The 47,326-nt window shown below is 66.1% G+C and carries 47 protein-coding genes and 1 riboswitch (1 of these 48 cut by a window edge); of the genes, 19 read left to right on the forward strand and 28 right to left on the reverse strand.

The features are described from left to right. From HL671_RS30395 to HL671_RS30415, 5 genes are all read right to left on the reverse strand, one after another. On the reverse strand, positions 1–508 hold the 5' portion of the coding sequence (locus HL671_RS30395; RefSeq protein WP_172241467.1) for an efflux RND transporter permease subunit. It extends 2,570 nt beyond the left edge of the window; the window shows 508 of its 3,078 coding nt (coding positions 1–508); it begins with the start codon at positions 506–508; the stop codon falls past the left edge of the window. Beyond that, positions 505–1,632, reverse strand: coding sequence for an efflux RND transporter periplasmic adaptor subunit (locus HL671_RS30400; protein WP_172241470.1), 1,128 nt, complete (start codon positions 1,630–1,632; stop codon positions 505–507). Before HL671_RS30400 ends, HL671_RS30395 begins: the two co-directional genes overlap by 4 nt. A gap of 166 nt (positions 1,633–1,798) precedes the next feature. Further along, positions 1,799–2,404 (reverse strand): pyridoxamine 5'-phosphate oxidase family protein, encoded by a 606-nt coding sequence (locus tag HL671_RS30405; RefSeq protein ID WP_172241473.1) that lies wholly within the window; start codon positions 2,402–2,404, stop codon positions 1,799–1,801. 29 nt (positions 2,405–2,433) lie between these two features. Then, the gene (locus HL671_RS30410; protein ID WP_172241476.1) at positions 2,434–2,787 is read right to left on the reverse strand and encodes a hypothetical protein; all 354 of its coding nucleotides are present in this window, start codon (positions 2,785–2,787) and stop codon (positions 2,434–2,436) included. A gap of 19 nt (positions 2,788–2,806) precedes the next feature. After that, complete coding sequence (locus HL671_RS30415; RefSeq protein ID WP_172241479.1) at positions 2,807–3,898, reverse strand: alpha/beta fold hydrolase; 1,092 nt, start codon at positions 3,896–3,898, stop codon at positions 2,807–2,809. Between the two features lie 97 nt (positions 3,899–3,995). On the opposite strand from HL671_RS30415, the gene HL671_RS30420 reads away from it, so the two are divergent. Next, the gene (locus HL671_RS30420; RefSeq protein ID WP_012046106.1) at positions 3,996–4,265 is read left to right on the forward strand and encodes a DUF2277 domain-containing protein; all 270 of its coding nucleotides are present in this window, start codon (positions 3,996–3,998) and stop codon (positions 4,263–4,265) included. Between the two features lie 44 nt (positions 4,266–4,309). Here the strand turns inward: HL671_RS30420 and HL671_RS30425 are convergent, their stop codons facing one another. Together HL671_RS30425 and HL671_RS30430 are read right to left on the reverse strand one after the other, a co-directional pair. After that, positions 4,310–4,852, reverse strand: coding sequence for a collagen-like protein (locus tag HL671_RS30425; RefSeq protein ID WP_172241482.1), 543 nt, complete (start codon positions 4,850–4,852; stop codon positions 4,310–4,312). Positions 4,853–5,014: 162 nt separating this feature from the next. After that, complete coding sequence (locus HL671_RS30430) at positions 5,015–5,284, reverse strand: helix-turn-helix domain-containing protein (protein WP_041750961.1); 270 nt, start codon at positions 5,282–5,284, stop codon at positions 5,015–5,017. A gap of 407 nt (positions 5,285–5,691) precedes the next feature. On the opposite strand from HL671_RS30430, the gene HL671_RS30435 reads away from it, so the two are divergent. Beyond that, complete coding sequence (locus HL671_RS30435; protein ID WP_012046104.1) at positions 5,692–6,132, forward strand: hypothetical protein; 441 nt, start codon at positions 5,692–5,694, stop codon at positions 6,130–6,132. Between the two features lie 168 nt (positions 6,133–6,300). Here the strand turns inward: HL671_RS30435 and HL671_RS30440 are convergent, their stop codons facing one another. Next, on the reverse strand, positions 6,301–6,801 hold the full coding sequence (locus HL671_RS30440; protein ID WP_012046103.1) for a mismatch-specific DNA-glycosylase: 501 nt from the start codon (positions 6,799–6,801) through the stop codon (positions 6,301–6,303). Between the two features lie 113 nt (positions 6,802–6,914). On the opposite strand from HL671_RS30440, the gene HL671_RS30445 reads away from it, so the two are divergent. Beyond that, a complete protein-coding gene (locus HL671_RS30445) occupies positions 6,915–7,538 on the forward strand; it encodes a glutathione S-transferase family protein (RefSeq protein ID WP_172241485.1) in 624 nt (207 codons plus the stop codon). A 30-nt stretch (positions 7,539–7,568) separates the two neighbouring features. On the opposite strand, the gene HL671_RS30450 is transcribed toward HL671_RS30445, so the two are convergent. From HL671_RS30450 to HL671_RS30490, 9 genes are all read right to left on the reverse strand, one after another. Continuing rightward, on the reverse strand, positions 7,569–7,838 hold the full coding sequence (locus tag HL671_RS30450; protein ID WP_172241488.1) for a hypothetical protein: 270 nt from the start codon (positions 7,836–7,838) through the stop codon (positions 7,569–7,571). Between the two features lie 198 nt (positions 7,839–8,036). Continuing rightward, complete coding sequence (locus HL671_RS30455) at positions 8,037–8,294, reverse strand: hypothetical protein (RefSeq protein WP_012046100.1); 258 nt, start codon at positions 8,292–8,294, stop codon at positions 8,037–8,039. 367 nt (positions 8,295–8,661) lie between these two features. Next, a complete protein-coding gene (locus tag HL671_RS30460) occupies positions 8,662–9,048 on the reverse strand; it encodes a RidA family protein (RefSeq protein ID WP_012046099.1) in 387 nt (128 codons plus the stop codon). 169 nt (positions 9,049–9,217) lie between these two features. Further along, on the reverse strand, positions 9,218–11,119 hold the full coding sequence (gene thiC, locus HL671_RS30465) for a phosphomethylpyrimidine synthase ThiC (RefSeq protein ID WP_172241491.1): 1,902 nt from the start codon (positions 11,117–11,119) through the stop codon (positions 9,218–9,220). Between the two features lie 143 nt (positions 11,120–11,262). Further along, complete coding sequence (locus HL671_RS30470; protein ID WP_172241494.1) at positions 11,263–11,871, reverse strand: thiamine phosphate synthase; 609 nt, start codon at positions 11,869–11,871, stop codon at positions 11,263–11,265. Continuing rightward, entirely contained in the window at positions 11,858–12,640 is a 783-nt protein-coding gene (locus HL671_RS30475; RefSeq protein WP_012046096.1) for a thiazole synthase, read from the reverse strand. The genes HL671_RS30470 and HL671_RS30475 overlap by 14 nt, the downstream gene beginning before the upstream one ends. A gap of 316 nt (positions 12,641–12,956) precedes the next feature. Continuing rightward, on the reverse strand, positions 12,957–13,154 hold the full coding sequence (thiS, locus tag HL671_RS30480; RefSeq protein ID WP_012046095.1) for a sulfur carrier protein ThiS: 198 nt from the start codon (positions 13,152–13,154) through the stop codon (positions 12,957–12,959). Then, positions 13,145–14,161, reverse strand: a complete 1,017-nt coding sequence (locus HL671_RS30485) for an FAD-dependent oxidoreductase (protein WP_172241497.1) — start codon at positions 14,159–14,161, stop codon at positions 13,145–13,147. The genes thiS and HL671_RS30485 overlap by 10 nt, the downstream gene beginning before the upstream one ends. Beyond that, a riboswitch (TPP riboswitch) is annotated at positions 14,149–14,259 on the reverse strand. It overlaps the preceding gene by 13 nt. A gap of 78 nt (positions 14,260–14,337) precedes the next feature. Then, positions 14,338–15,171: a lytic transglycosylase domain-containing protein gene (locus HL671_RS30490; protein WP_172241500.1), complete on the reverse strand. Its 834-nt coding sequence runs from the start codon at positions 15,169–15,171 to the stop codon at positions 14,338–14,340. A 207-nt stretch (positions 15,172–15,378) separates the two neighbouring features. On the opposite strand from HL671_RS30490, the gene HL671_RS30495 reads away from it, so the two are divergent. The 3 genes from HL671_RS30495 to HL671_RS30505 all read left to right on the forward strand — a co-directional run bounded on the left by HL671_RS30495 (position 15,379) and on the right by HL671_RS30505 (position 18,119). Beyond that, positions 15,379–16,860 (forward strand): hypothetical protein, encoded by a 1,482-nt coding sequence (locus HL671_RS30495; RefSeq protein ID WP_172241503.1) that lies wholly within the window; start codon positions 15,379–15,381, stop codon positions 16,858–16,860. 145 nt (positions 16,861–17,005) lie between these two features. After that, entirely contained in the window at positions 17,006–17,257 is a 252-nt protein-coding gene (locus tag HL671_RS30500; protein ID WP_172241506.1) for a hypothetical protein, read from the forward strand. A 325-nt stretch (positions 17,258–17,582) separates the two neighbouring features. Beyond that, the gene (locus tag HL671_RS30505; RefSeq protein ID WP_012046090.1) at positions 17,583–18,119 is read left to right on the forward strand and encodes a PRC-barrel domain-containing protein; all 537 of its coding nucleotides are present in this window, start codon (positions 17,583–17,585) and stop codon (positions 18,117–18,119) included. A gap of 63 nt (positions 18,120–18,182) precedes the next feature. Here the strand turns inward: HL671_RS30505 and HL671_RS30510 are convergent, their stop codons facing one another. The 5 genes from HL671_RS30510 to HL671_RS30530 form a co-directional block, all read right to left on the reverse strand. Continuing rightward, positions 18,183–19,586, reverse strand: a complete 1,404-nt coding sequence (locus tag HL671_RS30510) for an ATP-binding protein (protein WP_172241509.1) — start codon at positions 19,584–19,586, stop codon at positions 18,183–18,185. A 23-nt stretch (positions 19,587–19,609) separates the two neighbouring features. Then, positions 19,610–20,350, reverse strand: coding sequence for a response regulator (locus HL671_RS30515; RefSeq protein ID WP_012046088.1), 741 nt, complete (start codon positions 20,348–20,350; stop codon positions 19,610–19,612). Positions 20,351–20,774: 424 nt separating this feature from the next. Then, positions 20,775–21,986 carry an ABC transporter substrate-binding protein gene (locus HL671_RS30520; protein WP_012046087.1) on the reverse strand — a complete coding sequence of 404 codons (1,212 nt, stop codon included), beginning with the start codon at positions 21,984–21,986 and terminating at the stop codon, positions 20,775–20,777. A gap of 104 nt (positions 21,987–22,090) precedes the next feature. Then, positions 22,091–23,725, reverse strand: coding sequence for a DUF4403 family protein (locus HL671_RS30525; protein ID WP_012046086.1), 1,635 nt, complete (start codon positions 23,723–23,725; stop codon positions 22,091–22,093). Between the two features lie 283 nt (positions 23,726–24,008). Beyond that, on the reverse strand, positions 24,009–24,704 hold the full coding sequence (locus tag HL671_RS30530) for a L,D-transpeptidase (protein WP_172241512.1): 696 nt from the start codon (positions 24,702–24,704) through the stop codon (positions 24,009–24,011). A 355-nt stretch (positions 24,705–25,059) separates the two neighbouring features. Between HL671_RS30530 and HL671_RS30535 the strand changes: the two genes are divergently transcribed. From HL671_RS30535 to HL671_RS30545, 3 genes are all read left to right on the forward strand, one after another. Then, positions 25,060–26,115 (forward strand): glycosyltransferase family 4 protein, encoded by a 1,056-nt coding sequence (locus tag HL671_RS30535; protein WP_172241515.1) that lies wholly within the window; start codon positions 25,060–25,062, stop codon positions 26,113–26,115. Positions 26,116–26,166: 51 nt separating this feature from the next. After that, positions 26,167–26,856: a class I SAM-dependent methyltransferase gene (locus tag HL671_RS30540; RefSeq protein ID WP_085972643.1), complete on the forward strand. Its 690-nt coding sequence runs from the start codon at positions 26,167–26,169 to the stop codon at positions 26,854–26,856. 145 nt (positions 26,857–27,001) lie between these two features. Further along, positions 27,002–27,634: a hypothetical protein gene (locus tag HL671_RS30545; protein ID WP_172241518.1), complete on the forward strand. Its 633-nt coding sequence runs from the start codon at positions 27,002–27,004 to the stop codon at positions 27,632–27,634. A gap of 458 nt (positions 27,635–28,092) precedes the next feature. On the opposite strand, the gene HL671_RS30550 is transcribed toward HL671_RS30545, so the two are convergent. Continuing rightward, entirely contained in the window at positions 28,093–29,757 is a 1,665-nt protein-coding gene (locus HL671_RS30550) for an aminotransferase class III-fold pyridoxal phosphate-dependent enzyme (protein WP_374050120.1), read from the reverse strand. A gap of 35 nt (positions 29,758–29,792) precedes the next feature. Between HL671_RS30550 and asd the strand changes: the two genes are divergently transcribed. The 6 genes from asd (at position 29,793) to HL671_RS30580 (ending at position 36,938) form a co-directional block, all read left to right on the forward strand. After that, on the forward strand, positions 29,793–30,674 hold the full coding sequence (gene asd, locus HL671_RS30555; RefSeq protein ID WP_012046080.1) for an archaetidylserine decarboxylase: 882 nt from the start codon (positions 29,793–29,795) through the stop codon (positions 30,672–30,674). A 108-nt stretch (positions 30,675–30,782) separates the two neighbouring features. After that, entirely contained in the window at positions 30,783–31,769 is a 987-nt protein-coding gene (locus HL671_RS30560; RefSeq protein ID WP_172241522.1) for an NUDIX hydrolase, read from the forward strand. 154 nt (positions 31,770–31,923) lie between these two features. Further along, positions 31,924–32,433, forward strand: a complete 510-nt coding sequence (locus HL671_RS30565; RefSeq protein WP_172241525.1) for a (2Fe-2S)-binding protein — start codon at positions 31,924–31,926, stop codon at positions 32,431–32,433. After that, on the forward strand, positions 32,430–33,446 hold the full coding sequence (locus HL671_RS30570) for an FAD binding domain-containing protein (protein WP_172241528.1): 1,017 nt from the start codon (positions 32,430–32,432) through the stop codon (positions 33,444–33,446). Before HL671_RS30565 ends, HL671_RS30570 begins: the two co-directional genes overlap by 4 nt. A gap of 4 nt (positions 33,447–33,450) precedes the next feature. Continuing rightward, positions 33,451–35,655, forward strand: a complete 2,205-nt coding sequence (locus HL671_RS30575; protein ID WP_172241531.1) for a xanthine dehydrogenase family protein molybdopterin-binding subunit — start codon at positions 33,451–33,453, stop codon at positions 35,653–35,655. Between the two features lie 386 nt (positions 35,656–36,041). Continuing rightward, entirely contained in the window at positions 36,042–36,938 is an 897-nt protein-coding gene (locus HL671_RS30580; RefSeq protein WP_172241534.1) for a DUF3313 domain-containing protein, read from the forward strand. A 97-nt stretch (positions 36,939–37,035) separates the two neighbouring features. On the opposite strand, the gene HL671_RS30585 is transcribed toward HL671_RS30580, so the two are convergent. Genes HL671_RS30585 through HL671_RS30595 form a run of 3 tightly spaced genes read right to left on the reverse strand, consistent with a single transcriptional unit; the run spans position 37,036 to position 41,800 of the window. Continuing rightward, entirely contained in the window at positions 37,036–38,997 is a 1,962-nt protein-coding gene (locus HL671_RS30585) for a MacB family efflux pump subunit (RefSeq protein ID WP_172241538.1), read from the reverse strand. Further along, positions 38,997–40,289, reverse strand: coding sequence for an efflux RND transporter periplasmic adaptor subunit (locus tag HL671_RS30590; protein WP_012046073.1), 1,293 nt, complete (start codon positions 40,287–40,289; stop codon positions 38,997–38,999). Before HL671_RS30590 ends, HL671_RS30585 begins: the two co-directional genes overlap by 1 nt. Further along, complete coding sequence (locus HL671_RS30595) at positions 40,286–41,800, reverse strand: efflux transporter outer membrane subunit (protein ID WP_172241541.1); 1,515 nt, start codon at positions 41,798–41,800, stop codon at positions 40,286–40,288. Before HL671_RS30595 ends, HL671_RS30590 begins: the two co-directional genes overlap by 4 nt. A 229-nt stretch (positions 41,801–42,029) precedes the next feature. Here HL671_RS30595 and HL671_RS30600 point away from each other — a divergent pair, with 229 nt between their 5' ends. Then, a complete protein-coding gene (locus HL671_RS30600) occupies positions 42,030–42,797 on the forward strand; it encodes a response regulator (protein WP_012046071.1) in 768 nt (255 codons plus the stop codon). Next, entirely contained in the window at positions 42,787–44,163 is a 1,377-nt protein-coding gene (locus HL671_RS30605) for an ATP-binding protein (protein ID WP_012046070.1), read from the forward strand. The genes HL671_RS30600 and HL671_RS30605 overlap by 11 nt, the downstream gene beginning before the upstream one ends. Positions 44,164–44,287: 124 nt before the next feature. Here the strand turns inward: HL671_RS30605 and HL671_RS30610 are convergent, their stop codons facing one another. Further along, positions 44,288–45,076 (reverse strand): DUF2147 domain-containing protein, encoded by a 789-nt coding sequence (locus tag HL671_RS30610; RefSeq protein ID WP_172241544.1) that lies wholly within the window; start codon positions 45,074–45,076, stop codon positions 44,288–44,290. 171 nt (positions 45,077–45,247) lie between these two features. Next, positions 45,248–45,457, reverse strand: coding sequence for a hypothetical protein (locus HL671_RS30615; protein WP_210264165.1), 210 nt, complete (start codon positions 45,455–45,457; stop codon positions 45,248–45,250). 65 nt (positions 45,458–45,522) lie between these two features. Between HL671_RS30615 and HL671_RS30620 the strand changes: the two genes are divergently transcribed. Then, complete coding sequence (locus HL671_RS30620; RefSeq protein ID WP_041750958.1) at positions 45,523–46,716, forward strand: extensin-like domain-containing protein; 1,194 nt, start codon at positions 45,523–45,525, stop codon at positions 46,714–46,716. A gap of 302 nt (positions 46,717–47,018) precedes the next feature. Next, entirely contained in the window at positions 47,019–47,285 is a 267-nt protein-coding gene (locus HL671_RS30625; protein ID WP_012046066.1) for a hypothetical protein, read from the forward strand. Positions 47,286–47,326 lie beyond the last annotated feature (41 nt).

Below are 47,326 nucleotides of genomic sequence, written 5' to 3' on the forward strand. Positions count from 1 at the left end.
CGGTGCGGAGCGCGGGCCGGATCACCCAGTCGAGCAGGCTCCGCCGCTCCGCGAGCGACAGCTCCGGACTGTCGATCGTGAACATGAACATCTCGCCGAGCGGGCTCGTGATCGGCGCAAGCCCGCCGCTCACGCCGTCGGGGAAGTCGCGCGAGATGTTCGAGAGCCGTTCCGACACCTGATTGCGCGCCCAGTAGATGTCGGTGCCCTCCTCGAAATCGACCGTGATGTCGGCCAGCGCATATTTCGTGGTGGAGCGCAGGATCCTCTTGTTCGGCAGGCCGAGCAGTTCGAGCTCGATCGGCACGGTGACGCGCTGCTCGACCTCCTCGGGCGTGAGACCGGGGGCCTTCATGATGATCTTGACCTGAACCGGCGAGACGTCAGGGAAAGCATCGATCGGCAGGCTCGGCAGGAACACGGCGGCGGCGCCGATCAGCAGCAGTACGCTCAGGAGGACGAACAGCCGTTGCGACAGCGCGAAGGCGACGAGGCGCTGCAGCATCATTGTCCCAGTCGCAGGAGAATGCCGCGCAGCGCCGAGATGCCGCCGACGGCGACGTCGTTCTGCTCGGTGATCGGACCTGATACGACGACGTGATCCTGATCCTCGGCGAGCAGCGTCACCGGAACCTGCCGGAAGCCGCCCTCGATCGCGACGAAGATCGAGGTCTGCTCGCCGCGCCGGACGAGGCCGCTATACGGAATCTCCCAGGCGCTCTCTCCGGCGGAGATGAAGCCGATGCGCGCGGCTGCAGTCTGCCCGGAATGCAATTCGCCATTGTTCGGAATCTCGGCCCGGACGAGGATCGTCTGCGTGGCGGCGTCCGTCGTCTCGGACACCAGGATGACGCGGCCCGGAGTCGGATAGCCGTCGATCTCGACCTTGGCGCCGATCTTGATGGCACCGATATTCGTGGCCGGAATCGCAATCTCGACCCAGAGCGGCGACAGCCGTGCGAGCTTCACCAGCGGTGCGGACTGCTCCATCCGCTGGCCGGGCGACACCGCGATCTCGACCACGGAAGCGGCCTGGGGCGCGTTCACCGTCAATGTGGCGCTGATCGCCGCCTCGTTGGTCAGCCGCGCAATCGCGTCGTCGGAGAGACCGCTGAGATGCAACATCTGCCGTCGCTCCGCGACCACGATGCTGGCCTGGCGTGCTTCGGCCTGGCTCGATTCCAGCACGCGCTGCGGCACCGCCTTGCCGTCGAACAGATCGGCGTTCCGCTTCAACTGCTGGGCGGCGAGAACCTCCTGGGCCAGCGCATGTAGATATTCGCGTTGCAGCGAGACGAAGCTCGGACTCTCCAATGTCAGCAGCGGTTGTCCGGTGGTGACGCGGTCACCGCGCCCGACCGCCAGATTCGTGACCATGCCGGCCACCGGCGCGCTGACGACCCAGAGCTGAGGTGTGGGGATGACGATCTGTGCCGGATAGGGCAGCGTCTTGTCGGTCGGACTCGGGACGGGATGCGTGACGCGGATGCCGAGATTGCGTGCCTGCTCGGCGGTGAGCTTCACATCCTCCGCCACCGCTCTGACGGGTGACGTCCCGAGTGCCAACAGGACAAGCGCGCTCGCGATCAGGGCGCGCGGCAAATAACAGGCAACACGGAAGGGCGTTGGCATTGCGAAGATCGTTTTCCAGTTCGGAGAATGACATAATCATAGCTGATTTCTGCCATTTCCGCGACTGTCGACCTGCGTCAAGGCATGCGCGCCTTTGCGCGCATGTGCATCATAGAAGAGCGTTCATGACTCCTCGCTGACGCCCACATGCAAACAGATCGCATTCTCAAAGCTGCTCGCGCCAGCGTGCGTCGGTGACGTGCTGAGGCTCGGGCGTGCCGAGCCGGGTCTGATCATGAATGATCTCACTGATGCTCGGCATGGCGGAGCGGGCGACCTGTGCCTCCTGCGACCAGAGCTTGGAGCGCATGATCGCCTTGCCGCAATGGAAGTAGACCTCCTGCACGCCGATCACGAGCACGGAGCGCGGCGGCTTTCCGAACTCCTCGAGCCGCGCGAGCAGGGCAGGCTCGGTGGATAGCGCGGCCATGCCGCTGACCCGCAGGGTTTCGTTGAGTCCCGGTACAAAGAAGATCAGCTGCACCAGGCCGGATCCTTCCGACACGTTCCTGAGACTGTCGAGTCTGTTGTTGCCGGGGCGGTCCGGCATCAGCAGACGATCGTCGCTATCGATATGGACGAACCCTGGATGACCGCCGCGCGGCGAAGCGTCGACGCTGCCATCCTTCCCCGCGCTTGCGATCACGCAGAACGGCGACAAGGCGATGAACTTCCGACTGTGAACGTCCAGCGCCGGCCGGACCTTCGCGATCACACGCTCGTTCGGGCTCGGATAGATCGCGGCGAGGTTCGGGTGGGTGAGGTCGTTCAAAGCGCTTCTCCTTGGATGCGGGGCGGCTCTCAGACGGCGTCAGCCGGCACGAAGCAGCTGATGATGATGTCGCCGCGATGGTGGACGTACCACACCACGGCCTCGCCGACCGGATTGCCGCGGTCGCGGATGATGGCGCGCTCCGGCACCGCCATCCAGCGTCCCTCGATCGGCACCCAATAGGTGCCGTCGCGGACATCATAGGTCGTGCGGTGGCCGTCGGAGATGTCGCAGCATGGCACGCCGTTGGGCGCGATCACGCTCTTGAACCAGGCGCGGATATCGGGCGGAACGTTCTCGAACTGGCCATTGTCGAAGGCCAAGGCGACGCCTGCAGCGGCGAGCGACCCCATTGTGAGAGCGGCCAGCACGATCCTGCGCATTCGTCGTTCCCTCTCGCTATCAGCCGCCCCGCTGCGGTGCGCTCGCCAGCAGCTCGCGCAGCGGCTGCGCGTAGAATTTGGCGTTGCCGGTGGTGAGATGGCCGCGCGTCTCGGCCGAGGCCGGGATCAGCAGCAGCTTGCCATTGGCGATGCGCTTCATTGCCTCGCCGGTGACGCCGGTCTCCGGCGGATTGCGCTCGTCGTCGGCGGAGTTGATCAGCATCACGGTCGCCTTGATTTTTCCGAGATCCGCCGACGGATTGTAGTCGTGCGAGGACTCCCATTGATAGATGAAGTCATTGGCGTCGGTGGGAACAGCCTGCGCCAGGCGCTCCTCCACCATCTTGTCGGCCAGGGCTGCGGTCGGTGCCGCGAGCTGATAGGCGATGGTGCCGCCGGCGGTAGCGGTGGCATAGGCCGTGACGGCGTACTTCATCATGCGCGGCTGGGTCGTGTAGTTGCCGCCGCTATAGTCGGGATCGTTGCGGATGGTCTCCAGCATGATCCGGCGCAGCATCCAGTTGCGCGCCGCCATCTCGGTCGGCTGCGACGCCATCGGCACGGCGATATCCATGAAGTCGGGATAGCGCGTTGCCCAGACCCAGCTGTGCATGCCGCCCATCGAATTGCCGATGACGAGGCGTAGATGCTTGATGCCGAGACCTTCGGTCAGCAGCCGGTGCTGTGCATCGACCATGTCGGCATAGTCATAGGCCGGAAAGCCGGTCTTCAACCCATCGGATGGCTTGGATGATTTGCCGTGCCCGATGCTATCGGGGATGATGATGTAGTACTTCGTCGCGTCGAGCGGCTGATCCTTGCCGAACAGCTCGCCAGCGAACGGCGCCACCAGCATGCTGGCGCCCGAGCCGCCGGTGCCGTGCAGCACCAGCACCGGCTGTCCGGTCGGCTCGCCCACGGTGGTGTAGTGCAGCTTCAGTTCCGGCAGTGTCTCGCCGGTGTGGAATTTGAAATCCTTGACGACGAAGTCCGCCTGTTTCGGGGCCGGATAGTCCGCGGCCTCGGCCGGGGCGCAACAGGCGACGAAAGCAGCAAGGACGGCGACACAGGGTCGAAGCGTGATTGGTCGAAACACCAGTTGTCGAAGCATGAATTTCCCCGGATCATGCGCGACTCTTGGCGGCCGCGTCGGGCGCATGTTAGCACGTCCGGCGACCTGGTTCAGCACCGGATTGATGAGACCTGTCATGTGCCGCAACATCAAGACGCTGTTCAATTTCGAGCCACCGGCGACGGAGGCCGAAATTCAAGCCTCGGCCTTGCAGTTCGTGCGCAAGCTGTCCGGCTTCAACACGCCGTCGCAGGCCAACGAAGCCGCCTTCGCACGTGCGGTGGAGGAGGTGGCCGACGCGGCCCGGCGGCTGTTGAGCTCGCTGCAGACCCAGGCTCCGCCGCGCGATCGCGAGATCGAGGCTGCCAAGGCGCGCGAGCGTTCGGCCGCCAGATTCGGCCGCTGAGTTCGGCCCAAGCCGGGCGGCCGCGCCAGGGCGGGCCGCGACGCTCAGAACGCCTCGTCCTCGGCGTCCGGCTCGTCGGCGTGCATCTCGTGCTTCTTCTTTTTTTTGTGCTTCTTCTTTTTCTTCTTTTTCGGCACGTCGATCTCGTGGGGATCGTCGTCCTCGAAGGCCTCGTCCAGCGCGTCGTCATGCTGGACTGCGGCGAAGATGTCGCGCACGGCGAGTTGCGCGGCCTCGCGCTCATGCGCCTCGCGATCACGCGTGCGCTTGTAATCCTCATAGGCCTCGAAGATCTGCTCCAGCCAGGGCATCAGCTGGTCGATGGTCGGCAGCGTGCCGGGCGGTCCCTGTTCGCCGCGCGGGCCTTGCTGTCCCTGCGGCCCTGCAGGCCCCTGGGGTCCGGGTTTGCCTGGCGGACCAGCCTCGCCACGCGGTCCTTGCGGGCCGGGTTTGCCTTGTGGTCCTGCTTTGCCGTCAGGACCGGGCTTGCCGCGCTGGCCATCCGGTCCGCGCTTCCCAGGCTGCCCCTGCGGGCCACGTGGACCCGCTGGGCCCTGCAGGCCGCGTCCGGCCGGATTCTTCGCCACTACCGCAACTCCGCTACGATCATTTGATTCGCAGCGAAGGGTAACAGAGCCACAACAACCGCAGCAATTGCAGCAGAGCCGCGAGGCCGATCGATCAACATCAATCGGCACCGCGTCCTGATGAGTTCCATGCGAAGGGATTTCGCATGGTCCACCGTCGTCTCAGGCCGTATAGGCCGGGACCGCAATGCCCTCGGCGGTGTAGCCGCGGATCTTGTTCCGCAAGGTACGAACCGGCATCCCGAGCAGCCTGGCGGCGTGGGTGCGATTGCCGTTGCAGCGCGCCAGGGTCTGAACGATGAGCTCGCGCTCGATGTCTGACAGCGGCGTGCCGATCAACAGCGGCAGAACCTCCGTCGCGGAGGGCGACGGCGGCATAACGAGTGGAACGAGTGACGGACTTGCGGCATCGGCTGACAACTCTTGTGACATAACTCCTCCCGATCAACGCCCGCACCGGATGAAAACGGTGCGAAAACATCGAGACCAACTAAACATCCAGCCCGTAAATCACCGTGGTCGGACAAGGTTAACGGGTCCTTAACGCAACATCGTAGCGGCCGCCTGGGGTTGAAATACCCCTAAAGCGCCATGGTTTTGCGCGGGTCTCGACCCATTTCGCCTCCCGGCGTGCCTGTGCGCCCGGCGGCGCGGGTCGCCCGGATCGCCGGGCCGGCCGCGCGGGGGCGAAGTGGCGGCATTTCGAACACACAAGCGGCGCCATATGCTTGGCGCCGCGCAAAGGGCTAAATTCGGCCCGATCGATTCGATTGGTGGGGCGCGATTGTCACATGTGGCTATCGAATGACCTCGACTTCACGTCACTGGAGATTTGATCCATGAAAATTGCGTCCTTCCTTCGCGGTATGCTGGTGGCACTGACGGCCGCAGCCGGCGCCGTTCTGCCCACCACCGCGCATGCGGATGGCGGCTTCATCACGCTGACCATCTACAAGGCGGGATGGATCATCGGCGGCTCCGGCGGCAGTGGCATGTTGCATTTCCATGGCCGAGCCTATCCGCTGTCGACCGGTGGCCTCGATTGGGGGCTTGTGTTCGGCGGCTCGCGTACGGTGCTGCGCGGTCGCGTCAGCAACATCTGGCGTCCGTCCGATGTCGAGGGCGTCTATGGCGCCGCCGGTGCGGGCCTTGCTGTCGGCCGCGGCGTGCGTGGCATCGTGCTGACCAATCAGAAGGGCGCGGTGCTCGAACTCTCGGGCGAGCAGATCGGGCTGTTGGCCAATGTCGATCTGTCGGGCCTCGCGATCACGATCAGGTAGTTGCTGCATCCTTCGACCAAACAACAATCGTCGTCGCCCGGCTTGACCGGGCGATGACAGCCGAACGCCACAGCCGTTCGGCTGGTCCTTCCGCAGTCTGCTGATGCGCCGGCTTGTCGGCCGCCATCACGTCCAGCGCGGCTCATCTCCCTTGTCCAGGATCATGCGCTAGCCCGACGCGACGTGCTCGGCCAGATCCTGCCACGGCTGCAAGGTCCACGCACCGGACGCGGCGCCGGAGGGCGAGGCGAGCACGAACGCCGTCGGGAAGTCATCCTGCTCGGATTGGCGCCCCAGGGCGATCGCGCCGGTCGGCTTGCGGTAGAACAGGCTCGCCGCCTTCTTGCTGGTGAAGGCGATGGTGCGCGGCCGATGACGCCGGATCTTTGCCGCAAAGCCCGCGACATCGACGCCGGCCTTCAGCGCCACATGGTCCATGCCCGCGCCCTGCTTGCAGAGGTCAGTGAAGCCGATGCCGAGCGACAGCAGCGCCGGAAATTCGTGCGGTCGATACAGCCGCGGCGTCAGGCCGACCGCGAACAGCGTCGGCCAGAAACGGTTGCCGGGATGCGCGTAATAATGCCCGGTCGCGGCCGAGCGGGCGCTCGCGGCGGTGCCGACGAAAACGAGGCGGAGGCCGGGCTTGAGCTGATCGGGCAGGCGGTCCATGGGCGGGATCTGTCGCATTATTGCGGGATCAGCAACAAGCCATTGATGCCGCGTTGCGTTGTGGGTGTCATGGCCTCGGCTTAGACCTTGCGGCGGAACGACGGGAGCCCTGCATGACCCAACGCCGCCTCTATCACTTCGCTTTGTCCGGCCATGCACATCGTGCGCGGCTGATGTTGCATCTGCTCGGCCTCGACTGCGACTATGTCGAGGTCGACCTCAGCGGCGGCGCGCAAAAGCGGCCGGATTTTCTGGCGCTCAATCCGTTCGGCCAGGTGCCGGTGCTGGTCGAGGGCGATGCCGTGATCCCCGACTCCAATGCCATCCTGGTCTATCTCGCGCGCCGCTATGATGAGTCCGGCCGCTGGCTGCCGCGCGATCCGCTCGGCCAGGCCCAGGTGCAGCGCTGGCTGTCCGCCGCAGCAGGGCCGCTCGCCTTCGGAGCGGCCGCGGCACGGGTGGCGACCCTGTTCGGCGCTCCGCTCGACATGGCGAGGGCGCATCAGCTCGCGAATGGCCTGTTCGCGGTCATGGAGCAGGAGCTGGGCCGCCGGCCGTTCCTTGTCGGCGACGTGCCGACCATCGCCGACATCGCCCATTACAGCTACACGGCGCATGCGCCCGAGGGCGGCATCGCGCTGGCGCGTTACCCCCATGTGACGGCGTGGCTGGCGCGGATCGCCGCGCTGCCGGGCTTCGTGCCGATGCAAGCGAGCCCGGTTGCCGGCCAAGCCTGAGCGCAGCCGGCGGCCACGGCTCCGCCCCGCTTACAGGAAGCAGCGGCGCTCGTCGCGCAGCTTGAGCTGGATGTTGGTGGCCTCGACGAAGGTCGGCACCGGCTTGGAGACGATCTTGTAGCTCGAGGGCCATTCCAGCGGCTTCGACTGCAGCTCGGTGTTCCAGATCTGGCAGATGCCGGTGTTCTCCCAGCGGATCACGTAATAGCCGGTCTTGGCGGTTGGCGCGGCCAGGGCCGGGGTTGCGAGCGAGGCGGCCGTCAGGGCCGCGGCGGCAGCGAGAGTGGTCAAGCGACGCATCGTCAATCTCCTGAAACAAACCGACCAGATCATCATGGCTGCAGCCGCGGCCACAATGCAGCCGCGGCAGCCACCGCGAAGTGGTGCGACAAAAGGGCGGGCCGCGCAAGGCGGGACCGCCATCCGTTCACAGCGATGTCGGCCTACGCGCGGCGAGGGCGGGTGCCCGGTGACCAGCACCAGCGCGCTGGCGGCGCCTCACAGCGTGCAGCGGCCCTGCCGACGCAGCCTGACCTGCAGGTTGACCGCCTCATTGAAGGTCGGCACCGGACGGCTGACGATCTTGTAGCCCGACGGCCAGCGGATCGGCTTGAACGTGAACGCCTCGCTCCAGACCTGGCAGATCCCGGTGTTGTCCCAGCGAAGGATGTAATAGCCGGCCTGTGCCGGGGTGGAGGCAAAAGCAGAAGCGGCAGCAAGGCCGCCGACAATACAAGCGGTGGTGAAACGCGACATCGACAACTCCGGCAACAAGCAGGCCCCGATGGGGCGGGCCCTGTGTGGGTGCTCGGTGGTTCCTTTTGAAGGCGCCGATGGCGGTTTTGTGCGGCAAATGCGCGCGAACCGGCACACCTCGCCGCAGCGTGGCCGCGCCGCATCAGGGCTGTGCTAAGTTGCGCGTCAGCGCGTCGGGTTCAAACGATTGCCCTGCCTGAGCTGTAAAGAGGGGTAGCGCCGAGAGAAAGCCTCGCCGCAGATGGTCTTTGTGCAGATGGTCTTTGTAGGGGCGCGTAACACAGCGCGGCGTAGGGTGGGTGACGCGAACGCCCCTCCATCATCTGTCAGTGTGGCGCCTTTGTCGATCGCCGTCCGCTAACCCATCCTACGGTTTTGCGACCGCGGCGACACCCTCGATCTCGATCAACATCTTCGGATCGGGCAGCGCGACGACGACACAGGTCGTCCGCGCCGGATACGGCGCCGGTCCGAACGCCGCGGCATAGAGCCGGTTCATGGTCGCGACATCAGCCGCGCGCGTCAGCAGCACGTTGACCTTGACGAGATCGCGAAGGCCAGCGCCGCCTTCGGTCAGCACGCGCGTGAAGTTGGTCACGATGTTGGCGAACTGCGCCTCGAACTCATCGGGCAGGTTGCCGTGGGCGTCGAAGCCGGGGATGCCGGAGATGAACAGGAGGTCGCCGATCCGCGTGCCGAACGACAGCGGCGGAGCTTTGACGTGCGGTGGGGCGGGGATGTGGTGGATGGGCATGTGGCCTCCGTCGATTACTTCATTCAGATCAAGCTGAAGCGGGTCTGCGACGATGTGAAGTTCTGAAGCAAACAGCTAAGGTCATCAAACAAGAAGCCGGGCTTTCGCCCGGCTTGATGGATGACCGGGTCTGCGCCCGGCCATGACGATGGAGAGAGCGGGGCGGGCGTCAGGACAACGCCTTGTTGCTCTCCTTCACTTTGTCAGCATCGAGATAGACGCTGCCGCCCATTTCCTTGAACTTGGCGCTCATCTGGGCCATGCCGTCTTCGATGGTGCCGCTGATGGTCATGCCGACGGTGGTCGGATCGTTCAGCGTGGCGGCGTAGTCGCGGACGTCCTGGGTGATCTTCATCGAGCAGAATTTCGGGCCGCACATCGAGCAGAAATGCGCGACCTTGTGGGCTTCCTTCGGCAGGGTCTCGTCGTGGAAGCTCTTGGCCGTGTCCGGGTCGAGGCCGAGGTTGAACTGGTCGGTCCAGCGGAACTCGAAGCGGGCGCGGGACAGCGCATCGTCGCGCAGTTGCGCGGCGGGATGGCCCTTGGCGAGATCGGCGGCGTGGGCGGCGATCTTGTAGGTGATGACGCCGGTCTTGACGTCGTTGCGATCGGGCAGACCGAGATGCTCCTTCGGAGTCACGTAGCACAGCATCGCGCAGCCGAACCAGCCGATCATGGCGGCGCCGATGCCTGACGTGATGTGGTCGTAGCCGGGTGCGATGTCCGTCGTCAGCGGCCCGAGCGTATAGAACGGCGCCTCGCCGCACTCCTTGAGCTGCTTGTCCATGTTGATCTTGATCTTGTGCATCGGCACGTGGCCGGGGCCCTCGATCATGACCTGGCAGCCCTTGTCCCAGGCGATCTTGGTGAGCTCGCCGAGCGTCTCCAGCTCCGCGAACTGCGCGCGGTCGTTGGCGTCCGCGATCGAGCCGGGGCGCAGGCCGTCGCCGAGCGAGAACGAGACGTCATACTTGCGCATGATGTCGCAGATCTCGTCGAAATGCGTGTAGAGGAAGCTCTCCTTGTGATGCGCGAGGCACCACTTGGCCATGATCGAGCCGCCGCGCGAGACGATGCCGGTGACGCGTGACGCGGTGAGGTGGATGTATTGCAGCCGCACGCCGGCATGGATGGTGAAGTAGTCGACGCCCTGCTCGCACTGCTCGATCAGCGTGTCCTTGTAGAGCTCCCAGGTCAGCTTGACCGGATCGCCGTTGCACTTCTCCAGCGCCTGGTAGATCGGCACCGTGCCGATCGGCACCGGCGAGTTGCGCAGGATCCATTCGCGGGTGGTGTGGATGTTGCGGCCGGTCGAGAGGTCCATCACGGTGTCGGCGCCCCAGCGGATCGCCCACACCATCTTGTCCACTTCCTCCTCGACGGACGAGGTCACCGCCGAGTTGCCGATATTGGCGTTGATCTTGGTGAGGAAGTTGCGGCCGATGATCATCGGCTCCAATTCGGCGTGGTTGATGTTGCAGGGGATGATGGCCCGTCCCCGCGCGATCTCGGAGCGCACGAACTCCGGCGTGATGAACGCGGGGACCTCGGCGCCAAAACTCTCGCCGTCGGCGAGCGCGGCTTCGGCGCGTTCGTGCTGCTGCTTGCGGCCGAGATTCTCGCGCTCGGCGACGTAGATCATCTCCTTGGTGATGATGCCGGCGCGGGCGAATTCGAGCTGGGTGATCTTGTGGCCGTCGAGGCCGCGCAGCGGCTTGTGATGCGCGATGAAGGCTTTCGCCGCCTTGTCGGCGCCGACATTGCCGTTGTCCTCCGGCTTGATGTCGCGCCCCTGATATTCCTCGACGCCACCGCGTTCGAGCACCCAGGCCGTGCGGTTGCGCGGCAGGCCGGCATTGACGTCGATGGTGACGGAGGGATCGGTGTAGGGGCCCGACGTGTCGTAGACCGGCAGGTTCGGCTCGCCGGCGGCCTCGGAGAGGATGATCTCGCGCAGCGGCACGCGCAAATCGGGCGCGGAGTCAGGGTTCGCATAGATCTTGCGCGAGGAGGGCAGCGGGCCGGTGGTGACGGCGGGCAGTGTCGTGTCGGGATTGGAGCGGATGTTCATGGGATCCTCCTTCTCAATTGTCGTTGTCGGAGTGAATGGCGGACGTCATTGCGAGGCGCGTGAGCGAGGAAGCCATCGAGAGCGGCACGCGCAGCCCTGGATTGCTTCGCTGCGCTCGCAATGACGGTGGAGATCGCGGAGCATCAGGCCAGCTCCTTCGTTGCGTCGAGCCAGGCGCGGACGCGGGCGTCTGGGTCAGCGTTCTGGGTGACGTCGGAGACGACGGCGATCGAGTCGGCACCGGCGGCAAAGATCTCGGCGGCCTGCTCGAGCTTGATGCCGCCGATCGCGACCAGCGGGATATTGCCAACGCGCTGTTTCCAGACGCTGATCTTCGGGATGCCCTGCGGGGCGAAGCGCATCGCTTTCAAGGTGGTCGGGAAGATCGGCCCCAGCGCGACATAATCGGGCTCGGCCGCGAGCGCATTCTCCAGCTCGGCATCGTCATGGGTGGAGAGGCCGAGCGTGAGGCCAGCCTGCTTGATCGCCGTGACGTCGGCGTCCGCCAGATCCTCCTGGCCGAGATGGAGATGTTCGGCACCGGCGACGATCGCGGCGCGCCAATAGTCGTTGACGATCAGCTTCGTCGCCGTGCCCTTGGTGATCTCGAGCGCGTCGGTGACGATCTGCAGTGCCTCGCCGTCATTGAGATCCTTGGCGCGCAATTGCACTGTGCCGACGCCGAGCTTGGTCAGGCGCTCGACCCAGGCAAGGCTGTCGACGACGGGATAGAAGCGATCAGGATACGGCATGCCAGAACGGTGTCCCAACGACAGGGGTGGAGGGCGAGGCGAAGTCGCGGGCGTCCATCAGCCCGGCCTCGTAGGCGGTACGGCCGGCATCACAGCCGAGCCTGAAGGCGCGGGCCATCGCCACCGGGTCGGCGGCCTTGGCCACCGCAGTGTTGAGCAGCACCGCGTCATAGCCGAGCTCGAGCGCTTCGGCCGCGTGAGAGGGAGCGCCGAGGCCGGCGTCGACGACGAGCGTGATGTCGGGCAGGCGGTCGCGCAGCAGCTTCAGCGCATCGCGATTGATGATGCCTTTCGCGCTGCCGATCGGCGCCGCCCACGGCATCACGACCTTGCAGCCGGCATCGACCAGCCGCGTCGCGACCGAGAGATCCTCGGTGCAATAAGGGAAGACCTCGAAGCCGTCCTTGATCAGGATCGTCGCCGCCTCGACCAGGCCGACGACGTCCGGCTGCAGGGTGTCGTTGTCGGCGATGACTTCGAGCTTGATCCACGACGTGCCGAACAATTCGCGCGCGAGCTTGGCGGTGGTGACGGCCTCGCGGACGCTGCGGCAGCCGGCGGTGTTCGGTAGCACCGTGACGTTGAGCTCGCGGATCAGCTTCCAGAACGCATCGCCCGATTTGCCGCCGGCGGCCTCACGGCGCAGCGACACCGTGACGATCTCGGCTCCGGAGGCGCGGATCGCGTCCTGCATGATGGCCGGCGACGGGTAGAGCGCGGTGCCGATCAGCAGGCGGGAGGTGAAGGTCTTGTCGTAGAAGGTGGGCATTAATTGTCTCCGTCGTTGCGGACGGTGGTTGCCACAATGGAAGCTGTCATCCCTGCGAAAGCGGGGATCCAGTATTCCAGAGGCCGTGCGGTCAGGCCGAAAGGGCGCGGTGGATTGGATCGCTCGGCGAAGCCGGGCGATGACAGTTGTCTTCCCACGTCGTCCCGGCGAAAGCCGGAAGCTATGCCGCGCGATATCGCGCAGGGGCACGGTGGGAGAGATCGGGTGTCCTCACGGCCGCCGGTGGCTATGGGTCCCCGCCTTCGCGGGGACGACAGCGGAGTATCACGAACGAGCGAGCAATCCACGGCCATCATCACCCTCCCTGCCGGGGGGTGATGATCTCGATCTCGTCGCCGGCCTTCAGCGGCGTCTCGGACCAGCGGCTCTTGGGCACCACGTCGTAGTTCAGCGCGATGGCAAAATGGCTGCCTTCATAGTCGAGCTCGGACAGCAGCGCGGCGACATCGGTCGAACTGATGTCACGGGCCTCGCCATTGACGGTCACGCGCATCGCATCACCTCATTGTCGATCTGGCCATACGCGACGTAGTTCAAGGTCGCCTGCGCCAGGGCCGGCGCGATCAGGAAGCCGTGGCGATAGAGGCCGTTGACGCGGATCTCTCGCTCGCTCGTCACGGTGATGCGCGGCAGATTGTCCGGATAGGCCGGCCGCAGCCCCGAGCCGAATTCGAGGATGCGCGCCTCGCCGAACGCCGGATGCACCGAATAGGCGGCGCCGAGCAGCTCCAGCGCCGAGCGCAGGGACACGCCGGTGTCCTCGGCCTCCAGCGAGGTCGCGCCCAGCATGAACAGGTTGTCGGCGCGCGGGATCAGATAGAGCGGCCAGCGCGGATGCATCAGCCGGACCGGCCGCGCCAGCTGCACCTCGGCGGTTTCGATCAGGATCATCTCGCCCTTGACGCCGCGCAGCTCCGGCTCGGCGTCGCGTGCATCGAGGCCGCGGCAGTCGATCACGAGACCGTCGAGATCGGACGCCGTGACGTTGCTGTTGAACAGCACGCGGCCGCCGGCCTCGATGATACGCTGGTGCAGCTTCGGGAGCACGCGGCGCGGTTCGACATGGCCTTCGGTCGGATAGAATAGCCCCTCGCGGAAGCGGCCCTCCAGCGACGGCTCCAGCGTTGCGAGCTGCGCCGCGTCGAGGCGTTCATAGCCGGAGGTGCGGCGGGCGAAACGGTCGTAATCGGCGCGGTCGCGCGCATGCGCGATCACCAGCGATCCGTTGAACGGCGTCTCCGGCAGCTCGCGCCGCCACAGCGCGAGCGAGGCGAGGCCGAGCCGGCTGATCACAGGTTCTGAAATCTCGCTCTCGCAATAGGGAGCCAGCATGCCGCCGGCCCAGTGACTGGTGGAGAGCATCAGGTCGGCGTCGCTGCGTTCATGCAGCGTGACGGTGTGGCCGGCGCGCGCGAACAGCAGCGCCTGCCAGGCGCCGGCAATGCCGGCGCCGATGATGGATACGGGACGATCCCCGCCTGTCGTGGTTGTCTGCTGCATCCCTGTCCCTTCGCCGGCATGACCCGGATCAGGTTCAAAGGGTCACCGCATCACGTGCGGTATCTCAGCTCCCCCTCGGAGCTCCCCTCGGAACGCGCTTAAAATAGACCGATACGGCCCCGTGTCAACGGAGTGTCACGGAAAGACAGGTCCGATCGCCGAGGAACCTATTGCGTTCAATGCGCGCGGGCGTGACGGACAGGGGTGATTTTCGGCGTGATGTCGAGCGGGGCGGCGACGCGCTCGGGCCGGGCGAATGGCCGCGCATCGGCGAGACGCTGCCGCTTGGCCTCCTCATAATAGCCCTTGGCGAAATAGGCCACGGCGCGGTCGTGATCGCCGCGGGCGGCGCGATAGGCGCCAGCGAGGTATTTCACGCCATAGGTGAGGTTGGTGTTCGGATCGTGCAGGCCGGCCGCGTCGCCGGTGTAGCCGAGGCCGCGCGCGGTGCCGAGCTTGATCTGCATCAGGCCGATGCAGCCGCAACGGCCGACCAGGTCCTTTTGATATTTGCTCTCGCGCACGATCACGCGGTGGATCAGCGCCTCGGGAACGTCGTTGGCGGCGGCGTGGACGGCGACCAGCGCATCGATATGCGGATGGCCGGTGTTCATGTGCTTGGGCTTGACGTCCGCCGCCTTGCGATCGGTCTCGCGGGGCTCGGCCGCCGGGGTGTCGACCGGCACCGCCTCGGCCTCGGCGGCCGGCGCGGCCGCATTGGCGTCGACCGGCTGCGAATTGTCGGCGCCGCTCACCGCTTCGATGGCCTCGACTTCGCGCGCGGCCTTGGTGACGGCGCTGTGCGCGGCGAGCTCCTTGATCCCGTCCGGGCGGACATGGGCCAGCCTGACGGCCGTGCTGGCCTTCGCGCCCGTCTTGCCGATCTTGGCCTTCGCCGCCGAAGCGGGGGCCGCATCCTCGGCAGCCAAATCTTCGGCAGCCATGGCCGCCGGCAGGTGGCCGGCCATCGCAAGGCCTGCGATCCAGGCCGTCAGCACGAGACGTTTCATGTGTCAGGATCCCCCGGGAACCACGCGCGTGCCAAGCAGCCCCCCGGCACACGTTTAACACTTTACGCACCGTAATTGGCGCGATCGCCGGGCGATAATGTGGCAGAATTGGGGCGGGACTGTCGGCGGCCGCAGCGCCACGGTTTACTCCGAATTAGACGGGGCGTGCTTGGCTGGCCGAAAGCTCCGAGCCAGGTCCATGCCGCGATGACGCTGTCCGTCACCCACACCGAAGCGACCATCCGGCCGTCACGCGCGCTGTTGCCGCTGTGGGTCGGCGCCGGCGTCTATGCGCTGCTGCTGATCTCCGGCAACCGTCTGCTCAACGATCCGGACACGCTGTGGCAGATCACCGTGGGGCAATGGATCCTCGATCACCGCGCGGTGCCCGAGGTGGACGTCTACTCCTTCACCATGCGCGGCGCGCCCTGGATCTCGACGCAATGGCTGGCGCAGGTCGGCTATGCCGCGGCCTACCGGCTCGCCGGCTGGACCGGCCCGGTGGTGCTGGCGGCGTCGGCGATCGCGCTGGCCTTCGCACTGTTCGCGCGTGCCCTCGGCCGGCATCTGCGCGACAGCACGATGCTGGTGTTCGTCGTCGCCGCGTTCCTGCTCTGCCTTCCGCATCTGCTGGCGCGGCCGCATGTGCTGGCGTTTCCGATCCTGGTGGCCTGGATGGCGGGATTGATCGACGCCGCCGATCGCAAGGCGGCGCCGCCTCTGGCGCTGGTGCTCCTGATCGCGCTGTGGGCCAATCTTCACGGCGGCTTCGTGTTCGGCCTGTTCTTCATGGCGCCCGCTGCGCTTGATGCGGTTGTCAATGCCGAGCCGCCGCTTCGCCGCGCGCTGGCATTGCGCTGGATGGCGTTCGCCGCGCTCGCTGTGGCCGCGAGCTGCTGCACGCCCTATGGCTGGAACGCGCTGCTCGCGGCGCAGAAGATCCTGTCGCTCGGTCAGGCACTGCCGCTGATCGTCGAATGGAAGGCGGCGGACTTCCAGGGCCTCGGGCCGTTCGAGATCTGCCTGCTGCTGGCAATCGGCTTTGCGCTATATCATGGGCTCAAGCTGCCACCGGTCCGCATCCTGATGCTGCTCGGCCTGCTGCACATGGCGCTGGCCCAGGCGCGCGCTGCCGAGATCCTGGCGTTGGCCGGACCGCTGGTGATCGCCGCGCCGCTGGCGCGGCAGTTGGACCCGTTGCCCGCCGTCCCCGCGGGGGCGCGGGCAGCGCTGACATCGGCCGTGGTGCTCGCGCTCGGCGCCGGCACATTGGCGTCCTTGTCGGTCCTGACCTTCGCGCCGAACATGCGCGGCACGCCGGTGGCGGCCGTGACCGAGCTCAAGAAGCTCAATCTGACGCGCGTGCTGAACGACTATGATTTCGGCGGTTATCTGATCTCGACCGGAATAGCTCCGTTCATCGACGGCCGCACCGAGCTCTATGGCGAGACGTTCTTCGTCGATCACAACGCCGCATCAGGCCTGATGGAGCCGGACAATCTGTTCCGGCTGCTCAAGGACTACGACATCGAGGCGACCTTGCTGCGCACCCAGAGCGCGGCGACCAAGCTGCTCGACCATGTCGATGGCTGGCAAAAAGTCTATGCCGATGATATCGCCACCATTCATCTGCGCAAAGCGGGCGCCCGTCACACCGCGGAACCGTCGGTCGATTCCGGCAGGAATTGATTCAATCCTGATGATCTTCACGTGAGGTCCGATGTCGCGCGGCATCTCGGCGCGTGCAAATCAGGCAGTGCTCGACTATCATGACCGTGTCCGTTCGACAGCAAGCCTGACTCATTCAAGAAACTGAACAGAGAGGGAGCGCGTCATGGCCGTGAAGGCAACCGACACCACCGCCGATCGTTTCAGCAACAACAGGCAGGCCGACATCCGCGTCCTGGACCTGCCGCGCAACAATCCCTGCGCCCAATGCGGCGAGCCGATCGCGCTGCCGTCCTGGGTCGAAAAGGATGGGCGGCGCACCGCCTTTCTCTGGCATTGCCGCCTCTGCGACTATCGCTATGAGACCATCGCGTTCTATGCCGAGGCCGTCGATCAGGACGACGCGCTGGCCGCCTAATCAGGCCCAGCGAGCTCGCTGCCTTTTGTCGCGGCGGGCGCACATCACTCAATCTCGCGGATCGATGGATGCGGCCGGACGGCTTGAGCCGTCCGGCCATCCGCGTTGATATCCGCAAGCCTGCACTGATGTCTCGGCAGATCCGGGCGCGACACGCGACGACATCGCGGGCGTCTTGATGCGATTTGCCGGAACCGTCACTCAGGCACAGTTCGGCGCTGCACTGAGACCGCTTGTCGCGCAGCATGACGAAATCGGAGTTCCCGCGGAACGGTGACTGTCCGCTGCAGTTCTCTCGTCACCATTCACTGAGAGGAGACACCACATGATGATGAAGACTGTTGCGGCCGGCCTGGCCGGTTCCCTGCTGCTCGCGACCGCGGCCTTTGCTGCGGAGAGCACCACCACCACGACCAGCACCACGACCACCGCCAATACCACGGCGGCGTCGTACCAGGGCGATTGGCGCAGCTCCAAGCTGGTGGGCGTGAAAGTCTACAACAACAACAACGAGAATGTCGGCTCGATTGACGACCTGCTCGTCGACAAGAGCGGCAACGTCAAGGGCGTCGTGATCGGCGTCGGCGGCTTTCTCGGCATGGGCGAGCACCTCGTCGCGGTCTCGTTCGACCAGGTGAAGTTCTCGGATCAGCCGGTGCAGTCCAACACCGCCTCCAACGCTCCGGCATCCGGCACGACCTCCTCGACCACGCCGCCGGCGACCACGACGACGGGGGCTGCCACCGGTACGTCGTCCTCGTCGATGAGCTCTTCGAAGAACCGCTGGTATCCCGACCACGCGATGATCAACGCGACCAAGGACCAGCTGAAGTCGATGCCCGAGTTCAAGTACTCGGAGTAAGAGAACAGCGAGCGATACGCTGTGTCGCGGCGCGCCCGGTTCATCCGGGCGCGTTCGCGCATGTCAGGCTGCAGGGCGCAGGCTGCTGCGGCTCAGCGGCAGCTCGATGCGTGCGATCAGTCCGCAGGGGTGTCGGTCGTGCAGTGACAACTCGCCGCCATGGGCCTGAACGATCGCCTTGGCGATCGACAGTCCGAGCCCGAAGCCGGTGGCCTCGTCCATGTTGCGGGCATCGTCGCCGCGCACGAAGGGTTCGAGCATATCCGGCTTGAGGGCATCCGCGATGCCCGGGCCGTCATCCTCGACGTCGATGGTCAGGCGATTGCCCGAGACCGTCAGCCTGATCACGATCTCCTTGCCATATTTCGCGGCGTTCTCGACCAGGTTCGTGACCGAGCGCATCAGATCGTCAGGCCGCACGGTGGCCATGGCGTGGATCGGACCGACATAGCTGACCTGATGGCCGACATCGGCGAACTGATCGGCGACGAGTTGCAGGATGCTGGCGATATCGACCAGCGTCATCGGCTCGAGCTTGCGGCCGTTGCGCAGGAACGACAGCACCGATCCCAGCATTGTATGCATCTGGTCGAGGTCGGCCAGCATGCGGCTGCGCTGCAGCTCATCCTCGACGAACTCGCAGCGCAAACGCATCCGGGTCAGGGGCGTGCGCAGATCATGGCTGATCGCCGCGAGCATCTTGGTCCGGTCGTTCATCAGCGCGGTGATACGCTGCCGCATCCGGTTCAGCGCGCGCGCCAATGAACGGATTTCTTCCGGCCCGCGTTCGGGCAGCGCGGGCGCATCACCATCGAGGCTGAAATTCTCCGCGGCCCTTGCGAAGCTCGACAGCGGCGATGTCAGCGCGCGCGCGGCCCAGAGGCCGAGCAAGGTCGTGCTGATCAGTGCGAACAGGATGGTCGTCAACCATGGAGCGCCCCAGAACGGTGGCCGCCGCGGCCGGTCAGGAGTCTTGGCCGTGATCAGGTCACCGTCGGGCAGTGCGACGACGACACGCCGCGTGCCCGATCCGGGTGGCGACATGAAGATCCGGTAGCCGGGGCCGAGGCCGCGAAAGCCGCCGGGTCCGGGAGGTCTGCCGTCAGGTCCGTGGTGGGGTTCGAAGCCTGGTCCGCCCGCGCTCGGCGCGCCTTCCGCGCCTGGCTCGGGCGCTCGTCCGGGTTCGGTCGGTAGCGGACCGGAATGAGGTTTGATGTCGAACTCGGGATAGGCACGAACGATATCGGCCATCAGCCGTGGGCGGTCGTCGGCGGGGGCCCGACCGAGAATGCGGATGGCGGTCGCAAGCTGGAACGGACCTGCCTCGCTCTCACCCTCGGGCTGCTCTGCCCGATAGATCAGGAATGTTGCGGTGATGATCGCATGCAGCGCAACGATCGAGATCGCCACCAGAGCCGTGATCTGGCCACGGATGCCCTTCAGGTTGAGAAAGCCGAACGACATCATCCGCCATCATCCGATCCGAGCGGTCAGTGGTTCTGCGGCGCCGTCACCACCTCGACGACAGGCGTGAACATGTAGCCGCCGGACCGCACCGTCTTGATCATGGTGGCCTCCTGCGGATCCGGCTCGATCTTGCGGCGGATGCGGCTGACCAGCACGTCGATGGAGCGCTCGAACGAGCCGGCGCTGCGGCCCTGCGTCAGGTCGAGCAGGCTGTCGCGCGACAGCACGCGGCCCGGCCGTTCGCAGAAGGTGCGCAACAGATCGAACTCGGCGCTGGTCATGGCGACGCGTGCGCCTTCGGGATTGCGCAGCTCGCGCAGCCGGAAATCGATCCGCCAGCCGAGGAAGCTCAGCGCGGTCGCGCCCTCGGTTGCGCTTGCGGTCATCGCGGCGGCCTGCCGGCGCAGCACGGCATTGATCCGGGCGAGTAGCTCGCGCGGATTGAACGGCTTCGGCAGATAGTCGTCAGCGCCCATTTCCAGCCCGAGAATGCGGTCGACATCCTCGCCCCGCGCAGTGAGCATGATGATCGGCACCTGCGATTCGGCGCGTAGCTTGCGGCAGAGGGTCAGGCCGTCCTCGCCCGGCAACATCACGTCGAGGATCAACAGGTCGATCCGGTGATCGCCCATGATGCGGGTCATCTCGCGGCCGTCGGTCGCGGTCGTGACATTGCAGGAATTGTTGCGCAGATATTTCGCGATCAGCGTCCGCGTTTCGCGGTCGTCCTCGACGACAAGGATGTGTGGTTGTGTCTGGGCCATACCGTCAATTGACCTAGAATCGCGGCGTTTTGCGAAGAATTTTGTTACGTAATGTTTCCTGGCGGCAACGTCAGGCAAGCCAGTGAAACGTCTCTCCTACCTGTTGCTGCTTTCATCAGGGCCCGTCAAGCTCAGGGTGAAGAAGCGCGCCAACCGTGGCTTCAGGTCGTTGCCGACGGTTGATGCATCAGGCTACCGTGGGCAGCACGGCTTGCGTTGGTCGCGGTGCTCGGGGGCGGCTTGGAATGCTTCAAAAAAGCAACGCGCCAGGCTTGGCCAGGCGCGCTGTCAGGAATGAGTTGGCAGGCCGTCGTCCGAGATGACCATGATGCGTTTCAACAGAACCGCATCCTGATCTTATCTCTTTGTTTGAGCATGATCTTTTCGGAAAACCGGTTTCCACTTTTCCGGATCATGCTCCCATTCACTTCACCAGCGGGCAGCCGCCTTTGTCGAGCGGACGGAACGCCTCGTCGCCCGGCACGGTCGCGATCAGCTTGTAGAGGTCCCAGTCGCCCTTCGACTCCTCCGGCTTCTTGACCTCGAACAGATACATGTCGTGCACCATGCGGCCGTCGATGCGGATCTTGCCGTTCTTGGCGAAGAAATCGTTTACCGGAGTCGCGCGCATCTGCTCCATCACCTTCGGCGCCTCGTCGGTGCCGATGGCCTCGATCGCCTTGAGGTAATGCATCGTCGCCGAATAGAGCCCGGCCTGGATCATGGTCGGCATGTGCCCGACCTTGTCGTTGAAGCGCTTGGAGAAGGCGCGGGTCTCGTCGTTCATGTCCCAATAGAACGCATCGGTGACGATCAGTCCGGCGGTCGATTTGATGCCGAGGGAGTGAACGTCGGTGATCTCCATCAAGAGCGCGATCATCTTCTGGCCGCTCTGCGCCAGGCCGAATTCTGCCGCCTGCTTGAGCGCGTTCTGCGTATCGCCGCCGGCGTTGGCGAGACCCACCACCTTGGCCTTGGACGCCTGGGCCTGCAGCACGAAGGAGGAGAAGTCCGACGAGTTCAGCGGATGGCGCACGTCGCCGAGCACCTTGCCCCCGGCCTCCTTCACGACATTGGCGGCGTCACGCTCCAGAGCCTGGCCGAACGCGTAATCGGCGGTGATGAAGAACCAGGTGTCCTCGCCGCGCTTGACCATCGCCTTGCCCGCCACGTTCGACAGCGCGTAGGTGTCATAGGTCCAGTGCACCGTGTTGGGCGAGCATTGGCTGCCGGTGATGTCGGATGAACCGCCGCCGGAATTGATGTGGATCTTGTTCTTCTCGCGGGTCAGCGCCGAGATCGGCAGCGCGACCGAGGAGGTTGGCACGTCGAAGATGGCATCGACCTTCTCATTGTCATACCAGTTGCGGGCGATGTTGACGCCGACATCCGGCTTGTTCTGGTGATCGGCCGAGACGACTTCGACCTTCTTGCCCTTGACCTTGCCGCCATAATCCTCGACCGCCATCTGCACGGCCACCAGCGAGCCCTTGCCGGTCGCGTCCGCATAGAGGCTGGACATGTCGGTGAGCACGCCGATCTTGACGACATCGTCCGAGATCGTCTGGGCCTGAGCGGTTCCGCAGAGGGCCGCGAGCGCGAGGGCTGCGGCGACGGCTTGCGCCGAAGGTTTCATGTTTCTCTCCCGAGATTGTTGTTGTTGGCGGGCGCAGTTCTAGCTGTCTTGACTGCGTCCTGCAAAGCGAGGCCGCGCATGGGACCGTTGCGAAAGGTTTCAGCTCACAGCCCTGGCAGCGCGTTGACACGCACCGTCATCGTCCCTTCGGCCGAGCCGATGACGCGCAGCGTTGTGGCGTCGAAGGCAATGTCGGTCAAAGCGAGATTGTTGATGTCGGTATCGACCCTGACGCCGTTCTCGTTCTTGTGCAGTTCGGCCATCGCGGCGGCGACCTTCTCACGAAGATTGTCGGCGAACGGCTTGAGATCGATCACCGAGCGCTCCAGCAAGGCACGCTGCAGATGCGGGACCGCAGCGCGCGCGGCGGCGCCGAGCAGGCCGAAGGCCGCATCCGATTCCACAGCCAGCTGCAGGTCGGACAGGCGCAGGATCTGCTGCGCCTGGTCGACCATCGGGCGGCCCCAGATATGGACGGTCGCCTCGGCCCCGAACCCGAAGAAGCTTTCCTTCTCCTTGCCCTTGACCTGGAGCGAGATCAGCAGCCGGTTACCGGAGGGGACCACGGTCGCATGCTTCACGGTGACGGCGACCGGGCCGGAGCCGTCTTCCGGAAACGTCCGCCCGGCGAGTTGCGAATCGACGAGCTTGTTGAGTTCGGTGAAGGGCACGTCGATCGGAACCGCGACATTGATGCCGCCGGCCGTGGGCGGCACGATCGTGATCTTTTCCGGGAACGGGCATTCCGGCTTGGTCTGCGCCGGCGTCACCCGTGTTTCGGCTTCGATCCCGATCGTGGCCGTGACGGCATTGGCGTCGATCACGGGTTGCGCGGCCAGCGCCCGGGTCGGCTTGATCTCGAGCCAGACGGCCGGCAGGCCGGGCGCGGTGCCCTGCAGCGGGACCGAGCGACAGGCGCGCTCCCATTGGATCTGCGCGTTCCGCCGCAGGGTCGGGTCCTTGCGCAGCCGTTCGCTGAGCACGCCGAGCTGATCATTGACGTTCTTGTCGATGATCGGCTTCATCTGCGCCGGCACGTTGAGGCGCGCCCCGGCAACGGTCAAAGCCGTATCGCCCAGGTTGACCTGGGCGGCGAAGTTGGGCTCGACATACCAGGACGCGGCCAGCCGGGGGCGCATCGCGATCATGACATTGCCCTTGATGTCGGCGGTCGCGTTGAGGTTCTTGATATTGACCCCGATCTGTTTGGCGGCGTCCGATCCAAGCAGCCCGCCGATGGCGTCTCCCAGGGCCCCGGTGGTCTTGGCTGACAACGAGCCCGTGACGTTGAGTCGGCCCGACAGCGGCGTCGCGAGCGACAGTGTATCCTGGGCACCGGTTGCGGCGATGGCGCCGCGCGACACGTTCCAGCCGATATCGGCATTCTGCAGCAGCTGCGTGACCGGATTCTCGGCCTTGCCCGAGAAATTGCGCGGCGTCGCCTTTTCGGCGGCGTCGCGGATGGCGCCGAGCGAGACCGACACCGGCGCCATGATGATCGAGTTGCGGGTCGCGGGCGGCAATGGCGGCAACGCGGCCAATGGCGGTGCGGGGGTGGTGCTTGAGAACAGAAAGACTTCCGCGACGATGATGCCGATGAGAACGAGCGCCGCGAGCCCGGCCGCACCGAACAGGATGATTCGCAGCGGCGGCGGCGAGCGTCGCAGCGGCGGCTGCGATTTCGGAGCCAGCGGATGCGGCTTGTTCTGCCAGTCCGGACGCGGCGTCGGAAGCTTCATGTCGTATCCACGGACTCCAGCGGTGGCGATCCCGGCGCGCTCCGGCAACGGCGCGATCGCGGTTAATGCAAGGTTGCCAAGCTTACAGGGCCAAACGCAGGCGCGCCAGGGCAGCCGGACGCGCTGCCCGCCATCATTCGGTCGCGATGGTGAATGGCGCAAGCGGCGCCAGACGGCGCATCAGACCAGCGCGCAAAAAAAGACCGCCTGAGGCGCGGGGCCCGGGCGGTCCAAGTCTGGGAGGAAGGGGAAGATGAGAAGTGAACGATTGCAGGCGTGACGATCAGCGGGTGATGCGGCCGAGATCGGCGCGACGGTCCATCGGCAGCACGATCACCTTGGCGCCGACATTGACGCGCGCATAGAGGTCGATGACGTCCTGATTGGTCAGACGGATGCAGCCCGAGGACACATGCGTGCCGATCGTTGCCGGCTGGTTGGTACCGTGGATGCGATAGATCGTGCCGCCGAGATACATGGCGCGGGCGCCCAGCGGATTGCCCGGTCCGCCGGCCATGTGACGCGGCAGATAGGGCTGGCGGGCAATCATTTCCGGTGGCGGCGTCCAGTCCGGCCATTCGGCCTTCCTGGTGACCGATTGGGTGCCGGACCAGGTGAAGCCATCACGGCCGACGCCGATGCCGTAGCGCATCGCCTGGCCGTTGCCGAGCACGTAGTACAGATAAGTGTTGGGCGTATCGATGATGACGGTGCCTGGCGCTTCGCGGGTCGCGTAGTTCACCACCTGGCGGCGCAGGCGGGCCGGCAACTCATAAGCTGTTGCGTCGTCCTCGCTGGGCGCGAGAGTCTGCGGTTCGGCTGCCGGCGGCTCGAAGCTCGCAACCGGCGGCAGCAGGAAAGGAAACGGGAGCGGGGCCGGCGAGGCGGCCTGTGTCGGCGTGGCCGTCACGATGGTCGCCGTCATCAGTGCGCCGGCGAGGATGCGGAAATGCGAACGGAGTATGCCTGAGGTGAACATCAATGTCCCCTGTTTGATCGCGCGTGCGCCGCTGCCGTTACGCCGGTCAGCGGATTTGAAATCAGTCGCCTGTCATCAGCTTTGGCGCAGCTTGATCAGCGCCTTATGCTGCAACTCATAAGGGAGAAAAGTTTCGTTGCGTTTTCGTAGCAGGTGCAAAACGGCTTCGTCGGCTTAACCGTTTGTTTCATGACGGTTTCACGACAGCAGCTGCGCCGCGGGGGCCACGGACATCGCGGAAAACGGCCGGGAGCGGCAAAAAGAACCTTCGACAGTTCGATGACGTCACACGCCTGAAATAAGAATGTCGGAATTTGCGGATGTTCAGAATCGCTGCAACTTTCCGGATCGACTTATGCGGATCTTAATCGCAACCGACGCCTGGCACCCGCAGGTCAATGGCGTGGTGCGCACGCTCACGTCGCTGTCGCGCGCGGCCGCGAGTCTCGGCGCTGATATCACCTTCCTCACGCCGGAGGGGTTTCCGTCATTCGGCGTGCCGACCTATCCGGGCCTGCGGCTTGCGATTCCCAAGTCCAGCGAAATCGCTCGCCGCATCGAGGCCGCAGCGCCCGATGCAATTCATATCGCGACTGAAGGCACGATCGGCTGGGCCGTGCGCCGCTATTGCCTGCGCCATGGCTTGCCATTCACGACGTCCTACACGACGCGCTTCCCGGAATATGTGTCGGTGCGCACCGGCATTCCCGACGCGGTCGGCTACTGGGTGATGCGCCGCTTTCACGATGCTGCCGCCATGACCATGGTGGCGACCAATTCGCTGAAGCAGGACCTGGCCTCGCGCGGCTTCAAGAAGCTCGGCTTCTGGACCCGCGGCGTCGACACCAAGCTGTTCAATCCGGACGAGCCGGCCGCGCTCGACCTGCCGCGTCCGGTGTTCATGACGGTCGGCCGCGTCGCGGTCGAGAAGAACCTGGAAGCGTTCCTGTCGCTCGATCTGCCGGGCTCGAAGGTCGTGGTCGGCGGCGGTCCGCAGAAGGCCGAGCTGGAGCGCCGTTTTCCGAAGGCGCATTTCCTCGGCGAGAAGACCGGCAAGGACCTGACCGCGCATATGGCGGCCGCCGACGTCTTCGTGTTTCCGAGCCTGACCGATACTTTCGGCGTGGTGCAGCTCGAATCGCTGGCCTGTGGCACGCCGGTAGCGGCGTTCCCGGTCACCGGACCGCTCGACGTCATTGCCGATCATCCGATCGGTGCGATCGACTGGGACCTGCGCGCCGCCTGCCTCAAGGCCCTGACCATGTCGCGCGAGACCTGCCGTGCCTTCGCGCTGGATCGCTCCTGGGAGAACAGCGCGCGCCAGTTCATCGGCAATCTCGCCGTGCTGCAGCCGTCCCGTGCCGTGCGTCCCACGCCGGTGCTGGTCGGGCAGAGCGCCGTGCGCGGCTGATAGCCAACATCGCGTCACCACATCAATTGCAAAACAGAGTGAGATGTAACGATGGCAGAAACCATGAAGCTCCGCGGTGCGCAGGAGCTCGATTTCGATCGCGAGCAGGTCGAGCAGGCCTATGACCGCTGGGCGCCGATCTACGACCTCGTCTTCGGCGGCGTGTTCGAGAAGGGCCGCAAGGCCGCGATCAGCGCCACCAACAAGCTCGGCGGGCGCGTGCTCGAGGTCGGTGTCGGCACCGGCATCTCGCTGCCGCTTTATGCCCCGCATGTCCGGGTGTTCGGCACCGACATTTCCGAGGCGATGCTCGGCAAGGCGATGCGCCGCGTCGCCGAGCAGCGGCTGAAGAATGTCGAGGGTCTGGCGGTGATGGATGCCGAGAACCTCGATTTTCCCGACGACTCCTTCGATGTCGTGATGGCGCAATATGTCGTGACCGCCGTGCCGAATCCGGAAGTCGCGCTCGACGAGTTCGCCCGCGTGCTGCGTCCCGGCGGCGAGTTGATCATCCTCACCCGCGTCAGCGCCGATGACGGCCTGCGCCGGGTCATCGAGCAGGCGCTGCAGCCGGTGGTGCGCCGGCTCGGCTTCCGCACCGCCGAGTTCGGCTGGTCGCGCTACATGCGCTGGCTCGCCGGCGCGCAGCGCATGGAACTGGTCGAGCGCCGCCTGATCCCGCCGCTCGGACACTTCTCGCTGGTGCGCTTCCGCAAGCAGGACCTCGCTGCCGCAGCCTGAGGCGCGGCAGCCTCCCTCCGCGGCGCGCGCGCTTCTCGGTAGTTCTCGACGTTTTCTCGCGTCCGATCGTGTGACATCTTGATGATGTCACACGATCTACACCGAATCCCTGTACACGACCTGCAACTCATTCTTCGGAGCAACCATGATCAAGCATTTCCTGGAGCAGCTGCGGATCCAGCGCTGGGACGACCATCGCTATTATCACCACAGCCGCATCAATCAGAGCTTGCACTTCGTCAGCGCGCTCAGCTTCCTGATCGCCTATGTGATGATGGTGTTCGATCCGCTGATGTCGGCGCTGATCGGCTGGCTGGTGTCGATGACGTCGCGCCAGGCCGGGCACTTCTTCTTCGAGCCGAAGGGTTATGACCACGTCAATCAGGCGACCCACGAGCATAAGGAAGAGATCAAGGTCGGCTATAATCTGCAGCGCAAGGTCGTGCTGATGTCGATCTGGGCCGCTGCGCCGGTGGTGCTGTATCTGCAGCCGACTCTGTTCGGCCTGCTGTCGCCCTGGACCACGGCGATGGATTTCGCCCGCGAGACCGCCAAGCTCTGGCTCGTGATCGGCATCGGCGGCCTCGTCTTCCGCACCGTGCAGCTGTTCTTCATCCGCGACGTCGAGACCGGCCTGGTCTGGATGACCAAGATCATCACCGACCCGTTCAACGATTTCATGCAGTATCGCTCGGCACCGCTGGCGCTGCTGCGCGGCGAGCTGATCGATCCGGGCCTGCACCTGATGGGCGAGAATCTCGAAGAGCAGCACGCCTGAGCCGGGCGCTCGATCTGAACTGCGCGATGCCCGGGCCGGTCCCGGGCATCGGTGTTTGTGGGGATGTCTCGATGTTGGACGCAAGCTGTCGCGATGAGCGCGGTGCACGCCCTTCTCCGCTTGCGGAGGAGGGCCGGGGAGGCGGCAGGCTTGCTGTGCTCGCCATGCGAGCGCCGGAGGCGACGGCCCCCGCCCGTCAGAGTCTGCAAGCCGGCCGATATGCCCCGCAAGGGCGCGTGGCGATCGCATACGGGGAGAGGGGGCTGTCGCGACGAGCAGTCCGGCTCGAGAGCGATACCGTCATGCCCGGGCTTGTCCCGGGTACCCACGTCGATCCCGCGATGCCGAACAAGGTGGATGACCGGGACGAGCCCGGCCATGACGACGTGAAGACAGTCGGGCGCAAAACGCCGATCGCCGTAGGCCACCGCCCCGCGAAAGCGGGGCAGAGAGCGACCTCAACGTCCGACCACGGCGCCGACCATCTCTTTCAGGATCTGGCGCTTGATCGCCTTGTTGGTGAGGGTGCCGTCGTTCCACCACCAGCCGTCCTGCTTCATCTTCTCCGCCGCCGCGACGAAGCGCTTGGTGACCTCGGCGAAATCGGCGTCGGTGTAGTTCAGGCTGAAGATGAAGCGGCCGGTGCCGACCCAGCTGAGCGCCAGGCCTTCGGCGCGCAGGTAGAATTGCAGCATCCAATTGTAGCGCGACGGCACGGTGTACTCGACCAGCCAGATCGACTGCAGATTGGACACGCGCACCGGCAGGTCGCGCGCGCTCAGGGCAGTGTTGAGCTCGCCGGCGCGGCCGTCCCAGGTTTCGTCGAGCCCATCATAGATGGTGCGGAAGTTCGGGCTGTCGAGCCGGCTCAGGAACTCGTCCATTGCCGTCATCACGTAAGGGTGCGAGTTGAAGGTGCCGCGGGCGAAGCAGATGTCGGCCGGCCGGTCGTCGCGGAAGCGGCGCATATAGTCCTTCTTGCCGCAGACCACGCCAATCGGCAGGCCGCCGCCGAGGCTCTTGCCGTAGGTCACCATGTCGGCCTTGACGCCGAAATATTCCTGGGCGCCGCCCGGGGCGAGCCGGAAGCCGAGGAACACCTCGTCGAACAGCAGCACGATGCCCCTGTGGGTGCAGACTTCGCGCAGCTGTTTCAGCCAGGCCGTGTAGGCCTCGCGGTCGTAGCGGCCCTTGCGGGAGGAATCGACCAGCGCGGAATCGCCCGGTGCGTTGCCGTTCGGATGCAGCGCTTGCAGCGGATTGACCAGCACGCAGGCGATGTCGCGCCGTGTGCGCAGGACGTGCAGCGTGCGTTCCGACATTTCGGCCAGCGTATAGGTCTCGTGCGGCGCGATCGGATTGCCGACGCCGGGCTGCACGTCGCCCCACCAGCCATGATAGGCGCCGGCGAAGCGCACCAGGTGGCTGCGGCCGGTGTGGTAGCGGGCGAGCCGCACCGCCTGCATCACGGCTTCGGTGCCGGACATGTGGAACGAGACCTCGTCCATGCCGGACAGTTCGGTCAGCCGCTTCACATTGTCGGCAACGACCGGATGATACAGGCCGAGCACCGGGCCGAGCGCCTGCGCGCGCCGCTCGGCGGCGGCGATGCACTCCTTGTAGAAGTCGTAGCCGAAGATGTTGACGCCGTAGGAGCCGGTGAGGTCATAGAACTGATTGCCGTCGAGGTCGGTCAGCGTGACGCCGGACGAGGCCTGCATGAACGAGCCGGCGCCGAGTTGCTCCTTGACCAGCCGGCTGTATTGGAACGGCACGCGGTAGGATTGGGTGAATTGCAGGTCGGAGATGCGGCTTGCCGCCTCCGCGGTGAGCGCGCGGCTCTTGGCGAATTTCTCCTGGAACAGCGCGCCGAGGCGGAAGAAGCCGTCCTGGCGTCTAGTGGCGATCTCCCCCGGCGCGCCATCGGAGCGGAAGAAGTCGTCGATTTCGAACTCATAACGCGGGATCAGCTTGGAGATCCGGCGCGACATCTTGGAATGGCCGGCGAGCGAGCGGTGCTTGGCACGCGACAGCTCGATGCGGGCCTTGACCTTCGGGGCGACGGCGGCCGTCACGGCAGCGCCAACCGCCAACGTTACATAAGGAATCGCGTTTTCCATCATGCCCAAAAGCGCTAACCACTCCTGCTGACAGATTCATGACAGTCAAAAGCCTGATCGCTTCCTTCACCCAACAGGAAGACCTCAACTTCCTGCTCACCAACCGCGTGCCGCGCGCCGCGCTGACCCGCTTCATGGGCTGGTTCTCCAAGATCGAGAATCCGCTGGTGAAGGACGCCTCCATCGCGCTGTGGAAGCTGTTCTCCGATCTCGATCTCTCCGAGGCCAAGGAGAGCGAGTTCAAGAGCCTGCATGCCTGCTTCACCCGCGAGCTGAAGCCAGGCCTGCGGCCGTTCGATCCCGATCCCGCGATCGTGACCAGCCCGTCCGACGGCATCATCGGCGCCCATGGCCAGATCCGCGACGGCGAGCTCTATCAGATCAAGGGCGCCCCTTACGCCTTGCGCGACCTCGTTGCGGATCCCGCCGTGGTCGAGACCCATCGCAATGGCTGCTTCGTCACCATCCGGCTGACCTCGAGCATGTATCATCGCTTTCACGCGCCAGCGGACATGACGCTCGAGCATGTCAGCCTGATCCATGGCGATGTCTGGAACGTCAATCCGATCGCGCTGAAGCGCGTCGAGCGGCTGTTCTGCAAGAACGAGCGCGCCGTCATCCGCACCCATCTCGCGACAGGCGAGCCGTTCACCATCGTGCCGGTCGCCGCGATCCTGGTCGCCAGCATCCGCCTGCACGCGCTCGACCGCGTATTGAACGCGCAGACCGAGCGGCCGCTCGCCTACAGCTGCAACAATGTCGTGCGCAAGGGCGACGAACTCGGCTGGTTCGAGCACGGCTCCACCATCATCCTGCTCGCGCCCGGCGACTTCACCTTCTGCCCTGAGATCGCCGAGGGCGCGCGGATTCGCGCCGGCCAGCCGCTGTGGCGCAGGCGCGTCGCCGCCGAGGGAATGTAAGATCTGCGCCACCCGCGCTCGATTTCGCCGTTGCGCTTCACTATATGGTTGCGCTCAATTCACGAATCGGGATCGCGGCCCCCGCGATCCCCGGCCACAGGAGAGGCGATGGCGAGAGCGCCCATCATGGCGGCAGGCGGCATTGTGCTGCGGCGGGAGCAACCGCCGCGGGTCGCGGTGGTGCGCCTGCGCAAGCGCGACGAATGGGTGCTGCCCAAGGGCAAGCTCGATGATGGCGAGACGCCGCGCGACGCCGCCAAGCGCGAGGTGCTGGAAGAGACCGGGCACAAGGTGACCGTGCACGAGTTCCTCGGCACCCTGGTTCATGACACCGGCACCCGCTCGAAGGTCGTGCATTATTGGCGCATGGAGGCGTCCGGGGACCAGACGCAGCCGCTGATGGACGACGTTCGCGCCGTCGACTGGCTGCCGCTCGAGGCCGCCGTCGAGCGGCTGTCGCGCGATCACGAGAAGACGTTCCTGGAGACGGTTGGCCCCTATGCGCTTGCCGGCCTGATTCGAAAGGCCAAGGCGAAGCCGGCGCTGGAGCCCAAGGTCGCGGCCGAAAAGGCGCAGGCCGAAAAAGCTTCGGCAGAGAAGGTGCAGGCAGAGAAGGTCGCGGCGGAAAAGCCTGCAACGACCAAGAAGCGCCGCAGCCGCGTTACTCTGCCGTCGCAGGTCCCGGGGCCGCCGTCAGAGCCGGCCGAGGCGATCCCCGAGATCGCGTGCGAACCCGCAGCCGAGATACTGCCTCCGCTGGAGCCCCCTGCGCCGGCCCAGCCCGACACGCCTGCCCCGTTGCAGGTCGAAGCGGAGACCATGCAGCCGGCAACGCCGGAGACCGAGCGCGCGCCGGCGGATCTCGCGCGCGTCGAGGCGGTGGCGGCCGCGATCAAATCGCTGGTGCCCGGCTCTCTTGCGCCGGCCGCCGAGGACGCCCGCGCGAGCGCCGAAGCGCCATCGGACATGCCGAATGCGGACGCGGCGGCAGAGCTGCGCCCGGACACGGCTTCAGCGGCCGCGGATGAGCCCAATGGCGGCGCCCGGCGCAGCCTGGCCCAGAAGATGCGGGCCTGGCTCGGCCGCGCCGCCTGAGTGTATCTGGCGAAGCGCTTGATCCACAACGCATCCCGCTGAAGGCCTCCGGTGCGGGCCGCGCGCGCGAATGGCTGCGGTCCGCCGCGCAAAAATTGCTGAGAACCAATCGCGCCATTGCGGGTTGACGCGGGTCCGTCAACGGAGACCCCGCATGAGCCCGCCGCGCGAGAGTGTCGCACCTCTGACCAAACCCGCCCCGCTGTCCGTCACGCTTCGGATCAACGGCGAACGCCGTACGCTGTCCGTGGCGCCCTGGACCACGCTGCTCGACCTGCTGCGCAATCACCTGGATCTCACTGGGACCAAGAAGGGCTGTGACCACGGTCAATGCGGCGCCTGCACGGTTCTGATCGATGGCCGCCGCGTGCTGTCCTGCCTGGCGCTGGCGGTCATGAAGGACGGTGCCGAGATCACCACGATCGAAGGCCTTGCCAAGGGCGACGAGCTGCATCCGCTGCAGCAGGCCTTCATCGACCACGATGCCTTTCAATGCGGCTATTGCACGCCGGGCCAGATCTGCTCGGCCGCGGGGCTCATCGCCGAGGGCAGGGCGAACAGCAAGGATGAGATCCGCGAACTGATGAGCGGCAACATCTGCCGTTGCGGCGCCTATCCGAACATCATCAGCGCGATCGAGCAGGCCATGGGAGGCGGCCGATGAACAATTTCGATTACGCGCGCGTGAGCGACGTCGCCGAGGCGGTCAAGCTGAAGGCTGAGACGCCCGATGCGAAGTTCATCGCCGGCGGCACCAATCTGATCGATCTGATGAAGTACCATGTCGAGCAGCCGCGGCGGCTGATCGACATCAGCCGCCTGCCGTTGAATGTGGTGGAGGAGACGAGCACTGGCGGGGTGCGGATCGGCGCCTTGGTGCCGAACAGCACGCTGGCCTATCACCCGATCGTCGAGAGCCGCTATCCGCTGCTCGCGAGCGCGATCCTGGCCGGGGCCTCGGCGCAGCTGCGCAACATGGCCTCGACCGGCGGCAATCTGCTGCAGCGGACGCGTTGCGCGTATTTCTACGATGTCTCCATGCCCTGCAACAAGCGCAGCCCAGGCGCGGGCTGCTCGGCGATCGGCGGGCTCGACCGCAATCACGCGATCCTCGGCGCCAGCCCGGACTGCATCGCGACGCATCCCTCCGACATGTGCGTGGCGCTGGCGGCGCTGGATGCCACGGTGCAGGTGACCGGTGCGCAGAGTGAGCGTGCGGTCGCCTTCGCCGACTTTCACCGGCTGCCCGGCGACCGTCCCGATCTCGATAACACTCTGCGGGCCGACGAGATCATCACGGCGATCGAGCTGCCGGCGCAGGGCTTCGCGACCAATCATAGCTATCTCAAGATCCGCGATCGTCTCTCTTATGCGTTTGCGCTGGTCTCGGTCGCCGCGGCGCTCGAGCTCGACGGCGGCCGCATCCGCGAGGTCAGGCTGGCGCTGGGCGGTGTCGCCCATAAGCCCTGGCGCAACGCGGAAGCGGAAGCCGCGCTGCGCGGGCAGGCCCCGGGGGACGACGCGTTCGACCGGGCGGCCGATATGCTGCTCGCGGACGCCGGGGCTCACGCGCACAATGGCTTCAAGATCCCGCTGGCCCGCCGTGCCATCCGGCGCGCGCTGACACAGGCCGCGAACGGCACACCTCAGATCCAATCCACCAAGACGATCCGGTGATCCCATGACAGCTCGCATCGGCTCCGCCACCTCCCGCGTCGATGGCCGCGCCAAGGTCACCGGTGCCGCCAAATATGCCGCCGAATTCGCCGCGCCTGATCTCGCCTACGGAATCGTGGTCAGCGCCACCATTCCGAAGGGGCGCATCACCAGCATCGACGCCAGCCGCGCCCGCGCGGTCGGCGGTGTCATCGACGTCATCACCCACACCAACCGTGTCAGGATGGCCGATAAGGACGATGGCTATCGCGACGAGGTCGCGCCCGAGGGCGGCTCACCCTATCGTCCGCTCTACGACGACCGCGTGCATTTCAACTTCCAGCCGGTCGCGCTCGTCGTTGCCGAGGACGAGGACACGGCCCGCTATGCTGCGACGCTGGTCGATGTCAAGTATCAGGCGGAGGATTTCGCGACCGACTTGCATGCCCGGCGCGAGCAGGCGTTCAAGGTCGACAAGCCGATCAAGCCGCGCGGCGATGCGACCCGTGCCCTCGCCGGCGCACCCGTTCGCCATGATGCCGAATACGGTGTTCCGGTCGAGTACCATAATCCGATGGAGCTGTTTGCCTCCACAGTGCTCTGGCGCGACGGCGGCAAGCTCGTGGTCCACGACAAGACCCAGGGCGTGCAGAATGTGCAGCGCTATGTCTGCGGCGTGTTCGAGCTGAAGGAGGACGACGTCCAGGTGATGTCGCCATTCGTCGGCGGCGCGTTCGGTTCCGGCCTGCGGCCGCAATATCAGGTCGTGCTCGCTGCGATGGCCGCGCTCAAGCTGAAGCGCGCGGTGCGCGTCGTGCTCAGCCGCGCCCAGATGTACGGCCTGTGCTATCGCCCGGCGACCATCGAGCGGTTGGCGATCGGCGCCAATCGGGACGGCGGGTTGACGGCGCTGACGCATGAGGCGATCGCGATGACGTCACAGCACGAGGCGTTTTCGCGCAACGATATCGGCTGGGGGGACGTGCTCTATACATCCGAGACATCGCGCGCGACGCATCGGCTGGCCAGGCTCGACGTCCCGACGCCGGGCGACATGCGCGCGCCGGGCGCGGCCAGCGGCGTGTACGGGCTGGAATGCGCGATGGACGAACTCGCGGTTGCGCTGAAGATGGATCCGCTGGCGTTGCGGCTGCGCTGCTACTCCGACCGCGACCAGGACAAGAACCTGCCGTTCTCCAGCAAGCGGCTGCGCGAGTGCTATCAGCAGGGGGCCGAAGCCTTCGGCTGGTCCAAGCGCGGCGCGGAGCCGCGCTCCATGCGGGAGGGACGTGAATTGGTCGGCTGGGGCATGGCGAGCGGTGCCTGGGAGGCGATGCAGATGCCGTTCGCGTCGCGCATCGTGATGACGGCCAACGGCCATGTCGAGGTCGCGAGCGCGACGTCCGACATCGGCACCGGCACCTACACGATCATGGCGCAGGTCGCTGCCGACATGCTCGGCGTGCCGCTCGACAGCATCACCGTGAAGCTCGGCGACTCCACTCTGCCAAAGGCGCCGGTCGAGGGCGGTTCCTGGACCGCGGCCTCGATCTCGCACGCGATCGTCAATGCGGCCGGTGACATCCGCGCCGAGCTGTTGACGATCGCGCAAGCCATGCCGGGCTCGCCGCTGCTGGGGCTCACGGCGGACGAGGTGACGCTGGCCGATGGTGCCGTTGTCGCGATTGCCGATCGCAGCCGGTCGGTTGCGATGGCGGACGTCATGCGCCATGGCGGCATGGATCGCATCGAGAAGGAGCGCGGCTCGGAATTCAAGGAGGACGACAAGCACGCCCACAACACCCACGCGGCGATCTTCGCCGAGGTCAAGATCGACGAAGAGCTTGGCGTCGTCAGGGTGACGCGCATCGTCAACGCCGTTGCCGCCGGCCGGATCCTCAACACCAAGACGGCGTCGAGCCAGATCATGGGCGGCGTGGTCATGGGCATCGGCATGGCGCTGCATGAAGAGGCCAGGATCGACCATCGCTTCGGGCGCATCATGAACGCCAATATCGCCGAGTATCACATGCCGGTGAATGCCGATGTTCACGACATCCAGGTGATCTTTGTCGAGGAAGAGGATCGCATCATCAACAAGATGGGCATCAAGGGCCTTGGCGAGATCGGCATCGTCGGCGTCCCCGCCGCCATCGCCAACGCGGTCTATCACGCCACCGGCAAGCGCGTGCGCGACCTGCCGATCACGTTGGACAAGCTGCTGGGGTGATCCGCCGGGACAAGCATTCTCACAAGCCCTCAGAGGATCAAGCGGTCGAGCCGAGGCACGCGGTGAGCTTCGCGAACGGTTGAGCCTCTCCCGTTGTGGACCACGAGGGGAGAGGGGACATCGGCGCTGTCGCTGCGTGGCTCGTCTCGATGAGTTGTCCTGCCGATCAGCCCGATAGAAGATCGTTCTCGGCAGATGGGCTTCTGCATCGAATCTTGCCTGTCGCGACAACGCCATGCTCGCGACACGCGCGCCGCACTCTCTCCGCGGTTCGCGCCATTTCGTAACATCTCTCCACGCTTCCGCCCTATGCTGTCCGAATTGTCGGATGAGAACGATGCGCCGTCCGCAGAGGCGGACATGAGAGGCGTGAAGGCGGTCCGGGCATGGTCGAGGTCGACATCGCGTGTTGGGTGAGATCGTACACGCCGGCCGCTGCTCGCGTGACCATGCTCTGCACGGCCCTGGGCCTGGCCGGTTGCGCGACCGCGCCGATGACGCAGAGTGGGGCGCTCGCGTCCTATCAGACGCTGTCCGAATCCAACGGCGTTCTCGCCAAGTCCGTGCTGAACGTCGACAAGGACGCGGTGCTCGCGGCCTCGACCATCCGCATCATGCCGACGTCGTTTTCCGGACAGGCCAACGAGGTTCTGAGCGACGAGCAGCGCCGGCTGGTCGCCAATGCCGTCGATCGCGCGCTGTGCCTCAATCTGAGCGAACGTTTCACGGTCGTCGCTCCATATGAGAAGGCCGACCTGACGACGCGCACCTTCATCACCCAGGCGACGGCGACCGACCCGGTCGCGGCGGGGGCGTCCAAGGTCGTCTCGGCCGTGCCCGGTGCGCTCGGCGTTCCCGTGCCGGTGCCGCGGCTGCCGATCGGCCTCGGCAGCCTCACGGTCGAAGCCGAGGCGGTCGACCGCAAGGGACGTCAGCAGGCTGCGATGGTGTGGGCGCGTGGCGCCAATTCGTTCACCAATTCGCCGGTGCTGTCACAGGCCGGCGACGCCTATGATCTGGCTGCCTCGTTCAGCGCCGATTTCGGCCAGATGCTGGTGACCGGCGAGACGCCGTTCGGCAAGGCGCCGAAGCTGCCGTCGATCCAACGGATCGGCGCCGCGCTGGGAGGAAAGCCAAAGCACGCGGCGTGCGAGGCGTTCGGCCGCGATCCCGGCTTGATCGGCATGGTCGCCAACCGGCTCGGCGCGCCGCCCGAATGGGTCGACAAGGGCGCGGTCGCTCAGGACGCCGCAACGAACACGCAGATGGCCGCAAAACGGTAGCGGCAGCGCGCAGACGGCGGGCGGTTTGAGGCGAACCGCGGAAGACGCAACCCGACCTCTCCCGGCAAGCGGCAGGGCCACGGGGGCACAGATTGGCCTATTCCCGCGCCAGCGCTGTCGCCGGATCGAGCCGCGACGCGCTGCGTGCGGGCATGTAGCCGAAGCCGATCCCGATCGCCATCGAGATGACCGCGGAGCCGACCATGGCCAGCGGTGAATAGATCAGCTGAAAGCCGACATCGAGTGCATTGAAGATGGAGCCGAAGCCGACTGCGAGCCCGAGGCCCAGGGCGCCGCCCAGCAGGCAGACCAGCACCGCCTCGATCAGAAACTGCATCAGGATGTCGCTGCGGCGGGCACCGACCGCCATGCGTACGCCGATCTCGCCGACGCGCTCCGACACCGACACCAGCATGATGTTCATGACGCCGATGCCGCCGACCAGGAGCGAAATCACGGCGATGGCCGCGACCAGCAGGGTCAGCACCTGCGTGGTGCTCTCGACCGTCTTGCGGATGTCGTCGGTGTTGAGGACAAAGAAATCCTTGGCGTTGTGGCGCGCGGTGAGTAGCGCCGTCGCCGCGCGCTCGGCGGCAGCCATCGGCGTCGCCTCGTCGACGCGCACGCTGATGCTGCGCAGCACCTGGTTGCCGATGAAGCGGGCCTGCACGGTGGTGTAGGGCAGATAGACGATCGGCGTCGAGCTGGAGCCGAAGCCGGCCTGCTGCTGCTTGGTGACGCCGACGACGCGGCAGGGCACCTTGCCGATCAGGACCACACTGCCGAGCGGGCTCACATCCGGATCCGGAAACAGCGCCTTGCGCGCATTGTCGTCGATCACCGCGTCCTGGGCGTAGGACCGCACCGTGTCGGCGTCGAGATAGCTGCCTTCCGCGAGCTCGGTATTCTTGACGCGGAAATATTGCTCGCCGACGCCCGAGACCTGCGCGCTGACCTCGATGGCGCCGAAACGCAGGGTGCTGGTGGTCGACACCGTCGGCGAGATCGCGTCGACATAGGGCTGTTCTGCCATGACCTTGGCGTCGGCGAGCACCAGGGTTCTGATCTTGTTGGCGCGCGTGTCGCCGAAATCCTTGCCCGGAAAGAACTCCAGCGTGTTGGTGCCGAGCCGGTTGATGTCCTTCAGCACGCGCGCCTGCGAGCCTTTGCCGAGCGCCAGCACCAGCACGACGGAGGCGACGCCGATGATGATCCCGAGCATCGTGAGGAAGGCGCGCATCCGGTGCGCGTTCATGGCGAGCAGCGCCATCCGCGCCGCTTCCCGGAAGCGATCGAGATAGCTGCGCCACCATGACGATGCGGAGGCCGCCGGGACTTCGGCTGCGGTGGTCTGAGCCTGTGTCGGGCCACGCGAATTGAGCCGGTCGGAGATGACGCGGCCATCCTGGATCTCGATGATGCGCCGCGCCCGCTGCGCGACGCCGGCGTCGTGCGTGACGATGATGACCGTGCGCCCGGAGGCGCTGATCTCGTCGAGGATGCGCAGCACCTCCTCGCCGCTGGCGCGATCGAGCGCGCCGGTCGGCTCGTCGGCAAGGATGACGTCGGGATCGTTGACCAGCGCGCGGGCGATCGAGACACGCTGCTGTTGGCCGCCCGAGAGCTGGCCTGGCCGGTGATCGATGCGGCTCCCCATGCCGAGCCGCCGCAGCAGCGCCTCGGCCTTGTGGCGTCGCGCAGCCTGCGTGAGCCCTGAATAGACGGCGGGAACCTCGGCGTTCTGCGCGGCGGTCAGCTCGCCGAGCAGATGGTAGCGCTGAAAGATGAAACCGAAATGCTCGCGGCGCAACGCCGCGAGCTCGTCCGGATCGAGCGAGCTCATCTCGCGGCCGGCGATCCGGTAGCTGCCCGAGGTCGGCCGATCAAGGCAGCCGAGGATGTTCATCAAGGTCGACTTGCCGGAGCCCGACTGGCCGATGATCGCCACCATCTCGCCGCGTGCGATCTGGATGTCGACGCCGCGCAAGGCATGCACCGTGCTGTCGCCGGAGGCATAGCGGCGTCCGACATTCTGCAGGTCGATCAGCAGCTCTGCCATCATGGCCCCCCGGAGGACGCCGGCGGTGGCATCACGGTCTGCTTCGGAGCTTCCTCAGGCGTGGAGATGACGACGCGCTCGCCCTCGCTCAGGCCGGACTTCACCTCGGCCCGGATCTTGTTGTTGAGGCCGATGCGCACGTTGCGCTTCTCCAACGCGCTGGCGCCATTGAGCAGACGGACCGTATAGCTGCCGTCCGGATTGACATTGCCCAGCGCCGAGGACGGGATCGTCGGCACCTTGCGCGCCTCACCGAGCAGGATGTGGACCTCGGCGGTCATGTAGGTCATCAACTGCCCATCCGGATTGGCAACGTTGAAGACGCCGTTGTAATAGATCGCCGAGGACGTGGTGGAGGAGGACGAGCTGCTGCTCGATGTCGTCGTCGATGTCGATGAGAAGCTCGAATCGGTCTTGATCGATTCCGGGGCCGGCTCGATCGAGCCCAGCGTCGCGTGGAAGCGGCGGTCGGGATCGCCGAGGATCGTGAAGTAGACGTTCTGTCCCGGCTTGACCTTGACGACATCGGCCTCGGAGATTTCCACGCGCACGGTCATGGTCTCGACTTGGCCGAGCACGACGATCGTCGGCGCCGACTGCACCGCATTCACGGTCTGGCCCTGCTGGGTCACGATGGACAGCACGGTGCCGTCGATCGGTGCGGTGATCCTGGTATAAGCGAGGTTCACGCGCGCGGTCTCGATGGCGACCTCGGCCTCGGCGATCTGCGCATCGAGCTGCGCGATCTGGGCCTGCGTCTGCTTCACGGTCGCTTCGGCGCTGTCGTAATCCGCCCGCGAGGACGCCTTCTGCGCCAGCGTGACCTGCTGCCGCGCCATATTGGCCTCGGCAAGCGCCAGCGTGGCGATCTTCTCGTCGCGCTGCGCACGCACGTTGCGCAGCGCCGCCTCATTGGTCCGCAGCGTGTTCTGTTGCGTCAGCGAGTCGATTTCGCCGATCAGGTCACCCGCTTTGATCTTCTGGCCGAGCTCGACATTGAGCGTCACCAGCCGTCCCGAGGCCTGAGCGCCGACCGCGACCAGCTTGACCGGCTTCAAGGTGCCGGTCGCGAGCACGGTCTGCTCGACATCGCCGATCGTGACCGGTGCCGTGACCAGATTGGCGTTGGGATTTCTGCTGTAGCGGGCAACGAGCAGAGCGACCACTGCCAGCGCAACGGCCGCACCGAGGATCAGTCGTGACCAGCGGCGCTGCGGCTTCGGCTTGACCGGCGGCGAGAGGCTGCCGTCGATTGCGGCCGGTCGGGGCATGGGAGGCAGGGGCGCGTTCATGGCGAGGGTTTGATCTCTTCGGAAAAACGCTTCGGTGACCTGGCCACGACAGTCTGCGCCAGATGCGGACCGGTGTTGTCATCGACAACAATGGGAACGGAGCTGTCGATCGCGCCGGTCCAGCCGCCGCCGAGCGCCTTGGCCAGCGCCACGTAGTCCTTTGCCAGCGTGGCCCGGCTTGCCAGCAGGCTGTCTTCGGCGGTGAATTGCGAGCGCTCGGCATCGAGCACGTCGAGGAAGGTGCTGGAGCCGGTCTCGTACAGCGAGCGCGACAGTCTGGCGGCCTCGCTGTAACGGCGCGCCGATTCCGTCAGGCTGCGGATACGGATGCGCTCCTGGGCGAGGTTGACGATGGCGTTCTCGACATCCTCCAGCGCGCTCAGCACGGCGCTCTGCCAGGCGACATGATATTGATCACGCTGCGCCTCCGCGACCTCGACCGCAGCCTGCAGCTTGCCGCCATTGAAGATCGGGACGGAGAGGCTCGGCCCGATCGACCAGCCGATCGTCGAACTCTTGCCGAGGTCGCCGAGCTTCAGCGCTGACGTCGAGACGGTGCCGCTGAGGCTGACATCCGGATAGAGCGCCGCGGTTGCCTGGCCGATCTTCGCCGTATATTGCGCAAGCTGACGCTCGGCCTTGCGCACGTCGGGCCGCATCACCAGCACGTCGGCAGGGATGCCCTTGGGCAGCGGCAGACGTGGCGAGGGGATGACCGTGGCGCGCGACAGCCGCAGGCTGAGCGCGGTTGGATCGCGGCCGAGCAGCACGCCGAGCCGGTGCACGGCCTGCTGATAGGAGCTCTCATAGGTCGGTATCGTCGCCTCGGTGCTGGCAGCGAGCGCGTTCGCTTTGGCCGTGTCGACGGCGGACGCCGAACCGGCGTTCTGCTTGCGCTCGGTCAGCGCGGCGGTCTCGCGCTGCGAGGCCGCGGTGCGCTTGGCCAGCGCCACCCGCGCCTGGTAGGCGCGGGCATCGATGTAGTTGGAGGCGACGTCGCCGATCAGGGTGAGCAGCGTCGCGCGCAGATCGTCATCCGCCGCGTCGACGCCATAGGATGCGGCTTCAGCCGCGCGGCGATTGGCGCCGAACAGATCGAGCTCCCAGCTCGAATCGAAGCCGGCCTGATATTGGCTGTAGGTGGTCGGGCCGATCGCGACACCGCCCGTCGAGGAACTGGCGCTGCGCGTCTCGGTCGCGGAGCCGGTGCCGCTGATGCTCGGAAACAGGGCGCCGATCGCCTGGCGCTGGGTGGCGCGAGCCTCGCGGATGCGCGCCTTGGCCGAGGCCACGTCGAGATTGCCGCCGACAGCCTCGGTGATCAGCTGGTCGAGCTGCGGATCAGCGAGGTTGTGCCACCATTGCGCGAGCTTCAGCGCTGGCGCCGGGCGGCCGCGGTCGCTGCTCCAGCTGTTCGGCACGCCGAAATCCGGCGTGACGTAGTCCGGGCCGACGGCGCAGCCGGCGAGCAGCGGGGCTGCGAGGCTTAATGCGAGCAGGAGGCGTGTCACGGCGGCTGGCGATCGCGTTCGGAAGCGGGCCGCGCCGGTCGGTCGGCCACGCCGCAGGACTTCCCTGTTGGTTACTTGTTTGATGCCCAAAGCCTTAGGCGGGAAGCCGATTGCGCAGGATTAAGTCGCGTGAAGAAATGTTTCCGCCTTAACAATACAGCTTACTTTCGCCACGATCGGGGGCCGCTTCAGGCTGTTCTTTTGGGCTCAAATCGACCATGTTCCGCACATGATGTCGTCACACAATACCGCCGTGGCCGCCGACGCAAACATACCGGCAGCGGCGCGCATTCTCTGCGTCGAGGACGACCGCGAGATCGCGGCGCTGCTCACCGAGCTGTTGCAGGAGCATGGCTTCGCGCCGCGCTTCGTCGCCTCGGCGGCTGCGATGAACGATGTCCTGCAGCGCGAGCAGGTCGATCTGATCATGCTCGATCTGATGCTGCCCGATGAGGACGGCATGAGCATCTGCCGTCGGCTGCGCCAGGTCTCGACCGTGCCGATCATCATGGTGACCGCCAAGGGCGAGGACATCGACCGCATTCTCGGGCTTGAGCTCGGCGCCGACGACTATGTCGTCAAGCCGTTCAATCCGCGCGAGCTGGTGGCGCGCATCCGCGCGCTACTGCGCCGCTCGCAATTGCATCCCGCCGTGATCGCGGCGCGGCAGGCGCCGATGACCTTCGACGGCTGGCGCATCGAGCCGGCGACGCGCACATTGTTCGATCCCGACCGCGTCAAGATCACCTTGACCAGCGCCGAGTTCGACATCCTGCTGGCGTTCTGCCGCAATGCCGGTCGCGTGCTGTCGCGCGAGCAGTTGATCGAGCTCGCGCATGGCGGCCAGGCCGGACCGGTCGAGCGCAGCATCGACGTTCACATCAGCCGCATCCGGCAGAAGATCGAGCCCGGCGCCAAGAGCTGGAGCCTGATCAAGACCGTGCGCCTCGGCGGCTACGTCTTCACGCCAAGGGTCGAGACCATCGATGAAGCCTGACAACAAGACGTGCCCACGGGTCGGCCTCACCACGCAGATCGTGACGCTGGCATCGCTGTCGGTGCTGTTCGGCGTGGTGCTGATGATCGCGGCGGCGCTGCTGTTCCTCGATCCCCCCGACGAGCAGGAATCGCCCGCCTATGGCGTCGCGCGGGTGGCCGAGGCGGTGCACTTCGTCCGTGCCGCCAACGATGCCGGGGCGGTGGACAGCAGTCTGTCGAGCCTGCGCAATTCCGGCATCCAGGTCGAGCTGGTGCCGCTGACATCGCTGACCCTGCTGGCCAGGCCGATGCGGAACGTGCCCTGGACGTCGCAACTGGCCCGCCGCCAGCTCAGCGTGCTGCGCGACATCACCTTGCTCCATGGCGTCAGCTACGGCGCCGCGCCGCCGCCGACGCAGATCATCGTCCAGATCGATGGCGAGCGCGCGCTGGTGTTCGACGACGTGCCGCGGCTGGAGTTCTGGTCGATGGTGCTGAAGCCGACCTTCGTGTTCCTGTTCCTCATTCTGATCCTCGGGGTGCTGCTGTCGATCTATGCGGCGCGAGCGATCATCCGGCCGTTGTCGGAGATGGCGCGCGCGGCTGCCGCCTTCGGCCGGTCGCCGGCCGCGCAGGCGCCGCTCAGCGGCCGCGGCCCCAGGGAGATCGCCCAGGTTGCCGAAGCGCTGAACGACATGCAGGCCCGCATCCGCGCATTGCTTGACGACCGCACCCGCATGCTGGCCGCCATCAGCCACGATCTGCGCACGCCGCTGACGCGGCTCCGCCTGCGCTCGGACCGGATCGGGCACGGTGACATGCGCGCGGCGATGTTGCGCGACATCGACCAGGTCAGCCGCATGCTCGACGAGACGCTGGATTATCTGCGCGACGATACCAAGGCCGAGCAGCCGGCGCGGATCGAGCTGTCAAGCCTGTTGGAGACGATCTGCTGCGACTTCGCCGATGTCGGCCACGCCGTCACCTATCAGGGGCCGCAGCGGCTGGTCTGCGAAGGCCGGCCGCGGGCCCTGTCGCGCGCCGTCACCAATGTGGTCGAGAACGCGGTCAAGCATGGCAGCGAGGTGGTGGTGAGCCTGTCGGTCGCGACTGACGGCATGATTGCGATCGAGGTCGCCGACGACGGCCCCGGCATTCCCCAGGCGCTGCAGGCGCGCGCGCTGGAGCCGTTCGTCAAGCTCGACCAGGCGCGCTCGGCCGGCGGGTTCGGTCTCGGCCTGTCGATCGCGCAGGAGATCATGAAGAAGCACGATGGCGGCCTCGCGCTGATGCCCAACGCGCCGCGTGGCCTGCGCGTGCGGCTGTCGCTGCCGCTGCCCGCGGCGCTTTCCGTTGCTCCGGCGATCCCGGCCAAGGTGGCGTGAGCCGCGGCCAATGAAGAAAGGCCCCGCCGGGGGCTGATCCGGCGGGGCCTTGGTATCGCTGACAACGAGGGACGCTGACAACGCGGGACAATGTCAGCCGACACGTCATCAGCTGATCCGTTTCTCAGCTGATCCGCTTCCAGGTCTGCCCGCCGCAGAACAAGCCGCCGAAGGCGCAGCCCTGGACCCGCAGCGTGTTCGGTCCCTTCAGCGCGATCGTGGAGTCGTAGTTGCCGCCGCCGTCCGGATCGTGGATGCGGCCAACCCATTTGCTGTCCTTCGGCTTCATGTTGATCAGGATCTTCTCGCGGGTCTTCTCGGCAAAGCCGCAGATGTTCGTGCCGCAGGGCTCGATCACGACATTGCCCTTGCCGCCTTCGGTGGCCCACAGGCCGAGCGGTGAGTTCGGGTCCGCCGCCGCGGCGGGTGCCGGCTGGCCGGCCGCGGGCGCTACGGCGACGGTGGTTGCGGCCGGCGCCGGCGAGGCCACCGGTGCGGCCGGGGCCGGCGGCGCGGCGTTCGAAGTGACCGGCGCCGCCGGCATCTGCACCGCCGCCGGCGGGGCGAGCGGAGCAGGCGCGGCTGCAACGGGCGCCGCGGTGACGGGCGCAGGCGCGTTGACAACGGGCGGGTTGACCACGGGCGCGGGCGTCGAGGGCGCGGCGGTCGCAGGAGCCGCCGCAGCCGGTGCTGCCGCAGCGGTGCTGCTCGCGGGGGCGTCGTCGTCATCGAACTTGGATTTCAGGCCGCTGAGATCGATGCCGGAGACCTGCAGGCAGGATAGCGACTGGCAGTTGCGGGGCAGGGTGACCCGGATCTTGCGGCCGTCGAGATCGAACGCGATCGAGCTGCCGGCCTGTGCGGCGCTGCCCGCGATCAAGATGGCTGCAGCAGCCAGAAACATGGTCTTCATCGGTTGAGCTCCCTCGGGCCGCGTCGTGAACCTGAGGCAACGCTAGGTGCGCGAGCGCCGCGTATCTGTGATCCAGCTCACGGTTGGCATGGCCCGTCAATGCCCCGCGCATCGCGACGGCAGCCGATCAAGTTCGCGTGTGGCAAGTCCGCGTGTGGCGATGATGGCGCTTCAGAACAGGCCGATCACGATCGCGCCCACGAATGCAAACGCGACATAGGCGATCACCATGCTCAGCCGACCGGCAAGGGTCATGACACGGCTCCCGTTTTTCACGTTCAGCGCTGCTGCAGCGCGCGGTGATGATAGCCGTTCGGCCTCGGCAAAAAAGACAGCGCGGCTGCCGCTTCGCCGCCGATCGCATGTCGCCCGCAGCGGCATGGTTTCCGCGGCGTCAACAGACGACATTGACAGGTCCTTAAGCAAATTGCCGCAAACCTCTGCACATGACGCGCGGAGTTCGTTTGTATCTCGTCGGCTCCATCGTCCTTGTTTCGCTTGCGGGTTGTGGCCGTGGATTTTTCCAGGAGCGCGAACCGTGGCGGGCCGAGGCCGAGATCGCCTGCCTGAAATCCGGCGCCGTGAAAGAGAGCGCCGATATCGTCCGCATCGAGCCGATCTCCGGCCCGGGCATGTGCGGCGCCGATTACCCATTGAAGGTGGCGGCGATCGGCGAGACCAATGCGAGCTATGGTTTTGCCGATGAGAGCCTGCGTCCGCCGGCCGCGATCGGCGGCCAGCCGCGCTGGCCGATCAACCCGCAACAGCCAGCCTATCCACCGCCGGCCACCTATCGGCCGCAGGTGATGCCACAGCCTGTCTATCCGCCATCGAATGCGGCCGCGTCGCCGCCGTCCTATGGCGCGCCCGCTGGTGCGCCGCTGCGGCTCGAGCCGCCCGGGGCGGCGCCGGGCGAGGACGACAGCAATCTTCCTCCCGACGGCGGCGCAGCGCCGCTTTATCGCAACCAGCCTGCGGCTTCACGCGGTCCCTATCAGCAGCAGCCGGACGCGCCGCCGCGGCTCGGCCCGTCGCGCGGTGATGTGGTGGGCGCGGTTGGTCCGGTCGCGGTGAAGCCGACGGCGACGCTGGCTTGTCCGATCGTGTCCGCGCTCGACCGCTGGCTCGCCGAATCGGTCCAGCCCGCGGCGATGCGCTGGTTCGGCATGCGGGTGGTCGAGATCAAGCAGATCTCGGCCTATTCCTGCCGCGGCATGAACGGCAATCCGAGCGCGCATATTTCCGAGCACGCCTTCGGCAATGCGCTCGACATCGCCGCCTTCACCCTGGCGGACGGCCGCCGCATCAGCGTCAAGGATGGCTGGATCGGGCTGCCGGAAGAGCAGGGCTTTCTGCGCGACGTGCAGGGCGGCGCCTGCCAGCAGTTCACCACGGTGCTGGCGCCAGGTTCCAACGTCTATCATTACGACCATATTCATGTGGACCTGATGCGCCGGGCCAGCCGCCGCCTGATCTGCCAGCCGGCGGCGCAATCCGGCGAGGCGGTCGCTTCGCGCGCCCAGCAGCGCCGCTACGGCTATGGCCAGCGCGATCCCGATGTGACCAGCGCGATCCCCCGCAAGGCACCGCGCAGCATCGGCCAGCTGATCAACGAGGAAGACGAACTCCGCGATTATTGAGGGGCGAGTGGCGAATAGGAAGTCGCGAGCAGGGCGCAACTCGCTGAGCAATTTTGCCACTCCCGATTCGCTCTTCGCCCCTCCCCATCCGCCGCTGTGCGTGTCTGTGGATTTCTCCAAGCGCCGGGCGCCCCTTCCGCCGGTTTGTGCCGGACCGGCACGCAAACGCGATCAGCGCGGATGGCGCGTTAAGACATCGTTGACCATCCCGGCCGTCCGCCAATGGCCGACACTAGACCTGCCACAGTCCCAAGGAACAAGGCGCGCGGGGTTTGGTTGCTGGCGGGTTGGGAGAGGCGAAGATGGCATCGTATCGCATCAGGGCGATTGGCTCAGGCTTCGAGGTCGGCACCGACGCGGAGGCCGTGCTGGTCTGCCGCTCACTGAAAGTTGCGCGCCGCGCCGTCGCTGATGCAAAGCGGCTGGAGCAGATGCCGCCGAAGCCGATTCCCTGGCGGACGCCGCCACATCAGGAGATGGGGGCCGCTGGAGCCGAGGACATCGCCTGCGAGGATGCCGCTGATCTCGACATCGTCGTGGTGGCGGACGGTCCGCCTCTGTGCTGCTGACTAGGTTCTGTACTCATAAATGGATTCCGTTAGCTGACGAA

The sequence above is a fragment of the Bradyrhizobium denitrificans genome, assembly GCF_013179005.1.
GTDB lineage: Bacteria > Pseudomonadota > Alphaproteobacteria > Rhizobiales > Xanthobacteraceae > Bradyrhizobium > Bradyrhizobium denitrificans.

What these genes read in the sequence shown, in the direction of transcription:
- HL671_RS30525 (WP_012046086.1), bottom strand. Translation starts at nt 23,725, where the DNA reads ATGAAGCTTCCGACGCCGCGTCCGGACTGGCAGAACAAGCCGCATCCG.
- HL671_RS30440 (WP_012046103.1), bottom strand. Translation starts at nt 6,801, where the DNA reads ATGGACCGCCTGCCCGATCAGCTCAAGCCCGGCCTCCGCCTCGTTTTC.
- HL671_RS30455 (WP_012046100.1), bottom strand. Translation starts at nt 8,294, where the DNA reads ATGTCGCGTTTCACCACCGCTTGTATTGTCGGCGGCCTTGCTGCCGCT.
- HL671_RS30605 (WP_012046070.1), top strand. Translation starts at nt 42,787, where the DNA reads ATGAAGCCTGACAACAAGACGTGCCCACGGGTCGGCCTCACCACGCAG.
- HL671_RS30435 (WP_012046104.1), top strand. Translation starts at nt 5,692, where the DNA reads ATGAAAATTGCGTCCTTCCTTCGCGGTATGCTGGTGGCACTGACGGCC.
- HL671_RS30450 (WP_172241488.1), bottom strand. Translation starts at nt 7,838, where the DNA reads ATGCGTCGCTTGACCACTCTCGCTGCCGCCGCGGCCCTGACGGCCGCC.
- HL671_RS30590 (WP_012046073.1), bottom strand. Translation starts at nt 40,289, where the DNA reads ATGAACGCGCCCCTGCCTCCCATGCCCCGACCGGCCGCAATCGACGGC.
- HL671_RS30560 (WP_172241522.1), top strand. Translation starts at nt 30,783, where the DNA reads ATGGCGAGAGCGCCCATCATGGCGGCAGGCGGCATTGTGCTGCGGCGG.
- HL671_RS30500 (WP_172241506.1), top strand. Translation starts at nt 17,006, where the DNA reads ATGGCCGTGAAGGCAACCGACACCACCGCCGATCGTTTCAGCAACAAC.
- HL671_RS30460 (WP_012046099.1), bottom strand. Translation starts at nt 9,048, where the DNA reads ATGCCCATCCACCACATCCCCGCCCCACCGCACGTCAAAGCTCCGCCG.
- HL671_RS30505 (WP_012046090.1), top strand. Translation starts at nt 17,583, where the DNA reads ATGATGATGAAGACTGTTGCGGCCGGCCTGGCCGGTTCCCTGCTGCTC.
- HL671_RS30565 (WP_172241525.1), top strand. Translation starts at nt 31,924, where the DNA reads ATGAGCCCGCCGCGCGAGAGTGTCGCACCTCTGACCAAACCCGCCCCG.
- HL671_RS30600 (WP_012046071.1), top strand. Translation starts at nt 42,030, where the DNA reads ATGATGTCGTCACACAATACCGCCGTGGCCGCCGACGCAAACATACCG.
- HL671_RS30400 (WP_172241470.1), bottom strand. Translation starts at nt 1,632, where the DNA reads ATGCCAACGCCCTTCCGTGTTGCCTGTTATTTGCCGCGCGCCCTGATC.
- HL671_RS30485 (WP_172241497.1), bottom strand. Translation starts at nt 14,161, where the DNA reads ATGCAGCAGACAACCACGACAGGCGGGGATCGTCCCGTATCCATCATC.
- HL671_RS30575 (WP_172241531.1), top strand. Translation starts at nt 33,451, where the DNA reads ATGACAGCTCGCATCGGCTCCGCCACCTCCCGCGTCGATGGCCGCGCC.
- thiC (WP_172241491.1), bottom strand. Translation starts at nt 11,119, where the DNA reads ATGAACATCCGCTCCAATCCCGACACGACACTGCCCGCCGTCACCACC.
- HL671_RS30570 (WP_172241528.1), top strand. Translation starts at nt 32,430, where the DNA reads ATGAACAATTTCGATTACGCGCGCGTGAGCGACGTCGCCGAGGCGGTC.
- HL671_RS30410 (WP_172241476.1), bottom strand. Translation starts at nt 2,787, where the DNA reads ATGCGCAGGATCGTGCTGGCCGCTCTCACAATGGGGTCGCTCGCCGCT.
- HL671_RS30610 (WP_172241544.1), bottom strand. Translation starts at nt 45,076, where the DNA reads ATGAAGACCATGTTTCTGGCTGCTGCAGCCATCTTGATCGCGGGCAGC.
- HL671_RS30615 (WP_210264165.1), bottom strand. Translation starts at nt 45,457, where the DNA reads ATGCCGCTGCGGGCGACATGCGATCGGCGGCGAAGCGGCAGCCGCGCT.
- asd (WP_012046080.1), top strand. Translation starts at nt 29,793, where the DNA reads ATGACAGTCAAAAGCCTGATCGCTTCCTTCACCCAACAGGAAGACCTC.
- HL671_RS30535 (WP_172241515.1), top strand. Translation starts at nt 25,060, where the DNA reads ATGCGGATCTTAATCGCAACCGACGCCTGGCACCCGCAGGTCAATGGC.
- HL671_RS30490 (WP_172241500.1), bottom strand. Translation starts at nt 15,171, where the DNA reads ATGAAACGTCTCGTGCTGACGGCCTGGATCGCAGGCCTTGCGATGGCC.
- HL671_RS30420 (WP_012046106.1), top strand. Translation starts at nt 3,996, where the DNA reads ATGTGCCGCAACATCAAGACGCTGTTCAATTTCGAGCCACCGGCGACG.
- HL671_RS30510 (WP_172241509.1), bottom strand. Translation starts at nt 19,586, where the DNA reads ATGATGTCGTTCGGCTTTCTCAACCTGAAGGGCATCCGTGGCCAGATC.
- HL671_RS30515 (WP_012046088.1), bottom strand. Translation starts at nt 20,350, where the DNA reads ATGGCCCAGACACAACCACACATCCTTGTCGTCGAGGACGACCGCGAA.
- HL671_RS30520 (WP_012046087.1), bottom strand. Translation starts at nt 21,986, where the DNA reads ATGAAACCTTCGGCGCAAGCCGTCGCCGCAGCCCTCGCGCTCGCGGCC.
- HL671_RS30620 (WP_041750958.1), top strand. Translation starts at nt 45,523, where the DNA reads ATGACGCGCGGAGTTCGTTTGTATCTCGTCGGCTCCATCGTCCTTGTT.
- HL671_RS30550 (WP_374050120.1), bottom strand. Translation starts at nt 29,757, where the DNA reads ATGATGGAAAACGCGATTCCTTATGTAACGTTGGCGGTTGGCGCTGCC.
- HL671_RS30540 (WP_085972643.1), top strand. Translation starts at nt 26,167, where the DNA reads ATGGCAGAAACCATGAAGCTCCGCGGTGCGCAGGAGCTCGATTTCGAT.
- HL671_RS30430 (WP_041750961.1), bottom strand. Translation starts at nt 5,284, where the DNA reads ATGTCACAAGAGTTGTCAGCCGATGCCGCAAGTCCGTCACTCGTTCCA.
- HL671_RS30470 (WP_172241494.1), bottom strand. Translation starts at nt 11,871, where the DNA reads ATGCCGTATCCTGATCGCTTCTATCCCGTCGTCGACAGCCTTGCCTGG.
- HL671_RS30530 (WP_172241512.1), bottom strand. Translation starts at nt 24,704, where the DNA reads ATGTTCACCTCAGGCATACTCCGTTCGCATTTCCGCATCCTCGCCGGC.
- HL671_RS30495 (WP_172241503.1), top strand. Translation starts at nt 15,379, where the DNA reads ATGACGCTGTCCGTCACCCACACCGAAGCGACCATCCGGCCGTCACGC.
- thiS (WP_012046095.1), bottom strand. Translation starts at nt 13,154, where the DNA reads ATGCGCGTGACCGTCAATGGCGAGGCCCGTGACATCAGTTCGACCGAT.
- HL671_RS30475 (WP_012046096.1), bottom strand. Translation starts at nt 12,640, where the DNA reads ATGCCCACCTTCTACGACAAGACCTTCACCTCCCGCCTGCTGATCGGC.
- HL671_RS30585 (WP_172241538.1), bottom strand. Translation starts at nt 38,997, where the DNA reads ATGGCAGAGCTGCTGATCGACCTGCAGAATGTCGGACGCCGCTATGCC.
- HL671_RS30545 (WP_172241518.1), top strand. Translation starts at nt 27,002, where the DNA reads ATGATCAAGCATTTCCTGGAGCAGCTGCGGATCCAGCGCTGGGACGAC.
- HL671_RS30625 (WP_012046066.1), top strand. Translation starts at nt 47,019, where the DNA reads ATGGCATCGTATCGCATCAGGGCGATTGGCTCAGGCTTCGAGGTCGGC.
- HL671_RS30580 (WP_172241534.1), top strand. Translation starts at nt 36,042, where the DNA reads ATGGTCGAGGTCGACATCGCGTGTTGGGTGAGATCGTACACGCCGGCC.
- HL671_RS30445 (WP_172241485.1), top strand. Translation starts at nt 6,915, where the DNA reads ATGACCCAACGCCGCCTCTATCACTTCGCTTTGTCCGGCCATGCACAT.
- HL671_RS30415 (WP_172241479.1), bottom strand. Translation starts at nt 3,898, where the DNA reads ATGCTTCGACAACTGGTGTTTCGACCAATCACGCTTCGACCCTGTGTC.